Genomic DNA, 54943 nt, shown 5'->3' on the forward strand with positions numbered 1-54943 from the left:
AGTTCCGTCGGGTGGCACCGGTCGCGGCCAGGCCGCGCAGGGTGCAGCGCAGCCCGAGGGCGGCACCGGCACAGGCCATCGCGTACGAGAGGACGGGGGTCAGCCAGCCGAAGCTGAAGTGGTTGAGGGTGCCCATGGGACCTCCGGTCGACCGGTCGGGCCCGGGGGCGGTAAGCGGCGCGCCCGGGCACCCTTGGCCGGGCGGACTGCACGCGCTGGGCATATGCCAGCCACATGTGCGCTTTCGACCTGGGGTGCGTGGGACGCTATCGAGCGACCGGAATCAGTCAGGCGAAGATCTGAAAAGCTGCACACGCGGCAGGGGCGATGTGTTCGAATGACCCCGTCGTGTGCCCAGTGAGCTGATGGTCCGACCGCGAACAGAAAGCGACAACCAGGGGACGACACCCGCAGGCGACAGGCGAAGACGGCGAACGGCGAACAGATGACAGCGGACAGATGACAGATGACAGATGACAGATTTCGAAATCTGTCATCTGTCCGCTGAAAGTTGAACGCCGCAGCCCGTCACCCGACCGCCGTCACCCGCACCCGCATCGCACTCGCCGCCCGGAGCGTGATCCCCTGCACGAGCGCCACCCGCCGGTCCACCACCTCGATCTCGAAGTCCCGCAGCAGCACCCCGAGCGTCAGCACCGACTCCAGCATCGAGAAGTGCTGCCCGATGCACGCCCGCGGCCCGCCGCCGAACGGGAACCAGGCGTACCGGTGGCGCGCCTTCTCCTCCTCCGGCAGGAACCGGTCCGGGTCGAAGCGCTCCGGCTCCACCCAGTGGTCCGGGTGCCGCTGGGTGACCAACGGCGCGACCACGACCTGCGCCCCCGCCGGGATGACGTACCCGTCGATGACCGTCTCCTCGACCGCCCGCCGCCCGACCAGCGACGCCGCCGGGAAGAGCCGCATCGCCTCCTTGAGCACCCGAGTGAGGTACGGCAGCCGTTCCAGGTCCGCCGCCGTCGGCGCCCGCCCGGCCAGGACGGTCCGCGCCTCCTCCTGGGCGAGCTTGCGCTGCTCCGGGTGCTTGGCCAGCAGGTGCAGCGCGAAGGCCAGCGAGGTGGCCGTGGTCTCGTGCCCGGCGAGCAGGAACACCAGGACCTGGTCCCGGAGTTCGGCCGGATCCAGCCGCTCGCCGTCCTCGCCGCGCGCCCGCCCGAGCAGGGTCAGCAGGTCGTTCGCGTCCTCGTCGCCGCCCCCGCGCGCGGCCCGCTCGGCGATGATCCGGTCGCACACCTCGTACAGCGCCCGCTGCGCCTCGAGGCCCCGCCGGTTGCTCGGCGTCGGCCAGGTGCGCGGAAGGCGAACCGGCGCGAAGCCGCGCTCCAGGATGTACTCGCCGAGCGCCGGGAAGCTGCGGTTCACCACCTCCACCGCCTCCTCCACGTCGGCGCCGAAGAGGATCCGCGCGACCGCGCGCAGCGCGAACCGCGACATCTCCTCCGCCGCGTCCACCACCCCGCCCGGCACCGCCCGCCAGCGCTCGGTGAGCGCCTGCGCCTCCTGCGCGAGCGCGTCCGCGTAGCCGTCCACCCGGCGCCGGGTGAACAGCGGCTGGATGAGCCGGCGCTGGCGCTGGTAGACCTCGTCCTGGCTGGTCAGCAGCCCGTTGCCGACACTGGTCCGCAGCTCGTCGTAGAAGCTGTTCTCCTTGCGGAAGTTCGCCGCCTCGCCGCCCAGCACCTGGTGCACGCCCTCGGGCGAGAACACCGCGTAGAACTCGGCGCGCAGCCCGGGCGGCCCGGCCTGGAAACGCACGACGTCCCCGTGGTCGCGCCGGGCCGCCAGGTAGGTGCGCAGCGGACGGCGGGTGAGATCGAACAGCGACCCGACCAGGGGGTTCCCGGCCGGTCCGGGGACGGCGGCTGCGGTGGCCATCGGCACTCCTTCTGGACTTTCTCGGCGCTGGCTGCGCTTGGTCACCCCCAACCTTACTGACGAGTATTCAGCCGAGGAAGCCGCCCGCGGAGACCCCGGCACAGGCTCGGCGGAAGCCGCCGGAAGGCACTCACTCGTACTCGGTGCCGCCCTTGCGGGTCAGGTACGCGTCGCTGACCACCTTGGCGATCGCCCGCCCGCCGAGCAGCGGGCTCCAGCGCTCGACCACCGGCCGGACCACCACGCCCTCGCGCAGGTGGAGTTCGCGCCCGGAGTGGGTCTCCTTGCCCTGCGCGTACGCCAGCACGGTGTCGGCGTCGAACGGTCCGCGCCACAGTTCGGACACCAACGGCAGTTCGCCGTCGAGCAGTTCGGCGGCCGGCAGCCAGTTCAGCTGTCCGTCCACCACCGCCGACACGTCGAACGCGGCGTACCCGGGTCGGTCGGTGCGGGCGCAGACGCCGTAGGTCAGGTCCTGCACGCCTTCGCCGAACACCTCGCCGAAGATGCCGATCCGCTCGGCGCCCAGTCGTTCGGCCAGCCGGGCCGCCACCGCAGGGATGTCGTACGCGCGCACGGCCCGCCAGTACAGGTTGCGCTCGTCCTCGATCAGCGCCAGGCCCTGCGCACCGATCCCCTTGGAGGAGACCTGCACCTCGCCGGTGGCGGCGGTGTAGGTGACCAGGCAGCAGCTGCCGTGCAGCTTCTCGGTCAGCACCACGGGCTCGCCGGGCTCGAAGACGTCGGGGTGGCGCTTGAGGTTCTCGATGTCCACCCAGGGCAGCAGGTCCGGTGCGCTGATCACCTCACCGCTCATCGAAGTCGGCACCGGTGGCCGCCACTTGACGATCCCGAGCAGCTCGGCGAAGTCCTCGCCCCGCTCGGCGGCCCCGACCAGGTCGGTGTCGGACAGCGCGGCGGGCCGGCAGACGATGCCCTGCGAGAGCTCTCCGCGCAGCCGTACCGCCTTCACCCGGTTCGCCGCGCCGCCGGCCAGCTTGCCGGTCAGGCCGAGCTCGTCGATCAACTCATCGGGGAGGACGGCCTGTTCGGGGATGTAGACGGCGTGGTCGCCGGTCCGGTACACGCCCTTCGCGACCACCGCCCGGTAGAGGCCGACCTGCGCCAGCTCCAGGGCATCGGCGTTCGGGTGCTCCAGGATGACCAGTCTCTCGGCGGTGACTCGCAGCGTGGACATGGACGGACTCCTCCCCGTGGATCCGCATGGATCGACCGTTGGGCCCGGGCGGCCGACGCTCGGCCGCACCTGCGGGCTGCGACCACTCTGACCTCTCCTCCGGCCCGGATGCGACGGGTTTTCCACCAGGCCGGGCGCCCTCCCCGGCCCCCGCCACCGCCCGCGGCGCCGCCCCGCTGCCGCAGGCGGTGCCGCACCGAACCGGCCCCGCGTCCGCACCGAACCGTCCGTGCACGTTTGAGCCTTCGCACAGCGGCCCCGAGCCGCCCGCCCGACCCCGCCTGTGCAAAGCGACAGAGGATTTATCACTCGCATCTGCGGCAATATGATCGCCGTATTGGCCGCACCTGCGGTCACGCCTCCGCGCCCCTTCCGGCGCGAACCCTGGAGGGGAAGCACCGATGAGCACCCGCACCACCGCCACCCGCAGACTCGCCGTCGCCACCGCCGCGGCCCTCGCCCTCAGCCTCGGGGCCACCGCTTGCGGCAGCGACGGCGGCAAGTCCTCCGGCTCCACCTCCACCTCCTCGGCGGCTTCCGCCACCGGCAACGCGAGCACCACCGGCACCGCGAGCACCGACGGCGGCACCGGCAACGCCCCCAAGGCCAAGGGCGCCATCACCGTGTTCGCCGCCGCCTCGCTCAAGGAGACCTTCACCGAGCTCGGCAAGAAGTTCGAGGCCGCCAACCCGGGCGCCAAGGTCACCTTCAACTTCGGCGGCAGCTCCGCCCTCGCCGCCAGCATCAACTCCGGAGCCCCGGCGGACGTTTTCGCCGCCGCCAGCCCCGTCACCATGAAGACCGTGACCGACGCGGGCGGTGCGAGCGGCGAGCCGAGGACGTTCGTCAAGAACACCCTCGCCATCGCCGTGCCCAAGGGCAACCCCAAGCACATCGCGGGCCTGAAGGACCTCACCGGCTCGGGCGTGAAGGTCGCGCTGTGCGCGAAGGAGGTGCCCTGCGGCGCCGCCGCCCTCACCGCACTGAAGGCCGCCGGCCTCAACCTCACCCCGGTCACCCTGGAGCAGGACGTCAAGGGCGCGCTCACCAAGGTCGAGCTCGGCGAGGTCGACGCCTCGCTGGTGTACAAGACCGATGTGCAGGCCGATGCTGCGAAGATCGACGGTGTGGACTTCCCCGAGGCCGACAAGGCCGTGAACGACTACCCGATCGCCGCCCTCGCCAAGGCGCCGAACAAGGACGGCGCGACCGCCTTCGTCGCCTACGTCCAGTCCCCCGAGGCCAAGCAGGTGCTGACCGCGGCGGGCTTCCAGGCGCCGTGAAGGACCGCACCACCGGCGACGGCCAGGACGGTGCCGCCGAGCCCGGCCGGGACGGCATCGCCGAGGCACCGGCCGGACCCGCGAAGGCCCTGCCGTGGCTCCGGAGCACGCGCCGCCGAAGCGGACACCCCCGGAACACGGGCCCCTGGAACACGGACCCCCGAAACGCATACCGCCGGAGCACCCGCCGCCGCCCGGGCTCGCAGCGCGTCCCGGTCACGCTGCTGCTCCCGGCGCTGCTCGGCCTGGCGTTCCTGATCCTCCCGCTGGTCGGGCTCCTGATCCGGGCGCCGTGGAGCGGTCTGTCCGAGCAGCTCACCAGCACCGCCGTCTGGGACGCCCTGAAGCTGTCGCTGATCTGCGCGACGGCCGCCACGGCGGTCTCGCTGGTCCTCGGCGTCCCGCTGGCCTGGCTGCTCGCCCGCACCGAGCTGCCAGGCCGGCGGCTGATCCGGGCGCTGGTCACCCTGCCGCTGGTGCTGCCGCCGGTGGTGGGCGGTGTGGCGCTGCTGCTGGTGCTGGGGCGGCGCGGGATCGTCGGCTCCTGGCTGGACTCGGCCTTCGGCATCACCCTGCCCTTCACCACCACCGGGGTGGTGATCGCCGAGGCCTTCGTGGCGATGCCCTTCCTGGTGATCAGCGTCGAGGGAGCCCTGCGGGCGGCCGACCCCCGCTACGAGGAGGCGGCGGCGACCCTGGGTGCCTCCCGGCTGACCGCGTTCCGCCGGGTCACCCTGCCGATGATCGCCCCGGGGATCGCAGCCGGGGCCGTACTGGCCTGGGCCCGGGCGCTCGGCGAGTTCGGCGCGACGATCACCTTCGCGGGCAACTTCCCGGGCCGCACCCAGACCATGCCGCTGGCCGTCTACCTGGCCATGGAGTCCGACCCGGAGGCCGCGATCGCGCTGTCGCTGGTCCTGCTGGTGGTCTCCGTCGCCGTCCTCGTCGGCCTGCGCGACCGCTGGATGTCGACCCCGTGACCCAGGATGCCGAGCCGATGAACCCCCCGCACCCCCCGCGCCCCGGGAACCCCGCGAACCCCCCGGGCCCCACCGGTGCCCCGCTCATCGCAGTCACCACCGAGGCCACCACCGGCCCCGCCCTCGACGCCCGCCTGCGGGTCGACCGCGCCGCCTTCGCCCTCGACCTCGCGCTCACCGCCGCCCCCGGCGAGGTGGTCGCGCTGCTCGGCCCGAACGGCGCCGGCAAGTCCACCGCCCTGCGAGCCCTGGCCGGTCTGCTCCCGCTCACCGACGGCCACCTGCGCCTGGACGGCCGCGTCCTGGAGGACCCGGCCCAGCGCCTGCACACCCCCGCCGAACAGCGGCCGGTCGGCGTGGTGTTCCAGGACTACCTGCTCTTCCCGCACCTCAGCGCGCTCGACAACGTCGCCTTCGGCCCGCGCTGCCAGGGCCGCCCCAAGCGCGAGGCCAGGGCCGAGGCGGCGGCGTGGCTGGAGCGGATGGGCCTGGCCGAGCACGCCGCGGTGCGCCCCGGCCGGCTCTCCGGCGGCCAGGCCCAGCGGGTGGCGCTCGCCCGGGCCCTGGCCGTCCGCCCCCGGCTGCTCCTGCTGGACGAGCCGCTGGCCGCCCTGGACGCCCGCACCCGGCTCGACGTACGGGCCCAACTGCGGCGCCACCTGGCCGACTTCGAGGCCGTGGCGGTGCTGGTGACGCACGACCCGCTGGACGCGATGGTGCTGGCCGACCGGCTGGTGGTGATCGAGGACGGCCACGAGGTGCAGTCCGGGAGCCCGGCGGAGGTCGCCCGCCGGCCGCGCACCGACTACATCGCCCGCCTGGTCGGCCTCAACCTGTACCGGGGCCGGGCCGAGGGCACCCGGGTCACCCTCCCGGACGGGACCGTCCTGACCACCGCCGAGGAGCTGTCCGGACCGGCGTTCGTGGCCTTCCCGCCCTCCGCCGTCACCCTGTACCGGGAGCGACCGCAGTCCAGCGCCCGCAACCTGTGGCAGGCCGAGGTCACCGGCCTGGACCTGCACGGCGACCAGGTGCGCGCCGAACTCTCCGGCCCCCTGCCGATGGCCGCCGACCTCACCCAGGCCGCCGTCGCCGAACTGGGGCTGGCACCGGGCACGGCGGTCTGGGCCTCGGTCAAGGCCACCCAGACCCACGCCTACCCGGCCTGACCCGCCGACCTACCCGTAGCGCCCCCGCCCGAACCGGCCACCCGCCCGAACCGCCCGAACCGGCCGCCCGCCGCTACTCCGAGGGCTCGACGAAGCCCGACTCGTACGCGGCGATCACCGCCTGGGTCCGGTCCCGGGCGCCGAGCTTCGCCAGCACGCTGCTGACGTGCGTCTTCACCGTCTGCACCCCGAGGACCAGCCGCTCGGCGATCTCCCCGTTGCTCAGCCCGCGCGCCATCAGCCGCAGCACCTCGGCCTCCCGCCCGGTCAGCGCCGCCCGGTCCATGGCCGCACGGGCGGCGGGGTTGCCCTGCCCGGCGGCCAGGCGGCGGATCGCGGCCGGAAACAGCAGCGACTCTCCGGCCGCCGCCAGCCGTACGGCGTGGGCGATCTCCGCCGGGCGGGAGCGCTTGAGCAGGAAGCCATCGGCGCCCGCGCGCAGCGCCTGGTAGACGTAGTCGTCGTTCTCGAAGGTGGTGACGACCAGGATCCGCGGCGTCCGCTCCCCCGGCGCGCTGGGGCGCAGCAGTTCGCGGGTGGCGGCCAGACCGTCCAGTACGGGCATCCGGACGTCCATCAGCACCACGTGCGGGCGCAGCGCGCGGGCCAGCGCCACCGCCTCCGCGCCGTCGGCCGCCTCGCCGACCACCCGCAGGTCGCCCTGGGCCTCCAGCACGGCCCGCATCCCGGCCCGTACCAGTTCCTCGTCGTCGGCGAGCAGGATGTCGGTCACTCCGGTGCCGCCTGCGCCTGCCGTCCGACCGTCGCCCGCAAGATCATTCGTCACGAGCCCAAGCGTAGGGGCAGCCGGACGTCGAGCACCCACTCCCCGGTCCCCTCGGCGGGCGGCCCGAGGCGGTCGGCCGGCCCGGCCGAGGCCGCTCCGCCGAGCAGCACGGCGCGCTCGCGGATGCCGCGCAGCCCCTTGCCGCCCTTGCGCGAGCCGCCGCCCCGACCCGGTGCCGCCACCAGGCGGTTGGCGCAGCGCAGCTCCAACTGCCCGTCCCGGACGGCGACCTGGACCTCGACCGGCTGACCGGGCGCGTATTTGAGCGCGTTGGTGACGCCTTCCTGGACGATCCGGTAGGACTCGCGCGAGAGCACCCCGGGCAGCACCCCGGCCGGCACCTCGATGCTCGCCTCGACCGGGCTGCCGGCCGCGCGGGCGGTGTCGAACAGCGCGGGCAGCTGGTCGATGCCGGGCTGCTCGGTGGCCACCGCGTTGCGCGCGGCGCCGCCCGCCGGGGTCTCGCGCAGCAGGACCAGAGTGCGTTCGAGGTCCTCCATCGCCTGCCGCCCGGTCTCCTCGATGACCTCGAGCGCCTTGGCGGCGAAGGCCGGGTCACCGACCTCGCGCGCCGCGCCCGCCTGAAGGACAGTCACCGTCAGCGCGTGGCCGATGGAGTCGTGCAGCTCGCGGGCCAACCGGTTGCGCTCCAGGAGCCGTTCGGCCCGCAGCTCGGCCTCCGCCAGCCGTTCCGCCGGGGACGGCCCCAGCAGCCGTACGGCCATGGCGAGTTGGAGGCGGCCCGCCCAGACCACCAGCCAGCCGAAGCCGACCGCCAGCACAGGGGCGAGCGGGAGGTACCAGAAGGCACGCGGACCGGTCAGCAGGTCGAAGATCGGGGCGAGGCCGAACACCGTCGAGAAGCCGACCGCGGAACCGAGCACCACCCGCCCGATCAACCAGCCCGCCGTGCGCCGCCGGTCGGCCCAGGTGCGGGAGGACTCGACGCCGATGTCCTCCTCGCGGTCGGGCACCAGCAGCAGCCGCGCCTGCACACCCTCGGCCCGGCGCGCCGCCGGGACGAGCGCGACCAGCGCGAGCACGACGACGTCCAGCGAGACTGCCGTCACCAGGATCGCGCCGAGGCTCTTCTGGTACGTCCCCGGGTAGATCATCAGGATGACGCCCGCGAAGATCCACCCGACCAGCAGGTGCAGCAGCCGGGCGTAACTGGCACCGGCGACCAGCGGGGCGAGGATCCTGGTCACTCCGCTCCGGATCCGGAACGCGGGCATTCTTGGCACGGCCCCATCCTGCCAGCTCAGCGCGCGCCCCCGGTTCCCCCGCCGGGTTGCCGCCGGCTCCCTCCCGGGAGGGAGGCGAATCCCCGCTGCGGCGGGATCCGCCCACCCGGCCCGCTCCGGTCGAATGGAACCACCGCCCGGAGCACGGACGGTGACCAGCTACGAGGAGAAGGGGCGGCCGTGATCGAGATCCAGGGCCTGACCAAGGAGTACGACGGCCGGCGGGTCGTCGACGACCTGTCGTTCGAGGTCCGGCCCGGCGTGGTGACCGGCTTCCTGGGCCCGAACGGCGCCGGGAAGAGCACCACCATGCGGCTGGTCCTCGGCCTGGACCGCCCCACCGCCGGGCGCGCCCTGGTCGGCGGCTGCCCGTACCCCGAACTCGCCGAGCCGCTCCGGCAGGTGGGCGCACTGCTGGACGCCCAGGCGCTGCACGGCGGACGGACGGCACAGGGCCATCTGCGCTGGCTCGCCGCGAGCAATGGCCTGCCGGAGCGACGGGTCGGCGAGGTGCTCGCCCAGGTCGGGATGGCGGAGGCCGCCGGGCGGCGGATCCGGGGTTTCTCGCTCGGGATGCGCCAGCGCCTCGGAGTGGCGGCCGCACTGCTCGGCGACCCGCCGGTGCTGCTGCTGGACGAACCGGTCAACGGCCTGGACCCGGAGGGCATCCGCTGGATCCGCACCCTGCTGCGCGAACTGGCCGCGGAGGGACGGGCGGTGCTGGTCTCCTCCCACCTGATGACCGAAATGGCCCTCACCGCCGACCACTTGGTGGTGATCGGCCGCGGCCGGCTGCTCGCGGACGCCGCCACCTCGGCGTTCATCGACCGCCACGGCCGCACCAGGATCCGGGTCCGGGCGGTGGACGCCACCAAGTTGGCCGCGCTGCTCGGCGGGCCCGGTCACGGCCTCGACGCGGTCGAAGTCGACGGCGGCGCCTGGGAGGTGACCGGCGCCGAACCCGAGCGCATCGCCGCCCTGGCCGCCGAGCACGGCGTGGTGCTGTACGAGATCGCGGTCCGACAGGACTCGCTGGAGGAGGCGTTCATGCGGATGACCGCGGACAGCGTCGAGTACCGCGCGGAGGCCGCCGCGTGAGCGTCCTGTCCCGGGCCTTCCACGCCGAGCGGATCAAGCTCAGCACCCTCCGCTCGCTCTGGGTCCCGCCGCTGCTCGCCGTGCTGCTCACCGCCGGTGCCACCACGGCCGTCGGCGCGGCGCTCGGCCGCGCCGACCACAGCATCACCGACGATCCGGGCGTCGGCGTCTTCTACGGACTCAACTTCGGCCAGGCCGCCCTGGTCGCCTTCGGAGTCCTGCTGATCGGCCAGGAGTTCAACACCCGGATGATCGACGTCTCGCTCGCCGCGGTCCCCCGGCCCGGCCGACTGTACGGCGCCAAGCTGGCGTTGGGTGCGCTGATCGGGCTCGGCGCGGGCGCGGCCGGTACGGCGGGCGCGTACACCGGGTACGCGGCCACCGTCCCCGCCGACTGGCACGGCCCGGCCTTCGCCCGCGCGGCCACGGCCGGCGTGCTCTACCCGGCGTTCCTGGTGGTGTTCTGCCTCGGCGTGACCGCGCTGCTCGGCAACCTCACCGCCGCCATGGGCCTGCTGACCCCGACCGTCTTCCTGCTCTCGCCGCTGCTCGCGGGCGTGCCCGGGCTGCGCGAGGTGTTCCAGTTCCTCCCCGACCGGGCCGGCCAGTACGCGCTGCGCTACGTCGACGACCCGCAGCTCGCGTACGGGCACTGGACCGGGCTGGCGATCATGGCGTTCTGGACGGCACTGGCGGCGTACGGCGGACTGCGGGCGATGCGGCGGCGCGCCAAGTGACCCTGAGCGAAGGAGAGATGAGGATGAGCCTCGGCAACGCCCTGCGCGCCGAACGGATCAAGTTCACCACCCTGCCCTCGCAGTGGGCGGCACCGCTGACCGCCGTGGTCATCACCGTCGGGGTGACCACGGCCGTCAACGCCGCCTACTCGACGAAGGACCACGCCCCCGGCGATGACCCGGCCGACGGGATCTTCTACGGCCTGCTGTTCGGCCACGTGGCCGTGGCCTGCCTCGGAATCCTGCTGATGGGGCAGGAGTTCAACACCCGCATGATCGGCACGTCACTCACCGCCGTCCCCCGGCGCGGCCGGCTGTACGCCGCCAAGATCGCGCTCGGTGCCGGACTGGGCCTGCTGGTGGGGCTGGCCTCCACGGCGGGCTGCTTCCTCGCCGTCGACGCCACCGCAGGCCTGGACCTCTCCACCCCCGGACTGGCCCGCAGCTTCCTCGCCGGGGTGCTCTACCACCCGATGATGGTGCTGATCTGCCTCGGACTGACCGCGATGCTGGGCAACTTCAGCGCGGCGCTCGGCCTGCTCACCCCGATGGTCTTCCTCGGCACCACCTGGCTGGCCGCGATCCCCGGCGTGCGTGAGGTCGGCCAGTTCCTGCCCGACCGGGCCGGCCTCTACGCGATGCGCACCCACACCGAACCCGGCATCCACTACGGCCACTGGACCGGGCTGCTGATCATGGCACTCTGGACGACGGCAGCGGCGTACGGCGGCCTCCGGGCGATGCGGCGCTACCAGGCCTCGGGCGAGTAGCGGGCGACCGCGCAACGGGGAACGGGGAACAGGGAACAGGGGCAACGGACAAGCGGGCGCAGACAGCGAACAGATGACAGATGACAGATGACAGATTTCGAAATCTGTCATCTGTTCGCTGTGATCTGTTCGCCGTCACCGCAGCGCCGGGTGCTCCGCGATCACCGTGCAGCTACCCGGCGCGATCTCCGTGAAGCCCGCGTCCTGGACCACCGGCAGCCCGCTGCGGACCAGTTCCTCCCACGCCTGCGGCGCAGCCGTGCGGACCGCGAGCGCGAAGCCCGACTCCGCCCACTCCTTGCGCTGCGCCGCGTCCAGCCGCCACCAAGCGAGCTGCGCCGCGTGCCCGGTCTGGGCCATCGTCTTGCCCGCGCTCATTTCCAGCTCCGGGTTGAGCCACAACACCGGCAGCTCCGGATCGGGCGCACCGACCTCGGCGGCCTCCTCCAGGTCCGTCCCGGAGACCTGCAGTTTGGCGAGTTCCTTCGGCCAGCCGTCCAGCGGGATCGGCGGGAACACCCGCACCTCCGCCTCCTGCCCTCGCATCGTGATGCCCGGCAGCTCCTGCGCCCGGCGCCACTCCCCGCCCCGGGCCCGCCGGACCACCTTGCGGATCCGGGCGTCCTCCCAGGCCGCGACCCGCGCGGCCCACTCGCCGTCCACCTCGGTCACCCGGGGATCGGCGAGCAGCGTCAGCACCGCCCGCGCCGAGGTCTCCAGCGCATCCGTCCGCCCCGGCGGCGTGGCCCGCTCCAGCCGGACGACCAGCGGCAGCACGTACTGGGGCAGCGCATCGCGTTCCGCAGGGTCGGAAACGTCAGCGACGTCGGAGACGTCATCGGGGGTGGCAACGAGGGCCGGGGCATCGAACGGAGAAGTCACCCGTCCAGCATGCCAGCCCGCAGTCCACCCCCATGTTCTGCCCCCTGGCCCGACAGCCGGGCTCAGCGAGGCCGCTTGGGCTCAGCGCAGCCGCTGCCGCAGTTCGTCCACCGCCGTCCGGATCCCCGCGCCGTACGCATCCTCCGGCAGCGCGTCCAGACTCCGCACCGCGCGCTCGAGCTGCTCGCGCGCGAGGTCGGGCTCACCGAGCTTGAGGTGGTCGGAGGCCAGGTTGAGGTGCAGCGAGGGATAGAAGGCCCGCACCTGGAGGGCTGACTCGTACGTGGCGGCGCGCTCGGCGGTCAGCGAGTCGGCCGCCGCGAGGGCCCGCCGGTCCCACTCCAGCTCCGCCCGGGGGTCGTCCTGCAGATCGGCCAGATAGTGCGCCAGGACGCAGCGGTGGAAGACGTCCCGCTCCCCCAGTTCCTCCCACAGGGCCTCGAAGCTGGCCCGCGCCTCGGCGGTCCGCCCGCGCTGCGCCGCCCGCACCCCGTCCAGCCCGAGCGCGATCCGACTCAGCGCCGACTCCTCCGGCACCGAGCCCTCCGGCGCCGACTCCCCCGAGGGCGACTCCCCCGCCAGCGACTCCCCCGAGGGCACACCTCTCATACCAGACACATCGGACATGCCCGCAGCCTAGCCGCCCACTCACCGCCCCGCCCGAGCGGCGAGCCGCGCCACCGACCCGACCCGATCCGACGCCCGCTCAGCGCCGGTACCCGCGCTGCGGGTCCCGCTCCTCCGCGTCCTCGTACATCAGGAACCACCCCTCCGGATGCGTCGCCGCCAGCAGCAGTTCGGTGCGCTGCTCCGCGCCGAGCTCCGGGTCCCCGTCGTCCGGCCCGTACACGCCGAACAGCTCGTCGTGGCAACCGTCCCAGTCGTAGTCGTACAGGTCGGCCGGCAGGTCGCCCATCATGTCGGCCACCGATTCGGGCTGGGAGCCGAGCAGCGCCCGGGCGTCCACCAGCGCCATCCGCAGCGCGAGCTCCTCGGCCAGGCAGCGCGGCAGCGGCCATTCGCCGAGGGCGAGGTCGTCGGCCAGGTCGTCGAAGGCGCGGGCCATCGCGCGTCGCCAGCTCCGCTGGAGCCGCCAGGTGCGCTGGGGCAGCCGGGCGAAGACCGTCCAGTCCACGTCCTCTCCGTCGACGACCGGGTCGTCGCCGTGCTCGTCGAGGTCGTCGTAGGCGGCGTCGGCCAGGCCGAGCAGCTGGGCGTGCAGCAGGCAGGCGGTGCGCGGGGTGAGGGTCCAGTCCGCGCCCGCGCCGCCGCCGTCCTCGTCCTCGCCGTCCAGCGGGAACAGCTCGGCGAAGTCCGGTGTGAAGTCCTCGGTGACGCTGATCTCCAGCGTGCCGCCGAGCGCCTCGACTCCGGGGATCGCGGCCACCAGCCGGTCCGGGTGCAGCAGCGCGCCGAGCGCCGCGTTGGCGTCCTCGGCGACCTCGCGCAGCAGTTCGCGGCGCTGGCCGGCCGGGTCGATGCCCTCGAAGTCCAGTTCCTCGACGGCCCTGATCGCGGCCGCGCGCAGCGCCGGCCAGTCGGTGATACGCAGGCCCAGCACCACCGTCGCCTCGATCTCCGGCGCGCCGGAGTACTCCGCCGCGCCCGGCCCCTGCGGATGATCGCTTCGCTCGCCCATGGGGCTACGGTACGGCTTTTCCGCCGCCCGATCACCGGTCTGAACCAGCTTCCGGAGACCATCTCGGCCAGCGCCCCGCCGCGCCTCTGTCACTCGGACGCACGCCACCGGCAGGATGGACCGCATGGCTGACATCAACGAGTACGGCGGCGGGCAGGGCCCGAACGCCGACGTCCTGGTCGTGACCACCAATGACATCCCCGGCTTCCGGGTCGACCACATGATCGGCGAGGTGTTCGGACTCACGGTGCGCAGCCGGCACATCGGCAGCCAGATCGGCGCCGGGCTGAAGTCACTGATCGGCGGCGAGCTGCGGGGTCTGACGAAGACCCTGGTGGAGAGCCGCAACGAGGCGATGCAGCGGCTGATCGAGCAGACCAAGGCGCGCGGCGGGAACGCGGTCCTGATGATGCGCTTCGACGTGACCGAGGCGGCGGACGTCGGCACCGAGGTCTGCGCGTACGGCACCGCCGCGGTGATCTCCCCGATCGGCTGAGGCCGCTCCCCCGCCGGAGCCCGGCCGTCACGGGAACAGCCACCCGGCCCCCGATGTTTCACCGGCGTGACTGTTTACAGTGCAACGAACGAGGGTGCAACGAGCGCGGGTGCAACCAACGAGGCCCGACAGCGGCTCGTGGACGTCCTGGTGGTGGGCGCCGGGCAGGCGGGACTGTCCGCCGCCTACCACCTCCGCCGCCGCGGTTTCGCCCCCTACCGGGAGGGAGCCGACGGCGGCTTCGTCGTCCTCGACGCCAACCCCACCCCCGGCGGCGCCTGGGCGCACCGCTCGCCGTCGCTGCGGATGGCCACCGTGCACGGCTTCCACGACCTCCCGGACGCCGAGCTCCCGGCGCCCGACCCCGAGGCCCGCGCGCGCGAGGTGGTGCCGGGGTACTTCACGGCGTACGAGGCCCGGCACGCGCTCCCAGTCGTGCGCCCGGTCGCGGTTCGGGCCGTGCGCGCCGAGTCCGAGCGCCCCGACTCCCGGCTGCTGGTCGAGACCGACCACGGCACCTGGTCGACCCGGGCACTGATCAACGCCACCGGTACTTGGACCCGCCCCTTCCTCCCGCACTACCCTGGCCACTTCGCGGGCCGTCAGCTGCACTACGCCGAGTACCGCGGCCCCGAGGAGTTCGCGGGCAAGCGCGTCCTGGTGGTGGGCGGCGGCGCCTCGGCGATCCAGGTGCTGTCGGAGGTGGCGGCGGTGGCCGAGACGGTCTGGGTCACCCGCTCCGAACCGGTCTACCACGAGGGCCCGTTCACCCCCGAGTACGGTCGCGCGGTGGTCGCCAAGGTCGAGGAGCGGGTCCGTCAGGGGCTGCCGGTGCGCAGCGTGGTGAGCGTGACCGGACTCGGCCCCTCCGTCGCCTACCGCCGCGCGCAGGAGCTGGGGGCGCTGCACCGCCGACCGATGTTCGACCGGCTCACCGAGCACGGAGTGGCCTGGGGCACGCAGGAAACGGCGGTGGACGCGATCGTCTGGGCGACCGGTTTCCGCCCCGAGGTCGGCCACCTCGCCCCGCTCGGCCTGCGCTCCCCCGGCGGCGGCATCGCGCTCACCGGCACCCGCGCCACCGCCGACCCGCGCGTCCACCTGGTCGGCTACGGCCCGTCCGCCAGCACCATCGGCGCCAACCGGGCCGGCCGCGCCGCCGTCAACGACCTGGTCAGGCTGCTCGGTGACCCGGCGAAGCTGACGACGGAGGGGACGGCGAATGAGACGACGACGGGGACCCCGGACGAGCGCGCGCAGGTCCCCGTCGCCGGCTGAACCACCGCGGATCAGCGGTCGTAGTCGACCGTGACCCGGTCGGTGAGCGGGCGGGCCTGGCAGGTGAGGACGTAGCCGGCCGCCAGCTCCTTCTCCTCCAGCGCGAAGTTGCGGCGCATCTCCACCTCGCCCTCGGTGACCAGGGCCCGGCAGGTGCCGCAGACCCCGCCCTTGCAGGCGAACGGCAGGTCGGGGCGGGAGCGCTGGGCGCCGTCCAGGATCGAGCGGTCTCGCGGAAGGGTGAGGGTGCTGCCGCGTCCGTCGAGGACGACGGTGACCTCGCTGCGCTCGCCGGGCGCGCCCTCGGCGTCGCCGTCCGCGCGGTCCCAGTCCTCGTCGCGCTCGGCGAGCGGCTCGTCCTGGGCGTGGAACAGCTCCTGGTGCACCCGCTCGCCCGGCACCTCCAGTTCGGCGAGCAGTTCCTTCGCCCCGGCGACCATGCCGAACGGACCGCACAGCCACCAGTGCCCGACACCGCCGACGTCCACCAGCGCCGCCAGCAGCGCCCGGACCCGCTCCGGATCCAGCCGTCCGCTGAGCAGTTCGGCGTCCCTGGTCTCCCGGGAGAGCACGTGCACCAGCTGGAAGCGGCCGAGGTAGCGGTCCTTCAGGTCGGCCAGCTCGTCCGCGAACATCACGGTGTCGCTGCGCCGGTTGCCGTAGAGCAGGGTGACGGTGGAGCGACGGTCGGCGGCCAGTACCGAGGCGGCGATCGACAGCATCGGGGTGATGCCGGAGCCGGCCGCGAGCAGCACGTGGTCGGCGGGGACGCCGAGTTCGGGGGTGAACAGGCCGGACGGGGTCAGCACCTCGACCTCCTCGCCGGGCCGGGCCTCGCGCACCAGCCAGCGCGAGAACAGTCCGCCGGGCACCTCGCGGACGGCGATCCGCAGCGGCCCGCCGACGGGGGCGCAGATCGAGTACGAGCGGCGCTCGTCGGCGCCGTCCACCACCTTGCGCAGGGTCAGGGTCTGCCCGGGCCGGAACGCGTACGCGGCCACCAAGTCGTCCGGCACCGCGAAGGTCACCGCCACGGCGTCCTCGCAGAGCCGCTCCACCCGGTCGATCCGCAGCCGGTGGAAGCTCGGACGGCGGGCCGGGCGGACAGCCTCCATGGCGGCCGTGGAGTCCGTGGAGACCGTGGAGACCGTGGAAGCGGCGGGCGAGGCGGAGGCGGGCGAGGCGGCGGGCATTCTCAGATCTCCTTGACGCGTTCGAACGGCTCGCGGCAGGCGCGGCAGCGCCAGAGCGCCTTGCAGGCGGTGGAGCCGAAGCGGGACAGCTCCTCCGTGTCGTTGCCGCCGCAGTGCGGGCAGGGCACGGGGGTCGCGGCTCCCGTGCGGGTAGGGCCGAGGGCGAGCGGGACCGGCCCGGGCGCGGACGCGACGGCCGAGGTCGGACGCGGCGGGGCGATGCCCGCCTCGGCGAGCTTGCGGCGGCCCTCGGCGGTGATCAGGTCGGTGGACCACGGCGGGTCCAGCCGCAGCCGCACCCGGACGTCCGGGTACCCGGCGGCGCGCAGCCGGCGGTCGACGTCGGCGGCCATCTCGGCGACGGCAGGGCAGCCCGAGTAGGTCGGGGTCAGCCAGGCGGTCACCGTGCCGCTGGCGCCGTCCACCTCGACCTCGGCCAGCACGCCCAGGTCGGCCAGGGTGAGCATGGGCAGCTCCGGGTCCGGCACGGCTGCGGCGACCGACCAGGCCAGGTCGCGCACGGTGCCGACGCTGCCGACGGTCCCCGCGGTGCCGGTCACCACGTCGCCCCCGGGTGTGCGCGGGCCACCACCTGCAGCTCGGCGAGCAGCGGGCCGAGCGCCTCGGTGTGCACCCCGTCCCGGCCGGCCCGGCCCAGCACGGTGGCCAGCGGCGGCACGTCCGGCACGGTCAGCCCGGCCTCGGCGATCACGGCCGCGAGCTCGCGCAGCACCGGTTCGCGCAGCTCCGCCGGGTCGACACCCACCCGCAGCTCCACCGGGTGCGCGGTGAACAGCTCCTCCAGCAGCGGCCAGACCGCGTCCAGCCCCGCCTGCATCCGCTCCGCCGAGTACGACGTGCCGTCGCCGAGCCGCAGCGTCCAGGCGGTGGCGTACTCGCGGTGGTACGCCAGCTCCTTGACGCCCCGGGCGGCGACCGCGGCCAGCACCGGGTCGGGGTGCGCGGCCAGCGCCTCGTACAGCGCGCCGCGGGCGGTGGAGAACAGCAGCAGCCGGGCGATCGAGTACGCGAAGTCGCCGTTCGGAGTCTCCACCAGGCGGACGTTGCGGAACTCGTGCTCCTCCCGCCAGTACGCCAGGTCGTCCTCGGTGCGGCCGGAGCCGTCCGCCTGGCCGGCCCGGGTGAGCAGCAGACGGGCCTGGCCGAGCAGGTCGAGGCCGAGGTTGGCGAGCGCGACCTCCTCCTCCAGCTCGGGCGCCCGGGTGCACCACTCGATCAGCCGCTGGGCGAGCACCAGGGCGTCGTCGCCGAGCATCTGGCAGTAGGCGGCGAGATCGGCGCCGGCCAGGCCGGCGGGCAGGGCGGTGTCCACGCCGAGCAGCGGGTCGGCGAAGCCAGTCCCGTACGCCCAGCGGCCCTCGCCCTCGGGGCCGGGGGTGGCTCCGGCGAGGCTGAGGTAGACGTGGTCGTCCTCGGTGGTGGACGTGGTGTGGTCGTGCACGGTGGCTCCCCCGTCAGATGTGCGGGACATCCTCGGGGATGTCGTAGAAGGTCGGGTGGCGGTAGACCTTGTCACCGCTGGGCTCGAAGAACGGGTCGCGCTCGTCCGGGGTGGAGGCGGTGATCGCGTCCGAGCGGACCACCCAGAGGCTGACGCCCTCGTTGCGACGGGTGTACAGGTCACGGGCGGCGAGCAGCGCCATCCGGTCGTCGGAGGCGTGCAGCGAGCCGACGTGGACGTGGTTCAGGCCGCGTCGGGGGCGGACGAACACCTCGTACAGCGGCCAGCCGGCCTTGGACTCGGTCACGTTCAGTTCTCCTGTTCGGGGGTGTGCCGCTCGGCGGGTGCGGCTTGTTCGGCGGCGCGCTTGGCCGCGTACGCGACGGCCGCCTCGCGCACCCAGGCGCCGTCCTCGTGGGCGGCCCGGCGGCGGTCGACCCGCTGGGCGTTGCACGGGCCCTGGCCGTGGATGACCCTGGTCAGTTCGGACCAGTCCGGCTCACCGAAGTCCCAGCCGCCGCGCCCCTCGTTCCAGCGCAGCTCGGGGTCCGGGAGGGTGACGCCCAGGTGCTCGGCCTGCGGAACGGTCATGTCGACGAAGCGCTGACGGAGCTCGTCGTTGGTGTGGCGCTTGATCCGCCAGGCCATCGAGCGGGCGGTGTTCGGCGACTCGGCGTCCGAGGGACCGAACATCATCAGCGACGGCCACCACCAGCGGTCGACCGCGTCCTGGACCATCCGGCGCTGGGCGTCGGTGCCGCGCATCAGCGTCATCAGGAGCTCGTAGCCCTGGCGCTGGTGGAAGGACTCCTCCTTGCAGATCCGCACCATCGCGCGGGCGTACGGACCGTAGCTGCAGCGGCAGAGCGGGACCTGGTTGCAGATCGCGGCGCCGTCCACCAGCCAGCCGATCACGCCGACGTCGGCGAAGGTGAGGGTGGGGTAGTTGAAGATCGAGGAGTACTTCTGGCGGCCGCTGATCAGCTTCTCGGTGAGTTCGGCGCGGTCGACGCCGAGGGTCTCGGCTGCGGCGTAGAGGTAGAGGCCGTGGCCCGCCTCGTCCTGGGCCTTGGCCAGCAGGATGGCCTTGCGGCGCAGCGAGGGGGCCCGGGTGAGCCAGTTGCCCTCGGGCTGCATGCCGATGATCTCGGAGTGGGCGTGCTGGGCGATCTGCCGGATCAGGGTGGCCCGGTAGGCGTCCGGCATCCAGTCTCTGGGCTCGATCCGCTGCTCGGCGGCGATCACCGCGTCGAACCGGTCCTCCGGCGTCTGCGCCGGGACCGCCTCGGCCACCTCTGCTGTCACCACGGTCCCCTCTCGTGTTCCCTGCTCGGGCTCCCTGCGCTGGCACCCGGGCACCAACCGACTGACCGTTCGGTCGGTACCATTGTGCGCGGCGGGGCGGAGGGATGGCAAGGGAAGGGAACGGAAAACGGATGACAGCTGACAGAATCTGAAATCTGTCAGCTGTCATCCGTTAACTGTCTTCTGTCAGCCGTCTTCTGTCAGCTTTCCGTCTCGGCTCACCCCTCCCCGCGGTTCCGCAGCCGGGGCAGCGGAACGGCGAGCAGCGCCGCCAGCAGGGCGATCCGCGGCGCTAGCTGGTCCAGCCGGATGTATTCGTGCCGGGCGTGCGCACCGGCACCTACCGCGCCGAAGCCATCCAGCGTCGGCAGTCCGCGCGAGCCGGGCAGATTGGTGTCCCCGGCCCCTCCCGCCGGGGCACCGTCCAGCTGCTGCCCGAGCACAGCGGCGAGCGAACGCACGTGCCTGAGCAGCGGGTTGCCGGTCCGCTCGGGCCAGGCCGGCCGACTGGACAGCACCTCGGTGCGCACCCGCGCACCCGGCCGCAGCGCGGTCAGCCGGGCGAGGTTGTCGAGCGTACGGCGCTGCGCCTCGGCGGTGGAGAACCGCAGGCCGAGCTCGGCCTCGGCCCGTCCGGCCACCACGTTGGCCCGCGAACCCCCGCTGATCCGACCGGCGTTGAGCTCGGTTCCGGGCTGGCCCGCGAGGCCGCGGACGAGCACGAGCTGATCGACGAGCTCGTCCACCGCCGACACCCCGTCGTGGGCGTCGTTGCCCGCGTGCGCTTCCCGCCCGGTGACGGTGAGGCGCACCCGGGTGCTGCCTCGCCGCGCGGTCTTCAGCCGCCCGTCCGGGTGCGGCGGCTCCAGCCCCAGAACAGCTGCCGCGCCGCGTAGTTGGCGTTCGACCAGGCGCCGCCCGTCCGGACTGCCGACCTCCTCGTCGGACACCACGACCAGCCGCACGGTGCGGTGCGGTCGCTCCCCCAGGTCCGCGAGCAGCGCCAACGCGCCCTCCAGGACGGCCAGTCCGCCCTTCATGTCGACCACGCCGGGCCCGGTGAGCCGACCGTCCTGCTCGGCCACCGGCCAGTCCGCCAGGGTGCCGACCGGCCAGACGGTGTCGTGGTGGCCGACGATCAGCAGGTGCGGCAGGGTCTCGTCCCGGCCCTCCCACTCGATCACGAGGTGGTCGCCGGCCGGCCCGGGCTCGCGGCGTGCGGTGGCCCCGGTGGCGCGGAACCCGGCGGCCAACTCCTCGGCGAGCGCGTCGAGTCGTGGCGCGTCTCCACTCGGTGACTCCATCCGGGCGAGGTCCGCGCAGCGCCGCCGGACGGCACCCGCGAGGGTGCGGGCCCGGGCACTGAGCGCCTGCGGCAGTCCGGGCAGGGCCGCGGTGGTTCCGGAGGCGGCGGTGCTGGCGGAGGCGGTGCTGACAGAGGCGGCGCTGGCGGAGGCGATGGTTCCAGAGGCAGTGTTGCCGGAGGTAAGGGCGCCCGCAGCAGCGGTGGTACTGGAATTGGCATGACCGGCAGTGGAGCCGGCCGCGGCGGCCATGGCTTCGCCGCCGACGGCGGCCGGAACGGCCACGGGTGCGTGGTCGGGTTCGGCGGCGGCACCCTGCGCGGCCGGCGGCCCGACGACCTGGGGACTCAACGCTCGCCTCCGCGGCCGTAGCCGGTATTCAGTGGCCGGACCGGCCGACCGCTCCCGCCCGGGTACCAGGCCCGGCCGGGCCGCACCGCTCGGCCGGGAGGTTGGACGCCCCGTCGGACCGGTCCGTCTGGCCCAAGTGCGGTGGAACGGCTGGGCGGCGTGCTTGACATTGCGTCCTCCTCGCTCGATCCGGTGCCCCGGTCCGCCCGGAGCCCCGTGCACGGCGGCTTCCTCGCGGCGGGCGCAGTGGCCGGACCGCCGCAGGGAAGCCGAGATGTGAGCCTAGAAGAACCGTCCGGTTTCCTGCGAGGTGGCCCTGTTCCCAACGTGCCGGTACGGGCCCCGACCTCGGGCACCCGTCGGAGGAAGCGGCGGGCGCTCGGCGCAGCGGGCCCGGATCGGCGCGCGGGCGCGGTCGCCGGATCACGCCCATCTCCACCATGGACCCGCCGCCCGGGTTCGGCAGCGCAAACCGGCAAGGCACGGCATTTCCACGCCGGATGGGTGACATCGGCTCAGCGGGCGGTACGAACCGGAGGCACGCGACGGCTCAGGGAAGCCCGCGACGCGGCCCGAACCGACGCCCGGGAAGCATCCGCGTGAACGCCGACCGACGCTGCGCCCCGTCCTGCCCTCACGAGCCCCCGCCCTCAGGCGCCGTCCCCGACCAGCCCCGCATCGCGCGCGAGCAGCGCGGCCTGAACCCGGTTGGCCACGCCGAGTGCAGTCAGGATCCGACTGACGTGCGCCTTGACGGTGCTCTCCCGCATCCCCAGCACGCCTGCGATCTCCGCGTTGGACAGCCCGTCGGCGAGTTCGCGCAGCACGTCGGTCTCGCGCGGGGTGAGCCCGGCGACCCGGCCTCGGGCGGCGACGGCCCGGGGCGCCCCGACCCGGTGGTACCGGTCGATCAGCCGTCGCGCGGCCGCGGGGTGCAGCATCCCCTGCCCGGCGGCGACCACGTGCACGGCGCGGGCGATCTCGGCGGGCGGGGTGTCCTTGAGCAGGAAACCGTCCGTCCCGGCGGCGAGCGCTTGGTACACGTACTCGTCCAGGTCGAAGGTGGTGAGCGCGATGATCCGTGGTGGGTCCGGGAGTTGACGCAGCCGCCGGGTGGCGGCGATCCCATCGAGCCGGGGCATCCGGATGTCCATCAGCGCGACGTCGATCCGGCGGCCTCGGGCGAGCTCGACCGCCTGCAGTCCGTCGGCGGCCTCGGCGACCACGGTCAGCGCGGGGTCCTGGGCGAGGAGGTCGACCAGGCCGAGGCGCACCAGTGCGTCGTCGTCGACCACCATCGTGCGGATCATCCGTGGTCCTTCGGCTGCGGGTGCGGGGGCACGTGCGGCGGCGGGGGCGGGGGCTTCGAGCCCGGGGACTCCGGCCGCGACCGCCGGGGCCGCGGGTTCGAACCGTCCACCCGCGCAGGCACAAGGGGCGGGGAGGGATCCGGAGCCGCCTGCGGCCGCCGGTCCGGCACGGGCAGCCGGGCGGAGAGCCGGAAGCCGCCGGCGCCGTCCGGCCCCGCGTCCAGGTGGCCGCCCAGCGCGCCGACCCGTTCGCCGAGCCCCACCAGCCCGTACCCGCCGCCGACGCCCGGCCCGTTCGACGCGGCCTCGCCCGGACCGTTGCGGACCTCAACGGTGGTCGCCGGCGTGCCGTAGCCGACCCGGACGACGACGGGTGCGGCGTGCGCGTGCTTGCGGGCATTGGTCAACGCCTCCTGAACGACCCGGTGCACCGCGAGCCGGTGGGTGGTGGGCACGGCCTCCGGGTCGCCGGAGAGGACGAGTTGGACCCACTGCCCGGCCTGATTCACCTCTCCGACCAGGTCGGTGAGGTCGCGCAGGGCAGGCGCCGGAACGCGCACGGCCCCGGCGGGTACGGGCGGGTCGGCCTCGGCGGCTGTCGGCTCCGGCGGGTCGGCGCGCAGGGCGCCCAGGACGTCGCGCAGATCGTCGAGCGAGCGGGCGGCGGCGGTGTGCAGCAGTTCGAGCCGGTGGGTGAGCCGGTTCGGATCCGCGGCAACGGTACCGGCCCTGGCCTGGTCGCGCAGCACTCCGGCGTGCAGCACCAGCAGGCTCAGTCGGTGGGCCAGCACGTCGTGCATCTCCCGGGCGATCCGGGCGCGTTCGGCCAATCGGGCCTGTTCGGCACGCAACTCCCGCTCCCGGCGCGGGATTTCGACCCGCTCGCGCAGGGTGCGGATCATCACCCGGCGGCTGTGCAGCCACAGTCCGAAAGACAACACAGCTACCTGGAGCAGCAGTTGGGAGCCTGTGGTGTCTGTCCAGTCGGCCAACGAGTCGGCCCGGGCCGCACTGACCAGCACGATGACCGCAGCTCCGGTCACCGCTGGACCGGTCCGGCCGAGGGAGGCGAGGTGGAAGACGCTGAACAGGCCGGGAAAGGCCCGGTTGAAGAGGCTGCCGGTGAGCACCGGCAGGACGGCCGAGACGGCCGGGTGGCAACGGGCGAACAGGAGCGAGAGCGCGGCCACCACGGTCCGGGGCAGGCGCAGCGGGCCGTCGGCGTGCAGCCACTGGAAGAGGCCCTCCTCAGCGGTGAGGGCGAGGATGCCGAACAGCAGCAGGCTGCCGACCCAGGGGCGCTGGTCCGGGCCGTACCAGCCGAGCAGACCTGTGCGCATCGGGCTCCTCCCATCCGCCCCATCCGCCCCGTCCGCCCCGTCCGCCCCGTCCGCTGGCGTCAGTTGGCGTCAGTTGGCGTCAGTTGGCGCACGTTCGCGTCGGTTCGCGTCCGCTCGCTCGATGCTACGGGCGGGCGCCGGCCCGGTGCCCCCTTCTCCCGGACAGCCGCACCCTCTACTTTCGTCGGGGTGGGCGCCGCTCACCGGCCGATCCGCGGCCGCGGCGGCCTCCCTAGCGTCGGCGACATGACGACCGGACAGCTCAGCCCCAGGATCGACGCCCCTCCACGGCACCGCAGTTCAGACCCCTCACCGCACGGCGGCGACCGCCTGCTGTTCCTCGCCGAGGCGCTGCGTACCTTCCACGACACCGGCGCGCTGGCGCCGAGCGGCCCGGACCTGGTGGACGCGCTGGTGGTACCGGCCACCAGTCGCCCGAACCGGCCGATCTCGGTACTGGAGGTCGGGGCCGGAACGGGCGTGGTGACCCGCCGGCTGGCCCGGGTGCTGCGCCCGGGCAACTGGCTGCACGTGGTCGAGGCGAACCCGCGGTTCGCCGACCGGCTGCGGGAGGACCTGGTCCTGGCCGCCCGCCGGCCGGGGGTGGAACTGCGGCTGTCGGCATGCCGGGTGGAGGAGCTGCCGGAGGCGGCCGACGCCACGATCCAGACCGGAGGGACCGGCGGCGAGCGCTACGACGTGATCGTGTCCGGGGCGAACAAATGACAAAAGACAGCGAACAGATTTTGAAATCTGTTCGCTGTCATGCCATAGTGAGACCCGGGTCACACCGCCCTTCGCCCACCCGGCACCGCACGCCCTGGAGCCCTCATGACCTCGACCTCCCGCCCCGCCCAGCGCCGCCTCGGCACCTCCGGCCCCGTCACCTCCGCCCTCGGCCTCGGCTGCATGGGCATGTCCGACCTCTACGGCCCCGCCGACGAGGCCGAGAGCATCGCCACCATCCACGCCGCGCTGGACGCCGGGGTCACCCTCCTCGACACCGGCGACTTCTACGGCATGGGCCACAACGAACTGCTGATCCACGAGGCCCTGCGCGGCCGCGACCGCGACGGCGTGCAGATCAGCGTGAAGTTCGGCGCCCAACGCGGCCCGGACGGCCAGTGGCTCGGCTACGACGCCCGCCCGGCCGCCACCAAGACCGCACTCGCCTACACCCTGCGCCGCCTGCGCACCGACCACATCGACGTCTACCGCCCGGCCCGTCTCGACCCGGACGTCCCGATCGAGGAGACCGTCGGCGCCATCGCCGACCTGGTGAAGGCCGGCTACGTCCGCCACATCGGCCTCTCCGAGGTCGGCGCCGACACCCTGCGCCGCGCCGCCGCCGTGCACCCGATCAGCGACCTGCAGATCGAGTACTCGCTGCTCTCCCGCTCGATCGAGTCCGCCGTCCTGCCCGCCGCCCGCGAACTGGGCATCGGCATCACCGCGTACGGCGTGCTCTCCCGCGGCCTGCTCAGCGGCCACTGGAACCCGGACCGCTCGCTCGCCGGCACCGACTTCCGCGGCCACAGCCCGCGCTTCCAGGGCGACAACCTGGCCCACAACCTCGCGCTGGTCGAGGCGCTGCGCGCGGTCGCCGACGACAAGCGGGCGAGCGTCGCCCAGGTCGCCATCGCCTGGGTGGCCTCGCGCGGTGAGGACGTCGTCCCGCTGGTCGGAGCCCGCCGCCGGGACCGGCTGGCCGAGGCCCTCGGCTCGCTGGACGTCACGCTGACCCCGGCCGACCTCGCCGCCATCGAGGCCGCCGTCCCCGCCGGAGCCGCCGCCGGCGACCGGTACGCTGCCGACCAGATGGCGCGCCTGGACAGCGAGCGCTGACCGATCCCACGCTGACCAGCGGAAACCCTCCGCAGCATCCCGACCGCACGACCCTAAGGACGGCCCCCGTGACCACGGACACCGCACTCACCGCCGAGCAGATCCTGATCGCGGCGGAGGAAGTCCTCCGGCGGTTCGGCCCGGCCAAGGCCACTGTCGTGGACGTCGCCCGGGAACTCGGCGTCAGCCACAGCAGCGTCTACCGCCACTTCCCCAGCAAGGCGGCCCTGCGCGAGGCGGTCACCCAGCGCTGGCTCGACCAGGCGCACTTCGAGCTGAAGGCCATCTCGGAGGACTCCGGCACCGCTTCCGAACGCCTCCAGCACTGGCTGAGCACGCTGTTCGCGGCCAAGCGGAAGAAGGCGCTGGACGACCCGGAGCTGTTCGCGACCTACCTGGTGCTGGCCGAGGAGAACAGCGCCGTCGTCGACGCGCACATCGAGACCCTGGTCAAGCAACTCGCCGAGATCTTCCAGGACGGCGTGGAGCGCAAGGAGTTCAAGCCCGCGCACATCCTCAGCACCGCGCGCGCGGTCTTCGACGCCACCGCGCCCTTCCACGACCCGGTGTTCGCGGCCACCTGGTCCGAGCCGACCGCGGACGAGCGCTTCAAGGCCGTCTGGAAGCTCGTTCTCGGCGGCCTGAAGGCCAAGTAGCCGGCGGCCGTCACGTCGGGGCGCCGGCGACCGGAGCGAAATCCGGTCGCCGGCGCCTCGGCGTCTCCGGCAGACTGTCGCACCCAGTTGATCTCACTTGGAGGATGACATGCGTGCGGCCGCCCCGGCCCTGGACAGCCTGCGGGGGCTCGCGCTCGGCGACGCCTTCGGCGACCGGTGGTTCTCCGTCCCGGCGGACGAGGCACCCGCCGACCTGGCCGCCCGAGCGGTCCGCCCAGCGCCCTGGCACTGGACGGACGACACCGCGATGGCCCTCGTCCTGGTCCGCCACCTCACCGTCCACGGCGAGGTCCGGCAGGACGCGCTGGCCGGGGAGTTCGCGGCCGAGTACGCCCGCGAGTACCAGCGCAAGTACGGCCCGTCGATGCACCGGGTGCTGCGCGGGATCGGCTCCGGCGGGGACTGGCGCGCCATCACCTCGGGCCAGTTCGAGGGCCAGGGCTCGTACGGGAACGGCGCCGCGATGCGGGTCGCCCCGCTGGGTGCCTGGTTCGCCGAGGACCTGGACGAGGTGGCCCGGCAGGCCGAACTCCAGGCGCTCACCACCCACTTCCACCCGGAGGCGGTGGCCGGGGCGGTGGCGGTCGCGCTCGCCACGGCGCTCGCCGTCCGGAGCCGGGGTCTGCGTCCGCCCGGCCGGGCCGAGTTGCTCACCGAGGTCGCCGACCGCCTGCCGGACAGCGACGTCCGCTCCGGCCTGCGGATCGCCGCCCGGTTCCCGGAACGCACCAGCGTCCGGCACGCCGCCGGCGTGCTCGGCTCGGGGCTGATGATCTCCGCCCCGGACACCGTCCCGTTCGCCCTCTGGTCCGCCGCCGGGCACCTGGACTCACTGCCCGAAGCGCTATGGCACACCCTGGCGGGCTGGGGCGACATGGACACCACCTGCGCCATCGCCGCCGGCGTCGTCGCCGGCCGCACCGGGCTCAGCGACGTCCCGGCCCGCTGGCTCGCCGCCTGCGAGGAGTTGCCCGGCTGGATCGCCGAGGCGACGACGGCCCGCTAGCCCCGGACTTCGCACATGGGCGTGAAGATCGATAACCGAGCGACGGTGGCATCGGAGTCTCACGATGCGAACGCTCGGGCAGGGTTCGATTCTATGTCGAGCCATGCCAATTCGGGCTTTCGATCTTCACTCTCCCGCGTGCCGTGCGAAGGGCGGGGCTAGCCGGCGCGCTCGACGGGCCGGCACCCCCTCTCCCCCGGGGCCGGCCCGTGGAGCGGGGGCCGGCCCGTCGAACCGCTCCGAACGCCCCTGTCAGCGGCGCGAGTTGCCGAACAGCAGCCGGTACGCGATCAGCAGCACCAGCGCCCCGCCGATCGCGGACACCCAGGTCGGCCCGTCGAAGAAGCGCGCCGTGATCGACCGGTGCAGGAAGTGCGACGCGATCCAGCCGCCGACGAAGGAGCCGGCGATCCCGATCAGGGTCGTCACGATCAGCCCGCCCGGGTCCCGCCCCGGCAACAGCAGCTTGGCCAGGGCCCCGGCCACCAGGCCCAGCACGATCCACGCGATGATGCTCATCCGACCCATCCCTCCGGTCCATGGCGCGACGGCCCCGTCCCGCGCGCCTGCCCCGAAGGACGCCGCCTCCCACCGGCCCGGTTCCGACCAGACTCCCCGAGCGTCGCGATCCGGCCATCCGGAACCCCGATCGCCACCGTCGGCTCCCGGGGCGACGTGGCCCCCTTCACCGGACTCGGCGTCCGCCTGCGGGCGGCCGGACATCACGTGGCCGGCGCCACCCACACCACGCTCGCCGAGTCCGTACGGGCCGCCGGACTGGAGTTCCGCCCGCTGCCGGTCGACCCGCGCGCCGAACTCGCCTCCGCCGAGGGCCGACGGCTGCTGCGGGCCGACAGCGGACCGCCGTGGAGGCAACAGCGAACAGATGGCCGGGAACGGATGACAGATTTCATCATCTGTCATCCGTCATCTGAAATCTGTTCGCTGAACTCCCTCGGCCAGGCACCAGCCCGCTGAGTGCCAGGTACACCACCGAGGCCGAAGCGAAGCCGATGGCCCAGCCGTAGTCGGCGAGTGGTTTGAGGAAGGGGATCAGGCCGTCCACCGGGAAGGGGCCCTGTTTGGTGCCGTGCTCGTCGAGGCTGGAGTACGAGCCGCCGACCGCCAGCAGGCCGCCGATCAGTAGGGCGACGACCGCGCGCCAGTTCCAGCCGGCCGCGTACCAGTAGGAGCCGGACGGCCGGTAGAGGTCGGCGAGTCGGAGGCGGGTGCGGCGCAGCACCCAGTAGTCCGCGATCAGCACCCCGGCGACCGTGCCGAGCAGACCGCCGACCACGCCCAGCCAGACGTAGATGTAGACGTGCGGGTCGGCGGTCAGCTTCCACGGGAAGATCGCGATCCCGACCACGCCCGTGATCAGCGCCCCGGTACGGAAGTTGACGAACCGGGGCACCAGGTTGGTCAGGTCGTAGGCCGGCGAGACGACGTTGGCGGCGATGTTCACCGACAGCGTCGCGACCAGGACGACCAGCAGCGCGAACAGGATGGCGACCGGGCTCTCCATCTTCGCGGCGAGCTTGATCGGGTCCCACACCGGCTCGCCGTACACCGCCTCCGAACCGGAGGTGACCAGCACCGAAAGCAGCGCGAAGAGCGTCATCGTCGTCGGCAGGCCGAGCGCCTGGCCGCGGATCTGGGCCCGCTGGCTGCCGCCGAAGCGGGTGAAGTCGGGGATGTTGAGCGACAGCGTGGACCAGAACCCGATCATCCCCATCAGCGACGGGAAGAAGACCTTCCAGAACCCGCCGCCCCAGCCCAGTTTGGACGGCTGGTCGAGCAGCGGTCCCAGCCCGCCCGCCTTGACCCCGATCCACACCAACAGGGCGAGCGCGCCGACGATGACGAACGGCGCCGCCCAGTTCTCGAAGCGCCGCAGCGCCTCCATCCCCCGGGCGATGATGGCCATCTCGACCAGCCAGAACAGCAGGAAGGAGGCCCACTGCGTCCACGGGTAACCGCCGAACTCCGTTGCCGTGCGCCAGGATTCGCCGAACAGCTTGCCCGCCAGCAGGAAGATCCCCTCGCCCCCGATCCAGGTCTGGATGCCGAACCACGCGCAGGCCACCGCCGCCCGGATGAGCGCGGGCAGATTGGCGCCGCGCAGGCCGAACGAGGCCCGGGCGAAGACCGGGAACGGAATGCCGTACTTGGTGCCGGCGTGCCCGGTAAGGAGCATCGGAACGAGCACGATCAGGTTGGCGAGGGCGATGGTCAGCACCGCCTGCTTCCAGTCCATCCCGATCGCGACCAGGCCCGAAGCCAGTGTCCAGGACGGGATGTTGTGGGCCATGCCGACCCAGAGCGCGAGGAAGTTGTAGGTGGTCCAGGTGCGCCGCCGCACCGGGACCGGCCGGAGGTCGTCGCTGGTGAAGCCATTGGGAGGCAACTCCCCCTCGGCCGGGTCGAGTTCGACCCGGCCGTCGGGGTGCTGCCGCTGTCTTCCGCCGCCGGTCGCGGTGTCGGCCATGGGCAACTCCCGTCTGCCGCAGTGGTGATCAGAGCTGGGGGATGACGTCCGTTCCGTACGCGTCGATGGTGGCTTCGACCGCGTCGTGCATGGCGTAGACGGCGAACTGGTCGACGCCGAGCGAGCGGAGTTCGGCGAGCCGGGCACGCTGGGCCTCCACCGGACCGATCAGGCAGAAGCGGTCGACGATCTCGTCCGGGACGAAGGCCGTGTCGGGGTTCCCGGCCCGGCCGTGGTGGCTGTAGTCGTAGCCCTCGCGGTTCTTGATGTAGTCGGTGAGGGCGTCGGGCACCAGGCCGGAGTGCTCGCCGTAGTGGCTGACCAGGTCCGCGACGTGGTTGCCGACCATTCCACCGAACCAGCGGCACTGCTCCCGGGCGTGGGCGAGCGCGGCGGGCGAGTCGTCGGCGGTGACGTACGCGGGCGCGGCCACGCAGATGGTGACCGAGGCCGGGTCCCGGCCCGCCTCGGCGGCCGCCGTTCGGACCGCCTTGATCATGTATTCGGTGAGGTACGGGTCGGCCAACTGCAGGATGAACCCGTCCGCCTGACGCCCGGTCAGTGCTAGCGCCTTGGGGCCGTACGCACCCATCCAGACCGGCAGCGCGGCGCCGGGGCCGACCCACGGCAGGTGCATCTCGGTGCCGTCCACCTCGACGGTACGTCCCTCGGCCAACTCCTTGATGGTGTGCATGGCTTGGGAGAGCCGGTCGAGGGTGGCGGGTCGGCGTCCGGCGACCCTCATGGCGGAGTCACCGCGGCCGATGCCGCAGATCGTGCGGTTGCCGTACATGTCGTTGAGCGTGGCGAACAGGGAGGCGGTGACCTCCCAGGTGCGGGTGGAGGGGTTGGTGACCATCGGGCCGACGGTCAGGCGCTCGGTCTCGGCGAGGATGCGGCTGTAGATGACGAAGGGCTCCTGCCACAGCACGCAGGAGTCGAACGTCCAGCCGTGGCTGAACCCGGCCTGCTCGGCGCGGATCATCCGGTCGATGAGCAGGCGGGCGGGCGGGTCGGTCTGCAGGACGAGGCCGATGTCCATGGGTGACTCCGGGGAGGGGGTGGGCCGCCGCCCGATCACCGACCGGGCGACGGCGGGTTCGAAGGAGAGAAGGAGAGAAGGAGAGAAGGAGAGAAGGAGAGAAGGAAAGGGGGAAAGGAGAGCGGAAAAGGAGAGGGGAACGGGGATCAGGCGGAGGGATCAGGTCAGGTACTGGCAGGTGTCGCGGCGCAGGAAGGTGCCGTGCCCGGCCCGGCCGAGCCAGTGGCCGTCGTCCAGCACCACGGTGCCGCGCGAGAGCACCGTCCGGGCCCGGCCGGCGAGTCTGCGGCCCTCGTAGGCCGAGTAGTCCACGTTCATGTGGTGGGTGGCGGCGGAGACGGTCTGCACCGCAGTGGGGTCGTAGACGACCAGGTCGGCGTCCGCGCCCGGCGCGATGGTGCCCTTGCGCGGGTGCAGCCCGAACATCCGGGCCGGGGTGGTGCAGGCGATCTCGACCCAGCGGCGCCGGCTGATGTGCCCGTCCACCACGGCCTGGTGCAGCAGGTCCATCCGGTTCTCCACGCCCGGGAGGCCGTTGGGGATCTTCGAGAAGTCGCCGCGGCCGAGTTCCTTCTGCCCGACGTAGCAGAACGGGCAGTGGTCGGTGGACACCACCTGGAGGTCGTTGGTGCGCAGCCCCCGCCAGAGCGCCGCCTGGTGTTCACGCGGTCGCAGCGGCGTGCTGCACACGTACTTGGCGCCCTCGAAGCCGTCCGCCCCCTCCTCGGCGAGGTTGTCGGTGGAGAGGAAGAGGTACTGCGGGCAGGTCTCGCCGAAGACGTTGAGCCCGGTGTCGCGGGCGCGGGCGAGTTCGTCCAGCGCGGAGGCGGCGGAGACGTGCACGACGTAGAGCGGGCTGCCGGCCACCTCGGCGAGCTTGATGGCCCGGTGGGTGGCCTCGGCCTCGAGCAGTTCGCGCCGGACCTCGCCGTGGAAGCGCGGGGCGGTGTGCCCGGCGGCGAGGGCCTGTTCGACCAGCACGTCGATGGCGATGCCGTTCTCGGCGTGCATCATGATCAGCCCGCCGTTCGCCGCCCCGCGCTGCATGGCACGCAGGATGCGGCCGTCGTCGCTGTAGAAGACGCCGGGGTAGGCCATGAAGAGCTTGAAGGAGGTGGACTCGCCGGAGTCGACCAGCGCGTCCATCTCCTTGAGGACGGCGTCGTTGACGTCCGAGACGATGGTGTGGAAGGCGTAGTCGATGGCGCAGTTGCCCTCGGCCTTGGCGTGCCAGGCGTCCAGGCCTTCGCGCAGCGCGCCGCCGACGGGCTGTACGGCGAAGTCGACGATGGTGGTGGTGCCGCCCCAGGCGGCGGCGCGGGTGCCGGTCTCGAAGGTGTCGGAGGCCGCGGTGCCGCCGAACGGCAGCTCCATGTGGGTGTGGGCGTCGACGCCGCCCGGGATGACGTAGTGGCCGGTGGCGTCGATGACGGTGTCGGCGGTCCAGGCCTCGGCGGCGGCGCTGCCGGTGGCGGCCAGGGCGGCGACGCGCTCGCCCTCGATCAGGACGTCGGCGTGGAGTTCGTCGGTGGCGGTGATGACGAGGCCGCCGCGGACGACGGTGCGCTGCTGCGGGTCGCGGGTGGTCATCGCGGTGCTCCTCAGGCCTCGGCGAGCGGTCCGTAGGCGTCGGGCCGGCGGTCGCGGTAGAACGCCCACTGCTGGCGGACCTGTTCGATCAGGCCGAGGTCGAGGTCGCGGACGACGAGTTCCTCCTCCTTGTCGGAGGCGACGTCGCCGACGAACTGGCCGCGCGGGTCGACGAAGTAGGAGGTGCCGTAGAAGTCGTTGTCGCCGTACTCCTCGGTGCCGACCCGGTTGATGGCCGCGACGAAGTACTCGTTGGCGACGGCGGCGGCGGGCTGTTCGAGCTGCCACAGGTAGGCGGACAGGCCCCGGCTGGTGGCGGAGGGGTTGTAGACGATCTGCGCACCGGCCAGGCCCAGCGCGCGCCAGCCCTCGGGGAAGTGCCGGTCGTAGCAGATGTAGACGCCGACCTTGCCGACGGCGGTGTCGAAGACCGGCCAGCCGAGGTTGCCGGGCTTGAAGTAGTACTTCTCCCAGAAGCCCTTGACCTGCGGGATGTGGTGCTTGCGGTACTTGCCGAGGTAGCTGCCGTCCGCGTCGATCACCGCGGCGGTGTTGTAGTACACCCCGGTCTGCTCCTCCTCGTAGACCGGTACGACGATCACCAGACCGAGTTCACGGGCGAGGTCCCGCATCCGGCGCACGGTCGGGCCGTCCGGGACGGCCTCGGCCCAGCGGTAGTGCTCGGGCTCCTGGACCTGACAGAAGTACGGGGAGTTGAAGACCTCCTGGAAGCCGATGATCTTCGCGCCCTGGGCGGCGGCCTCGCGGGCGTACCGCTCGTGGAGCGCGATCATGCTCTCCTGGTCGCCGGTCCAGCGGGTCTGGACGAGCGCGGCACGGACGATCTGCGACATGGGTACCTCCGCAACTCCGCGGCCGGCCGTGCGGTCGGGCCCGCGGTCTGAGGGTTGACGGGGCGGTCTCACCCTGCGGGTCCGCTCGGGGAACCGCAGGGGGTCTACGTGATGGGTCTACGTGCGTAGAAAGCGATCTGTAGACGGTAGGCCGGGCCTCGGTGGCCTGACAATACGTTGGCGGTAACGCGTCTGGGGCGATCTTGTTACGCGGACACGCGATCAGTCCTGAGTGGGATGAAACGCTCATCTACCCCGGAGGTGAGCTCCTTACTCATTCGAGTGAAAGCGGTCACCGAGGGTGCGGAATCCGCCACGGCGGGGTAGAACGCGCGTGGACGCCGCGACGGACCGTCATCCGACGGCGTTGCAGCCCGACTTCGGGGATCGGACACGGGGATCGACGGTCGGCAGGAGGCCGAACGGGGGTAGTACGGATGGCAGCGGTCGAGGAGCACGAGGAGCGCCAGGAACACGAGGAGAAGGAGGGACACGGGGAACACGGGGAGCGTACGGCGGACACCACGGCACCGACGGGCGCGTCGACGCCGACCGGCACGGCCGGAGCCACCGGCGGCGACGGCCCGGTGGGGCGTCCGCCTGCCCTGCCCGCCTGGGCGGGCCTGTTGCTCGCCCTCGGGGCCCTGCTGCCGCTCGCTCTCGGCCTCCTGCTGAGCCGGGGCCCGGTGCCCCGGACCGGCCTGACCGCCCTACAGCTGGCCGGTTCCCGGGCGGCCGCCGAGGCGGTGGTCGGCGAGCGCTCCTCGGCGTACCTGGCCGAACTGCGCGCCGAGCCCTGGCTGATCGCCGGCTACGGACTGACGCTGGTGGCCGCCGCGCTGCTGGGCGGGTACGTGCTCGGGCGGCGGCTCCGGCTCGGCTCGGCGCTCGTGGTCGGGGCCGCGGGGCTGCTCGCGGCGGGCTGCGACCTCGCGGCGAACGTCCTGCTGCGCCTCGGGCTCGACCACGGCGGGTCGGACAGCCCCTTCGCGGTGGCCGCAGCGCTCGCCGCCGTCGCCTGGCTGCTGCTCCTGCCCGCCGGGACGGCCGCCGCGGGCCTGCTGGCGGTGACGGCCGCCCGGGCGGCACGCGGCCTCCGGTCCCCCGCCGGGAAGCCGGCCGAGGAGCGGGACCCCGGGCGGCCGGCGCTGATCCCGCCGTGGCCGGTGGCCGCACGGCGCGGCCGGCCTCCGCACCAGGAGCGGGTGACGGCCGATGCCCCCGGCGCCCACACCCACTGGCGGGACGCCGGCCGGGTGCCGCCCGGCCGCGAGCCCGCCGAGCTGGGCTTCTGCGCCTCCGGCGGCGGCATCCGCTCGGCCTGCGTCACGCTCGGCGCGCTCCAGGCCCTGCGCCCGTGGCTGAAACGGGCACGCTACCTGGTCTCGGTCTCGGGCGGCGGCTACACCGTGGGCGCGCTGCAGCTGGCGCTCAGCGACTCCGCGCCCGGCAGTCCGGTGCGCGCCGTCTCGGGCCTGACGGCCGACACCGTGATGGAGCCGGGCTCCCCGGAGGAGGACCACCTCCGCCGCCACAGCAAGTACATCGCCGACGGCGCCGGCGAGTGGCTGGTCGCCCTCGGGACGCTGCTGCGCGGCGTGCTGTCCGCGCTCACCCTGCTGCTGGCCGCCGTCCTGGTGCTAGGCCTCGGCCTCAGCCGCTTCTACCACGCCGTCCCGCTCACCGACCTGAGTGCCCTGGCGCCCGCCGGCCTGCGCCACCCGGGCGCCGTGCCGGGCGACTTGGCGTTCCGTACACCCGCACTGGCCGCCCTCGGCGCGCTGCTGGCCGCCGCGGCCGGGTGCTGGCTGCTCTGGCTGCTGGCCTTCCCCCCGCTCGGCTGGCACGCGCTGCTACCGCGCGCGCTGCGCCGGCTCAACCACGCCGCGCTCGCACTGGCCGGCCTGCTGGCGCTCGGGGTGCTGGCGGTGCCGGGCCTGGCCTGGGGCGCGGTCCGGCTCCAACAGGCGCTGGCGGCCGGCCCGCAGCTGACCGGCGCCGGGCTCAGTCTGACCGTGGTGCTCAGCTACCTCGCCCTTCTGCTCGGCATACTCTGGCGCGACCGCCGGGCGATCGGCCGGGGCGTGAGCGCCCTCGGCGGGGCGCTGCGCGGCGCGGGCCGGTTCGGCGGCGGGCTGACCGCCAACCTCCCCCAGTACCTCGTGGTGTGGGCCGCCCTCACCGCGCTGACGGCGGGCGCGCTGCTGGCCCTCGGCTGGGCGGTCGCCACCGGGTACGCCTGGCCGACGGCCGTCCAGGTGCTGCTGCCGCTGGTACTCGGCGCGGTCGGGCTCAACCTCGACCAGACCTGGATGAGCCTGCACCCGTTCTACCGGCTGCGCCTGGCCTCGGCCTTCGCGGTGCGCCGGGTCACCGAGGGCGGCCGCTCGCTGGCCCGCCGGTACGACTTCTACCGCGAGCAGACCTGGCTGAGCCACTACGCCGCCCGGCACCCCGACTTCCCCCAGGTGATCTTCTCGGCCGCGGCCAACCTGTCCGGCAACTCCCGTACCCCGCCCGGCCGTCGGGCGGTCTCCTTCTCGTTCTCCCACGACTACGTGGGCGGACCGGACGTCGGGTACGCGCGCACCGACCTGCTGGAGCGGCGCACCCGGCGGCACATCGCCCGGGACCTCACCGTCCAATCGGCGATGGCGGTGTCCGGCGCCGCCTTCTCCTCCGCGATGGGCCGCCAGTCCCGGGTCTACCAGGGGCTGTTCGCGGTGACCAACGCCCGGCTCGGGACGTGGCTGCCCAACCCGGAGCAGCTCGGCCCGGCCTGGTCCGGCACGCCGGACTGGCGCCGCCCCGGGCAGCCCGCCGTCCGCCGTCTCCCGTACCAACTCCGGGAGCTGACCGGCCGGTTCCCGGCGGACGACCGCTTCCTGCTCACCACCGACGGCGGGCACTACGAGAACCTCGGTCTGGTGGAGCTGCTGCGGCACCGGGTGCGGACGGCGGTGAGCATCGACGCCAGCGGGGACTCCGGCTACGCCGGCAACCTGGCCGCCGCGATCACCCTGGCCCACGAGGAGCTCGGCATCGTCATCACCCTGCACCAGCCCGAGGTACTGATCCCGGGCAGCGCCACCACCGACCGGGACGGCGGCGGCACGCCCCTGCAGGGCCTGGCGGCCCAGCTCGCCGACCGGCTCTCGGTCCGGGGCGTGATCACCGGGGACATCCACTACCCGGCCGTCGCCGGCGAACCGGACTCCGAGCGGCACGGCACACTGGTCGTCCTCCAGGCGGTCCTGACCGCCGACATGCCGTACGAGCTGCACTCCTACGCGGTGGCCAACCGGGCCTTCCCCAACGACGGCACCAGCGACCAGTGGTTCGACCACCAGCAGTTCGACGCCTACCAGACGCTCGGCCGCTACCTGGGCGAGCAGGCCGGGCCGGTGATCGAGCAGGCCCTCGCGGCCGCCGCGCCCGTCCCCGCCGCGCCCGTCCCCGCCCAGCCGCCGGGCGACACGCCCGCGACGCCGTCCGGCCACTCCGCGGCGGCTCCGCCGGTGCCCCGCCGTCCTGCGGAGGGGTGAGCCGGAGGTCGGGGCGAACGTCGAGCCGGGGGAGTTAACAGGGCGCAACAGACGGGCGCCCCGGCTTGACTTCGTCCGACCGGCTCGGAAAGGATCCCGTGCATGGACTCCGGCACCACTCTGGTTTGCCGCCTGCACGTCGATCTGCGACGCCAGGCGAGTTCCATCTGTGCCTGTTGACCTTGCTCCACTCCGCCGGTCCCGCCCTGTGACCCCTGCCAGGGCCCGTACCGCACACCCGCACCCGCAGTTCTGAACCCCGCCCGCCCGACGGCACCCGTGCGTGCCGTGACCGGCCGCTCCGCAGCCACGCCACACCGCCGGCCCCGGGCGCACCCCTGCCGACGTTCCCGCCGCACCGCCGCACCCGAGGACGCCCCATGAGCCTGGACCTCGCCTCCGAGACCCCGCCGCACTCCCCCAATGCCCCGCTCGCCCCGGCCGCCCCACACAGGCCGAACACCCCGCTCACTCCGAACGCCCTGCACACCCCGAACGCCCTGCACACCCCGAACGCCCCGCTCACTCCGAACGCCCTGCGGACCGTCGTCCGGGAGCTGGCCGAGCAGCCCGAGCAGTGGATCCACCTGGTCCGCCTCTCCACCGAGGAGCGCTGGTACCAACGCCTGGTGGCCGAGGACGACCACGAGGTGTGGCTGATCAGCTGGCTGCCCGGCCAGTCGACCGGCTTCCACGACCACGGCGGCTCGCGCGGCGCGTTCACCGTCGCCCTCGGCGAGTTGGAGGAGCTCTCCCTCGGCGGCCCGGACCAGGGTCTGTTGATCCGCCGGATTCCGGCCGGCACCGCCCGAGCCTTCGGCCCGGAGTACGTGCACGACGTACGCAACACCGCCTCCGGCCCGGCCGTCACCCTGCACGCCTACTCACCCCCGCTCAGCTCGATGGCGCACTACGACCTGCGGGCCGGCGGGCTCGTCCGCACCTCGGAGGAAGGACCGGAGCAATGGTGACCACGATCGACGACCTGGTGGAGCGGGCCCGCGAGGGCGTGCACCGCCCGCGCGCCCGGGAGGCGTACCAGGCCCACCTGGAGGGCGCGCTGCTGGTGGACATCCGTCCGGCGGCGCAACGGGCGGCCGAGGGCGACATCCCCGGCGCGCTGATCATCGAGCGCAACGTCCTGGAGTGGCGGCTCGACCCGACGGGCAGTCACCGCATCCACGAGGCCTCGGGCTACGACGTCGAGGTGATCGTGGTCTGCTCCGAGGGCTACGCCTCCAGCCTGGCCGCCGCCTCACTGCGCGAACTCGGACTGCACCGGGCGACCGACCTGGACGGCGGGTTCGCCGGCTGGGCGGCGGACGGACTGCCGACCCGCTCCGGAGGCTGAACCGTCGTCACGCCGGACGTGCGTCCGGTGAATGCCGGGTGCCGGGTCTCGGGTGCGTGCGGCGTGCAGGCCGCGGGCAGGCCGAGTGCGTGCGGCGTGCGTGCCGCGTGCCGGGTCGTAAATCAGGGACAGGAGATGATGCAGGTCATAGTCTGATCAGAGTTTCCGCCGGTCCGAAGCTGGGCAGCCACGCGGGCGGAAGAACGCCCGGGCGGTGCAACCGCCGTCAACCGAACGACCCGAACGACCGACCGACACAGGCGCCGCCTCCCCGGGGCGCCCTGACGAGGAAACACTCCGTGATCAGATTCGAGGGCGCCGGCAAGCGCCACCCCGACGGCACCATCGCGGTCGAGGGACTGGACCTGGAGGTCCCGACCGGTCGGATAACCGTCCTGGTCGGGCCGTCCGGCTGCGGCAAGACCACCCTGCTGCGCATGGTCAACCGGATGGTCGAGCCCACCTCGGGCCGGGTGCTGCTGGACGACACGGACGTCGCGAAGCTGGAGCCCGCCAAGCTGCGCCGCGGCATCGGATACGTGATCCAGCAGGCCGGGCTCTTCCCGCACCGCAAGGTGATCGACAACATCGCCACCGTCCCCTACCTGCTCGGCTGGGACCGCAAGAAGGCACGCGCCCGGGCCGCCGAACTGCTGGAACTGGTCGGGCTCGCGCCCGAGACCGCCAAGCGCTACCCGTTCCAGCTGTCCGGTGGCCAGCAGCAGCGGGTCGGCGTGGCCCGGGCACTGGCCGCCGACCCGCCGGTGCTACTGATGGACGAACCCTTCAGCGCCGTCGACCCGGTGGTGCGGGCCGGGCTCCAGGAGGAGCTGCTGCGGCTGCAGTCCGAGCTGCACAAGACGGTGCTGTTCGTCACCCACGACATCGAGGAGGCCGTCCGGCTCGGCGACCAGGTCGTGGTGCTGCGCGAACACGGCCGGATCGCCCAGCTGGCCGACCCGCACACCCTGCTGACCTCCCCCGCCGACGACGGCGTGGCCGCCTTCCTCGGCCGCGATCGGGGCCTGCGCGGCCTCGGCCTGCGGCCCGCGAAGGCCGTCGCACTGCGCCCGGTCGGTGACGGACTCCGCTACGGTGGCTGGGAGTTGGCCCTGGACGACGAGCGCCGCCCGATCGGCTGGATCGACCGCGGCGCCGGTACCGCTGAACTGCAGCCGTCCGCCGGCTACCACCCGGACACCGACACCCTGCGTGCCGCCCTGGACGCCGCCGTGCTCTCCCCCGCCGGGGTCGCGGTCGCACTGGACGCCGACGGCCGGGCGATCGGTACCGCGAGCCGCGAGGCCGTCCTCGCCGCGCTCACGCCCGTCGGCCTCGCGCCGGTCAGGACCGACAAGACGGACACCGTGGGCGTAACGAACACCGTGGACGTAACAGACAGCGCGGGTGTGACGGACAGCGCCGGCCTGACGGACACCGTGGGCAGGACGGACACCGTGGGTGGGACGGACGAGACCGGCGCGGCGGACGGAGCCGACGGTGGACGATGAACCGATCGTCCGCTGGTACTGGATCGGCGACCACCTCGGCTACCTCGGCAACCTGCTCGCCGACCACGCCGTGATCGCCCTGGTCCCGGTGCTCATCGGGCTGCTGCTGGCCGTCCCGCTCGGTCTGGCCTGCGCCCGCTTCCCCCGGCTGTACCAGCCGCTGTCCGCCGTCTTCAACATCGTCTACGCGCTGCCCTCGCTGGCCGTCTTCGTGGTGCTGATCCCGTACACCGGGCTCGCCACCCAGGCGACGGTGATGATCCCGCTCACCTTCTACGCCCTCGCCGTCCTGCTACCGACCACCGTGGACGGACTGCGCGCCGTCCCGGACTCCGTCCGGCAGGCCGCGACCGCGATGGGGTACGGGCCGTGGCACCGGCTGACCGCCGTCGAACTGCCCGCCGCCGTGCCGTACCTGATCGCCGGACTGCGGGTCGCCGCGGTCTCCAGCATCTCGCTGGCCAGCGTCGGCGCGCTGGTCGGGCGCGGCGGGCTCGGCTACCTGTTCATCGACGGCTTCCAGCGCACCTTCCCGACCCCGATCGTGGCCGGCATCGCGCTGATCGCCGTCCTGGCGCTGGCCGTCGACCTGCTGCTGGTGGCCGCCCGCCGGCTGCTCGCGCCCTGGGCCGTCCGGGAGCAGGGGGCGGGCTCGTGAACTGGCTGAACTGGCTGAGCGACTTCTTCTCCGACCCGGCCCGCCGCAGCGGGCCGGACTCGATCGTGCACCGGGTCTCCGAGCACCTGATGCTCTCCGGGGAGGCCCTGTTCTACGCGGCGCTGCTCGCCGTCCCGCTCGGCCTGCTGATCGGGTACACCGGGCGCGGTGTCACCCTGGTCACGGCGCTCGCCGGGGCCGCCCGCGCCCTGCCGACCCTCGGCCTGGTGACGTTCGCGGTGCTGCTCGCCGGGGTCGGCGACACCGCCGTGCTGATCCCGCTGGTCGCGCTGGCCGCGCCGCCGCTGCTGGTGGCGGCCGTCGAGGGGGTGCGCGGCACCGACCCGGACGTCCGGGACGCGGCGCGCGGGATCGGGCTGACCCATCCCCAGGTGCTCCTCCAGGTCTGCCTGCCGTCCGCCGCGCCGACCCTGCTGGCGGGCTTCCGCACCGCGACCGTCCAGGTGATCGCGACCGCCACCGTGGCCGCGTACGTCGGACTGGGCGGCCTCGGCCGCTACGTCATCGACGGGCTGGCCACCCGGCAGTACGCGGTGACCGTGGGCGGCGCGCTGCTGGTGGTACTGCTCGCGGTCGGTGCCCAGCTGTTCTTCGCGCTGCTCGCCCGGTTCGCGCTCCCGCCCGGGATTCGCGCCCAGCGCCGGGCCCGCTGAGGCCCACCCCCCTTTCCCATCCGCTCCGGAAGGACAACTGTCACCATGTCGACGATGAAGAGAAGCAGGCGCGCCGTCCTCCTCGGCACGCTCGCCGCGCTCGCCCTGGGCGCCACCGCCTGCAGCTCCTCCGCGAGCAGCAGCGACCCGCTCGGCGGCGGACCGAGCGCCTCGGCCTCCGGCGGTGCGGCCGGGTCGGGCGGCTCGGGCGGGACGGTGGTCGTCGGCTCGGCGAACTTCCCGGAGAACGTCCTGCTCGGCTCGATCTACTCGCAGGCGCTCCAGGCCAAGGGCGTCAAGGTCGAGGAGAGGTTCAACATCGGCAGCCGCGAGGTGCTCTACGGGCAGCTGCAGAGCGGCAACCTGACCGTCCTGCCCGAGTACAACGGCGCACTGCTCGCCTACCTGGACGCCAAGAACACCGCCGTCACGACCCAGGACGTCGACGCGGCGCTGGCCAAGGCGCTGCCCGCCTCGCTGGGGATCCTCGACTCCTCCCCCGCCGAGGACAAGGACTCGCTCAGCGTCACCCAGGAGACCGCCGACAAGTACAACCTCAAGAGCGTCTCCGACCTGGCCGCCAAGGCCGGCGAGTTCACCATCGGCGGCCCGCCGGAGTTCAAGTCCCGCCGCGAGCAGCAGTTCAAGGACGTCTACGGGCTGACCTTCAAGGAGTGGAAGCCCACCGCCGACACCACGGCGAACGCGCTCAAGGACGGCAGCATCCAGGTCGGCAACGTGTTCACCACCGACCCGAAGATCGTCCAGTACAAACTCGTCCCGCTGACCGACCCGAAGCACGTCTTCGGCGCGCAGAACGTCACCCCGCTGGTCAACAAGGCGGGCGTGGACGCCACCGCGACGGCGGCGCTCAACGCGGTGTCGGCAAAGCTCGACACGGCCGGGCTGACGGGGCTGATGAAGCGCGTCTCGGTCGACAAGGAGGACCCGTCGACGGTGGCCAAGGACTGGCTGAAGGCCAACGGACTCGCCTGACGGCCGAACACGGCTGAGGGCTTGGGGTTTCAGGGCCGAGGGCTGCTGAACCGGTACGGTGGACGGCGGCGCGAAGGGGCTTCCTCGGCTCCCTCCGGCGCCGCCGTCCGCCGTGCCCGGGGCCGTCACGTCCGCCGGAGGGGACCCCGAGCGGAGGCTTCCCTTCCACGCCGCGAACATGACAGTGTGACGGCATGCGCACTCGTCTCCTCGCCGCCTCCCTCACGGCACTCGCCGCGGTGAGCCTCGCTGCCTGCTCCAGCTCGGGCTCCGGCTCGGGTTCGGGCTCGGACAAGGCCACCGCCGCGGCCGGCTCCCCCACCGTCGCCGTCGCCACCCCGTCCGGCGCCGCCACGGCCGACTCGACCGCTACGGCACCCACCACCCCTGGCACACCCGCGCCGTCCGACCCCTCGGCACCCGGCGCGGACGGGTCGACCCCGGCCAAGCCCGCGCCGCCCGCCGACGCCGGACTGCCCGCCAAGCCGGACGCCGACCTGACCGGCAAGGTGGTCGCCGCGCTGAACGCGATCGACCCGGCGATCGTCGGCGGCAAGCCCGACCAGGCGGTGGAGCAGGCCCGCCAGCAGTGCCAGGCGATGTACCAGTTCCCCAAGGACAAGGCGAAGCTGATCGAGCTGGCCAACCAGCACTTCACCTCACCCGACCACCCGCAGGGCTTCGGGCCGGACACCGCCGCGAAGATCGACGACGCGCTGCGCGCCACCCTCTGCCCGCCGTCGCGCTGACGCCGTCCGCCGCACCCCCGAACCCCCCGTTGTCCCGAGCTCCGGGCAGCCGTGGCCGCGCCCCGCCCGTCGGTGCGCGGCCACCGGCGTCTGCGTCTCCTGCGGGTGGCGGTCGAGGAGGCGCTCGGCGAACCGAGCCGAGCCGCCCGATGCCCATGGCAAACCCGTGGCGATCCCAAGCCGCCGATCACTCACCTTCGGCGACCGATGCGGTACGTTGACGAACCGTCAGGCCCCTTGACAGAGCAGTGGTCTAGTCCAAACATAAGCATGTCGATCCGACCGGGATGCACCGTGGGGGTGTGACCACCGGCGGCTGAGGCACCGCCCTGCCCTGCTCCGCTCCACCCCCCCGCTCCGCGCGGCGCGCGCACGTTCACACCGTCGCCCGCCTCCGCGCGAGTCGGTGGGTTCCGCACGCCCTTGCGTCCGCACCGAACGCCCCCGGTTCGGGGCCCGCGCGGCCGGCCCCACACGGCCGACGACGCACCGGACCGTCCAGCACCTCCCCAACCTCCTGCCCCACCACGTCTGTTGGAGAATCCATGCGTCTTCGCAGAACCGTCCAGGCCGCGTTGACGGCCTGTGCCACGCTGGCCGCCTCGGCCGGTCTGGTCGCCGCCGGGACGGGCTCCGCCCAGGCCGCCACCCCGCTCCCCAGCCGGGTCTTCGCGCCCTACTTCGAGTCCTGGACCGGCCAGAGCCCCGCCACCCTGGCAGCGCAGTCCGGCGCCAAGTACCTGACGATGGCCTTCCTGCAGGCCGCCACCAAGGGCTCCTGCAGCCCGTACTGGAACGGCGACACCTCCAAGCCGGTCTCCTCCTCGACCTTCGGCGCCGACATCGCCACCATCCGCGCCAACGGCGGGGACGTGATTCCCTCCTTCGGCGGCTACACCGCCGACAACACCGGCACCGAACTGGCTGACAGCTGCACCGACGTCAACCAGATCGCAGCCGCCTACGAGAACCTGATCACCACCTACGACATCAGCCGGATCGACCTCGACATCGAGGACAACTCGCTGACCAACACGGCCGGCATCGACCGCCGCAACAAGGCGATCAAGACCGTGCAGGACTGGGCCGCCGCCAACGGGCGCAACGTCCAGTTCTCCTACACGCTGCCGACCACCACCAGCGGACTGGCCGACAGCGGTCTCGCGGTGCTGCGGAACGCGGTCAGCAACAACGCGCGGATCGACGTCGTCAACATGATGACCTTCGACTACTACGACAACGCCACCCACGACATGGCGGCCGACACCCAGACCTCGGCGCAGGGCCTGTACAACCAGCTGGCCCGGCTCTACCCGTCCAAGTCCCCGACGCAGCTGTGGGGTTCGATCGGGATCACCGAGATGCTCGGCATCGACGACTTCGGCGCGGCCGAGACCTTCACGTTGGCCAACGCCACCACCGTGTACAACTGGGCGGTCTCGAAGGGCATCAACACGCTGTCCTTCTGGGCGCTCCAGCGCGACAACGGCAGCTGCCCGGGCAAGGGCGGGGACGACTCCTGCTCCGGCATCAACCAGAGCACCTGGGACTTCACCCACCTCTTCGCGCCGTTCACCAGCGGCTCGACGGTGATCAACGACTTCTCGGTCGCGGTGAACCCGAACTCCGGGACGGTGTCCGCCGGTTCGTCCGCCTCGGCGGCCATCGCGACGGCCGTCACGGCGGGTTCGGCGCAGAGCGTCAACCTCTCCGTGAGTGGCGCCCCGGCCGGCGTCACCGCCACCGTCACCCCCGGCAGCGTCACCGCCGGCGGCAGCGCCACCCTGAACATCGCCACCACCTCGTCGGTGGCGCCCGGGAGTTACCCGCTGACGGTCACCGGTAGCGCGCCCTCCGGCGCCCACACCGCGACCTACTCGCTGACCGTCACCGGAACGGTTCCGTCGACCGGGCTGGTCAACGGCGGGCTGGAGACCGGCAACCTGGCTCCGTGGAGCTGCCAGAGCGGCGGCGGCGTGGTGACCGCGCCGGTCCACTCCGGCTCGTACGCGCTGCAGGCCGCGCCCTCCGCGAGCCAGACCGGCGAGTGCACCCAGACCGTGTCGCTGAAGCCCAACGCCAGCTACACGCTGAGCAGTTGGGTGCAGGGCAACTACGCCTACCTGGGCGTCAACGGCGGGGCCACCGCCAGCACCTGGACCAACTCCTCGGGCTGGACCCAGCTGACCGTCCCCTTCACCACCGGCGCCTCCGGCGCCGTCACGGTGTACCTGCACGGCTGGTACGGGCAGGGCAGCGTGTACGGGGACGACTTCTCGATCACCTGAGGGCGGGGGCGGCCGACGGCTGACAGGTAACCGATAACGGGTAACAGATGACGGATGACAGCTGACAGATTTCAACATCTGTCAGCTGTCATCCGTTCGTCGTCAGGCGTCAGGCGTCAGCTGTCCGCCGCAACCCGCAACCCGCGAGCCCGCCCTCACCCCGCCGCCGCCTCCCGCAGCCGCCCCGGCCGGCACAGCGTCAGGTACGCCGCCAGCGCCAGCACCCCGCAGCCCAGGACCACCACCGCCAGCAACACCGCCGACGGCCGTCCGCCGAGGCTGCTCAGCGGCGCCACCACAGCGCCGCACAGGAAGTTGCCAGTCCCCAGCAGCGCCGAGGCCGTCCCGGCCGCCTGCGGCTCGACCAGGCTCAGCGCCTGCGCCGCCGTGTTCGGCAGCACCACCCCGAGGCTGCCCATCAGCACGAACAGCGGCGGACAGAACCCGGCCAGCCCGAAGTCCCACACCGTCGTCAGCAGCACCAGCGCCACCCCGGCCGCGACCGCCGCCCCGAGCCCCGCCAGCATCAGCGACCGCGCCGCGAAGCGCGGTGCCAGCACCCGCCCGTTCAACTGGGTCATCACCACGATGGACACCGAGTTCAGTCCGAACAGCAGGCTGTAGGTCTGCGGCGAGACCTGGTACACGTGCTGCAGCACCGTCGACGAGCCACTGATGTACCCGAACAGCGCGCCGAACGCCAGCGAGCTGGTCAACGCCAGCCCCAGGAACGGCAGGTGGCGCAGCAGCCGCCCGATCGTGCGCAGCGCCGCGCCCACCCCGCCGCCGTTCCGGGCCGACGCCGGCAGCGTCTCGCGCAGTGCGCCGAACGCGGCCAGGGCGAGCAGCAGCCCGAGCGCCGTGAGCGCCCCGAAGGTGCCGCGCCAGGAGGTGAAGCGCATCAGCTGCGCCCCGGTGATCGGGGCGAGGATCGGCGCCAGCCCGGATATCAGCGCGATCGAGGCGAGGAAGCGCAGCATCGCGACGCCCTGGAAGCGGTCCCGGGCGACGGCGCGTCCGATGACCAGCCCCGCCGACCCGGCCGCGCCCTGGACGAACCGGGCGGCGATCAGCACCGAGAGGTTCGGCGCGAGCACGCACACCACGCTGGACAGGGTGTAGGCGACCAGTCCGGCGAGCAGCGGCGGTCGGCGCCCGAAGCGGTCGCTGAGCGGCCCGAAGAGCAGTTGCCCGGCCGCGACCCCGAACATCGAGAAGGTCAGGGTGAGCTGGACGGCCGCCGGTTCGGCGGCCAGGTCGTCGGCGATCGCGGGCAGGCCGGGGAGGTAGAGGTCGGTGGTGAACGGGCCGAGCGCGGCGAGGCCGCCGAGGACGGCGATCGTGGCCCGACCGGGGCCGGTCGGGCCGAGGGCCGTCGACGTGCCGGTGGTCGGGGCGGAAGCGGTCGACGGGTCGTCGGCGGGGCCGACGGAGGTCTCGTCGGCGGGGCCGACGGTCGGGCCGGGCATGGCTCTCCTAACGGACGCGGTGACGTGGGATTCGTTCGCGATCCGTCCTATCGCAGCCCGGCGGGCACGGACGACGGCGGGGGTGCACCGGGACGGATCCGCCCACCGGCCGATCCACAGCACGCGCACGACGACGGCCCGCCCGCACCTTCCGGTGCCCGGCGGGCCGTTCGTTCCCTGGTCAGGACGGCTGATCCGCGGTCAGCGCCCGAATCAGCACCCTCAGTGCTTGGCGACGTGCTCGGCCCGCAGGGCCGCCTGCAGCGTCGCGCCGTCCTGCCACGCGTAGAGCTGGTTGCCGGTGAGCGTCACATTGTAGTGCCCGCAGGTGCCGATGGCCTTGGCCGCGACGCCCTCCGGGAACCAGCCCGCCTTGAGCGAGACCGGCACCGGGTGCGGGCCCCGGCCCGGCGCCCCGGTGCTGCAGCCGGCGGGCAGCCGCCCCTCGGGGAGCGTGGCCCGCAGCAGTCGATCGTCGCCCGTGGTGGACATCAGGTACTTCACCGAGGAGGCGTTGTCGGGCAGCCAGGTCGGTATCGAGCGGCGCTCGGCCTTGGCCTGCGAGCCGCTGTCGTACGAAGCCTGCTCCTGGTGGCGCCCGTCGTACCACTCGGACACCCGCGGGCCGACTGCCACGGCGGCCACGGCGACGGCCATGCCGGTGCCCGCGACTCCCAGCGCGACCTTGCTCACGATGCCCTTCATGCCTGGCTGCCCTCTCCGTGTCCGTTGCCGATGCGTCCGTCGTCGGTGCGTCCGGTACCGAGGCGCCCGGTACCGGTGCGTCCGATGCGGACGGAGCCGTCGCGGGTCCGTCCGCGGCCCGTCCGGGCGGAGTGGTCCGCCGGTCGGGGGTACCCATCGTGGCCCGGGCCGATCTGCCGGAGCGTCACCACGAGGTCGCGATTCTGCACCCAACCCACGGGGTAGCGTCTCCACCTTCAGGCGTATGTCCACCGGCCCGGTCCCCGAGGTACGTGCCGTTCCGGTGCTCGGGCGGCCACGCCGGTTCCGTGTCCGCTCCGAGCCCCGATCGAGCCTGACTCAGGTGGGGCTCCGCCGCAGCCCGGCCTGCTGCACCTGGGGCATCGGCGGTACGGAGGGGATCAGGTCGGGACGGGTCAGACGGCCGCGGGCACCGGACGGGCGACCGGGAAGGGGCGGCCGTCGAGGGTCCAGTGCGGGTCGATCGGGCGCAGCAGCGAAGCGTACACCTGGGCGGCGACGTCGGGGTGGCGGATCTCGCCGGTGGGCGGGCCGGCCGGGATGTCGTGCCCGGCGCAGGCGACCCAGGCGGTCCGCTCCTCGACCGTACGGCCGCCGTGGCCGCCGGCGTCGACGTGCCCGTGGTCGGTGACCACGATGACGGTCCACTGTTCCTCGGCGTGGGTGGCCCGGCCGCGGACGGCGTCCAGCAGTCGGCCGAGGCGCTCGTCGGCGGTGCGCATGGCGGCGCGGTACTCCTCGCCGCAGCCGAGGAAGTGGGCGGTCTCGTCCACGGCGCCGAGGTAGACGAAGGAGGCTTCGGGGTCGGCGGTGCCGAGGACGTGGACGGCCTCCCGGGTGACCTCCTCGTCGACGGTCTCCCAGGCCTGGGGGGTGTCCTCGGCCGGGGCTATGTAGGAGAGCCGGCCGGGGGCGCGGAAGAGCGGGCCGCCGGACTCGTTGATCATCAGTGGGTCCCAGCCGGCCGCGACGAAGGTGCGGCGGCGGTCGCCGCGGTTGAGGCGGGTGGCGAAGTCGGGGAAGACGTCCAGCCGGTTGCCGCCCAGGTGGTTGCCCCAGACGCCGTGCTTGGCGGGCTCGACGCCGGTCACGATGGTGGCCCAGCAGGGCCCGGACATGGTGGGCGTGGTGTCGGCGACGGTGACCGGCACGAGGAACCCGGCGTCGGCGACCTCCTGGAGGCGCGGCATCGGCACCTGCGCCAGGTAGTCGTGGCGGACTCCGTCGATCCCGACGACGAGTACGCGGGGGCGGGGCCACTGGGCTGCGGACATGGTGGGGCTTCCTCTCGGTCGTGCACACCCGGCCGCGCCCGCCGAGGGCGCCGCCGACCGCGCCATGCTTCACGGCCCGCCGTACCGTTCGGCGTCCGGCCGTCGAACGGCGGGTGTCCGTGAGGTGTCGGGCGGCCGACCGGTCGCGGGCACCCGCCCGTCGTCAGCCGATCGTACGGATCGTCGGGATCGTCCGGACGAAGCGGCGGTCGGACTCGGCGAGTTGGCCGGCCGGCCCCGCCGCGCGCAGCACGACGTCCAGGACCCGGCCCGGGTCGGCGGCGTAGCAGTGGGCGAACCAGGGCAGGTTGGCCTCGACCACGGCCCAGTGCTCGGCAGGGTCGTACGGGTCGGCGATCGGGCCGACGTCCAGGGCGACGGCGCTGGGCAGGGTGTCCCCGACGGCGTCGAGCAGCCGGTGGGCGAAGGCGGTGGCGGCCGCCGTCAGCGGCGCCGGGTCGAGTCGGCCGAAGCGGGCGTAGCGGCTGCCGGTCAGCACCTCGCCGTCGCGCAGGAACAGCCGGTACTCGGCGGCGAAGGTCACCGGCTCGCTGATCAGGACGGGGGTGTCCGGGCCGATCCGCTCGCCGCTGCGGGGCAGCCGGGAGCCGTCCGGGTAGACCGCGGGCTGGACCGACTTGTCGGCGGGCGGCTTGACGAAGGCCGGGTGGCGCAGCGTCCAGGCCTCGGCGAGGGTGGTGAGTTCGATCCGGCGGCGGGTGAACTCCTCGGGCAGGCGGGCGAGCCAGTCGTCCTCGGGCTCGAGCAGGGCGAGGCCGAGCGGCGCCGCGATCCGGGCGGCGGCGAGCGGCCCGCCGTACCAGTGGACGGGCCGCCCGGCGAGTTCCTCGACCGTGTCCGGGCCGGTCAGCACGGCGGTGGCCAGGCCGCGGCGGGCGGCGGCCCCGGTGAGCAGCGCGGTGGTGCTGGTCGACTGGGCGGAGGTGAGCAGGACGGGCGTGCTGCTGGCGCTCACCGCTCCGCCCGGAACTCGTGGACGACCTCGATGCGGCCGACGATGTGCCGGTTGAACTCGTCCAACTCCTCGGCCGGCACCCAGAGTTCGAGGATCGTCCGACCGCCTGCCTGCTGGACGGGGTAGCGGGCGAGGAACTCCGTCTCCACCTCGAAGCGGGTGACGTAGCCGACGCCGGAGGCGGGCACGTTCCAGTCGCGGGCGATCCGGATCGCGTAGTCCTCGTTGAGGACGGGGTAGAAGATCGGCTGTTCCGGCAGCCGGGGCGGCCAGGCACGCCAGTCGGCGGCCTCGACCAGGGCCAGCTCCTGCGGGCCGGTGGGGCGCCAGAGAGTGGTGGTCGGGGGCGGCTGGACGGACTGACTGGTCATGGCAGGGACGGTAGCCGGGCCGCGACGGGCCCGGCCACCGGATTTCGCCCGGGCCGGTTCCGGTCTGGAACCGGATCCGGGCCGGCCCAGCCCAGTCCGGTTCCGGTCCGGTTTCGGTCCGGCCTGATCCGGCAACGGCCCGATTCGCGCCCGCACCCGCGCCCGGGAGGGCCGGACGGCCCGTCAGCGGTAGGCCGACTCGCCGGTGATGGCCTCGCCCAGGACCAGGGTGTGGATCTCGCTGGTGCCCTCGTAGGTGAGCACCGACTCCAGGTTGTTGGCGTGCCGCAGCACCGGGTACTCGGTGGTGATGCCGTTGGCACCGAGGACGGTCCGGGCGCTGCGGGCGATCTCCAGCGCGGCGCGGACGTTGTTGAGCTTGCCGAAGCTGATGTGCGGCGCGCGGGCCGCGCCCTGCTCCTTGAGCCGGCCGATCCGCAGCGCCACCAGGTAGGCCTTCTCGACCTCCAGCATCATCTCGACCAGCTTCTGCTGGGTGAGCTGGAAGCCGGCGATCGGGCGGTCGAACTGGATGCGGGTCTTGGCGTAGTCGAGGGCGGCGGTGTAGCAGTCGCGGGCGGCGCCGACAGTGCCCCAGAGGATGCCGTAGCGGGCCTCGTTGAGCGAGGAGAGGGGTCCGCGCAGACCGGTGACGCCGGGCAGTACGGCGTCGGCGGGCAGCACCACCTCGTCGAAGGCCAGCTCGCTGGTGACGGAGGCGCGCAGGGAGAGCTTGCCCTGCACGTCGGTCGCGGTCAGGCCGCGGGTGCCGCGCTCGACCAGGAAGCCGCGCACTCCCTCCTCGGTCTGCGCCCAGACCACGGCGACGTCGGAGATGCTGCCGTTGGTGATCCACATCTTGCTGCCGGACAGCACCCAGTCGCCGCCCTTGCCGCCCTTCTGGACCGCCCGGGTGCGCATGTTGGCCGGATCGGAGCCGAAGTCGGGCTCGGTGAGGGCGAAGCAGCCGATCAGCTCACCGGCCGCCATGCCGGGCAGCCAGCGCTGCTTCTGCTCCTCGGAACCGAAGGCGTGGATCGAGCGCATCGCGAGCGAACCCTGGACGGAGACGAAGCTGCGCAGCCCGGAGTCGGCCGCCTCCAGCTCCATGCAGGCGACCCCGTACGCCACGGCGCCGGCACCCGCGCAGCCGTAGCCGTCGAGGTGCATGCCGAGCACGCCGAGGGCGCCGAGTTCGGGGGCGAGTTCGCGGGCCGGGAACACGCCGCGCTCGAACCAGTCGCCGATGTGCGGGCGGATCCGCTCCTCGGTGAAACGGCGGACGGTGTCGCGGATCAGCCGCTCCTCGTCGGAGAGGAGGTCGCCGACCGCGAGCAGGTCGGACGGGTCGATCCGGGTCGGCTTCGTCATTGAAGCTCCTTGTAGTCTCGGCGGGACACCGGCGAGTATTCCGCAACCCTCCCGACCTCGGACCGGCCGGAACGAGTGAGGAAGGCGACATGTCGCGCCGCCGGGACAGCCGGAACGGAACACGCAAGGGGAGACGGGGCATGACGCGTTGGGCACTGGTCGTCGAGGAGACGGTGGGCGTCGGCAGGGACCGCACCTGGGGCAGCAAGGTGCTCGGTGAGGTCGAGGGGACCCGCGAGGAGGCCGTCGCGGAGCTGCGGCGGATCGTCCCGACCTACACGCCGGACCACCCGATGACCAGCCGGCGGCAGACGCTGCTCCGGGACGGGGACACCTACCTGCTGATCTCGCAGGGGAGCATGCGCGACTACCACTGCGTGTTCAAGGTGTGGGAAGTGCTGTCGGATAGCAAGCGGCCCGAGGTGCAAGCGGAGCGGGTGGCGGAGGACGGCTGACAGTGACGGTCGACGGCGGGCTTCCGCCCGCCCTCACTCACCGACTCACCCACTCACGCCACTCCGCACAGCCGCAGCACCGCCGTGGTCGCCGCACCGGCGACGACCACCGCGGGGGACGGCGCCCGGCGCCACGCGAGCACCCCGGCGACCAGATGACAGATGACAGCTAACGGATAACGGATAACAGATTTCGAAATCTGTCAGCTGTTCGCCTCGCCCCGTTCCGGGTCATCCGGCTCGGGCTACTTCAACAGCCCGTCCAGGAACGGGTTCCCGAACACCCGATGGGGGTCGTACCGGTCCAGGACGGCGACCGCCTCGTCCCAGCCGGGCCCACCCCCGGCGCGCAGGCTGTCGGGAATGACCCGGCCGATCAGGTCCTGGTCCGACCAGGCCGCCTCGGCGGTGTAGGCCCAGCCCTTGGACCACTCGACCCGCAGGCCGGCCCGGGTGCCGTCGAAGGTGCGTAGCAGCCACTGCTCCAGTTCCCGGGCGAAGGGCTCCAGTCCGGGCGTGCCGGGAAAGGCGAGGACGTCGAGCCAGACCGCGGTGTCCCACGCCGGCCGGTCCGCCCGCGGTCGCAGCGCGGACAGCAGCGGGGACCGGGCGCCGGGGACGCCGGAGTACGACGGGTCGTCCAGGCCGGTGACCCGGATCTCCACCGCGCCGTTCACCGGGAACTCGCCCCGGGCCTGGTACTCGGCGAGCAACTGGCGGTAGTGGGCGGCGAATTCGCTGACCACCCACTGCAGGTCGGCGCGCTTGGTCAGGATCGCGTAGCCGTTGGCGGTGACCCGCAGCGTGGTGGGCCGGACGTACTGCAGCAGGGTGCGCGAGGGGCCCCAGAGGTCGGAGCGCAGGCCGCCGGCGAGCAAGTGGGTGATCAGGTCGCCGGTGAGCAGTTCGCGCAGCAGTCCGCCGGAGAGCAGGACGTCGGTGAGGTCACCGGTCAGCGCCACCTTGGCGACCAGGTACTGGAGTTGGCCGAACAACGGGGCCGATCCCCAAGCGCCGGAGACGATTTGGCCGGCCAATCGGGCGACCGGTTCCGGAACGCTGTCCGAGAAGGGGTAGTTGTAGGGCTGGTCGACGGCCCGGGAGGACAGCGGCTTGGTCGGAGCGACGGTCCAGGTCTTGAGCCACGGGTAGTCGGTGTAGGCGAACCAGATCGCCTCGACCCGGCCGTCGCGCTCGACGAAGTCGGCGAGGGTGCGCGGGCCGTCGCCGCCGCCCAACAGCCCCCCGAGCAGTCCGCCGCCGGTGGCGGCACCGGGACGGGCGAACAGGTCGCTCGCCGGGATGTCCAGCCGGCTGACGCAGCGCAGCGGCCGGTCGGCGCCGGCGCGCAGCACGACCTCGGTGAGGAAGGCCCGGCCCAGGTGCACCAGGAAGGCGGCGCTGTCGGCCTCCGCGCGGTCGAAGGTGCGCAGCGTGTAGCGGCCGGTGGCCGGGTCGAGGACGACGGCGGTGAGCCGCACCACCTGGTTGCTGACCGAGCCGTAGCCGTGGCCGTCCGGGCGCAGTTCGCCGTCGGCCGGGGCGGCGGTGCCGTGGCCGCCGATGGCGAGCACGCCGCCGACGGTGAGGTCGCCGGGCGCCGGGCAGGCCGTCAGGCCGAGGCCGCGGTCGGCCAGGTGGGCGAGCAGCGCCTCCATGCTGGCGCCGCTCTGCGCCCGGACGGTGGTGGGCGAGTCGGCGGTGATGGCGGTGAGGTAGCGACTGGTGTCCACGACCAGGACGCGGGCGCTGTCCGGGGTCCCGTTGGCGACGGTGAGCGGTGCCCAGGTGTGCCGGTAGCCGGAGGCACGCAGCCGCCAGCCGTTGGCGTGCGCCCAGTCGGCGAGGGCCGGCACCTCTGCGGGGGTGCGTGGCGCGCAGGTCCACAGCTGGTCGGTGTGGACCTCGCCGGACCAGTTCTGGAAGACCCGCTGGTAGAGCTCGGTGTCGGCGGGCAGGCCGGGCGGTACCGGTGTGGCGGCCTCCGCGCTGTCCGGGCCGATGGTGCCGCGCAGCAGCCAGGCCGCGCCGCCGAATGCCGCGGAGGCGCCGAGCAGTTGCCGCCTGCTCAGGCCGCGTCCGGCGCCCCGCCCACTGCCCCGGCCGTCCGCCGCGCCGTTCGTGCTGTTCGTGCTGTTCGTGCTGTTCGTGCTGTTCGCATCGCGCGCACTGTTCGCGCCGCTCGCGCTGTGGTCGTCGTGTCCTGTGGTCATCCGGTCCGCCCCCTGCGTCAGTCCCCCGGGCCGGGCTGCGGTGCTCCGGGGCGGTCGGTGTCCGCCCGACCCGGTCAGGAGCGTACGAAGTGCCGTACGGCCGTTTGAAGCGATCCGGCCGGGATATCACTCGTTCGAGTGATCATGACGCGAACGGGTGAGACCCGTCCACTGTCCACCCCATCCACTCCGCCCACCTCGTCCACCCCCTCCACCCCTTCCGCGCCGCCTCCGGGCGGGCCGGGGTCAGCGCGGCGCGGCGAGGGCGGCCTCCGCGTACTGCTGCCACCGGTCGGCCGCCGTGCCGGGCAGGCAGACCCAGTCCTTCATCGGCCGCCCGCCCGCCGGATCGAACGGGTGCGCCCCCGCCAGGGCGAGCGCCTCCGCGTGCTCCGCCGAGTCCCGGCCGAGCCGGCAGACCAGCTCGTTCCCGTGCAACCCCGCGAAGGCCTTGCCGTTGGTGTCCTTCAGGCAGGACATGCCGCCATGGTGGGCCCCGGCGGAGCGGGCGGCCAACGCAGCCGGACCGGGTTCCGGACGCTTGCCCGGCTCCTCGGTGGCCGCATAGGTTGATCTTGACCACCGACCCCCACCCGTCCGGAGGCCCCGCCGTGCCCTCGTCCGCGCCGCTGACCGTCACCGTCGCCCAGCCCCTCTGCGCCGACCGCGGCCGCCCGGACACCCTGGCCGTCAACGTCGAGCGGCACGCCGAGGCCGTCCGGGCGGCGGGGAGCCGCCTGGTGGTGTTCCCCGAGCTGTCGCTGACCGGCTACGACCTGGCCGCCCCCGCCATCGACCCGGCCGACCCGCGGCTCGCCCCACTCGTCGAGGCCTGCGCCGCCACCGGCGCCCTCGCGCTGGTCGGCGCGCCGGTCGCGGCGGTCGACGGGCACGAGTCGATCGCCACCCTGGCGGTCACCGGCGAGGGCGCCACCGTCGTCTACCGGAAGATGCGCCTGCACGGCGAGGGCGAGCCCGCCCGCTTCACCCCGGGCGAGAAGCCCGTCGTGCTGGAGCTGGAAGGGCTGCGGCTCGGCCTCGCGGTCTGCGCCGACGCCGCCGACCCGACGCACGCCGAGGAGACCGCCGCGCTCG

General features: G+C 73.3%; 54 protein-coding genes (2 of these 54 running past the window's edge). 25 read left to right on the top strand and 29 right to left on the bottom strand.

Annotation, left to right across the window (positions count from 1 at the left end; translation table 11 throughout):
- The 3 genes from ACWCYO_RS02420 to ACWCYO_RS02430 form a co-directional block, all read right to left on the bottom strand.
- A protein-coding gene (locus ACWCYO_RS02420) for an MHYT domain-containing protein (RefSeq protein ID WP_449783091.1) crosses the window boundary here: on the bottom strand, positions 1-136 show its beginning. It extends 743 nt beyond the left edge of the window; the window shows 136 of its 879 coding nt (coding positions 1-136); its start codon is at positions 134-136; its stop codon lies off the left edge, out of view.
- A 392-nt stretch (positions 137-528) separates the two neighbouring features.
- A complete protein-coding gene (locus ACWCYO_RS02425) occupies positions 529-1893 on the bottom strand; it encodes a cytochrome P450 (RefSeq protein ID WP_270142297.1) in 1365 nt (454 codons plus the stop codon).
- Positions 1894-2023: 130 nt separating this feature from the next.
- Positions 2024-3091 carry an RNA ligase (ATP) gene (locus ACWCYO_RS02430; protein ID WP_270142299.1) on the bottom strand — a complete coding sequence of 356 codons (1068 nt, stop codon included), beginning with the start codon at positions 3089-3091 and terminating at the stop codon, positions 2024-2026.
- 401 nt (positions 3092-3492) lie between these two features.
- Here ACWCYO_RS02430 and modA point away from each other — a divergent pair, with 401 nt between their 5' ends.
- The 3 genes from modA to ACWCYO_RS02445 are packed head-to-tail and all read left to right on the top strand — an operon-like array spanning position 3493 to position 6523.
- A complete protein-coding gene (modA, locus tag ACWCYO_RS02435) occupies positions 3493-4374 on the top strand; it encodes a molybdate ABC transporter substrate-binding protein (protein WP_270142301.1) in 882 nt (293 codons plus the stop codon).
- Positions 4371-5354, top strand: a complete 984-nt coding sequence (locus ACWCYO_RS02440; RefSeq protein WP_449783092.1) for an ABC transporter permease — start codon at positions 4371-4373, stop codon at positions 5352-5354. The genes modA and ACWCYO_RS02440 overlap by 4 nt, the downstream gene beginning before the upstream one ends.
- Positions 5355-5371: 17 nt before the next feature.
- The gene (locus ACWCYO_RS02445; RefSeq protein WP_449783093.1) at positions 5372-6523 is read left to right on the top strand and encodes an ABC transporter ATP-binding protein; all 1152 of its coding nucleotides are present in this window, start codon (positions 5372-5374) and stop codon (positions 6521-6523) included.
- 73 nt (positions 6524-6596) lie between these two features.
- Here the strand turns inward: ACWCYO_RS02445 and ACWCYO_RS02450 are convergent, their stop codons facing one another.
- Both ACWCYO_RS02450 and ACWCYO_RS02455 read right to left on the bottom strand, forming a co-directional pair.
- Positions 6597-7208 carry a response regulator gene (locus ACWCYO_RS02450; protein ID WP_449783142.1) on the bottom strand — a complete coding sequence of 204 codons (612 nt, stop codon included), beginning with the start codon at positions 7206-7208 and terminating at the stop codon, positions 6597-6599.
- Positions 7209-7306: 98 nt separating this feature from the next.
- Positions 7307-8545 (bottom strand): sensor histidine kinase, encoded by a 1239-nt coding sequence (locus ACWCYO_RS02455; RefSeq protein ID WP_449783143.1) that lies wholly within the window; start codon positions 8543-8545, stop codon positions 7307-7309.
- 189 nt (positions 8546-8734) lie between these two features.
- Between ACWCYO_RS02455 and ACWCYO_RS02460 the strand changes: the two genes are divergently transcribed.
- Genes ACWCYO_RS02460 through ACWCYO_RS02470 form a run of 3 tightly spaced genes read left to right on the top strand, consistent with a single transcriptional unit; the run spans position 8735 to position 11159 of the window.
- The gene (locus tag ACWCYO_RS02460) at positions 8735-9652 is read left to right on the top strand and encodes an ATP-binding cassette domain-containing protein (RefSeq protein WP_449783094.1); all 918 of its coding nucleotides are present in this window, start codon (positions 8735-8737) and stop codon (positions 9650-9652) included.
- Positions 9649-10389: a hypothetical protein gene (locus ACWCYO_RS02465; protein ID WP_449783095.1), complete on the top strand. Its 741-nt coding sequence runs from the start codon at positions 9649-9651 to the stop codon at positions 10387-10389. Before ACWCYO_RS02460 ends, ACWCYO_RS02465 begins: the two co-directional genes overlap by 4 nt.
- 23 nt (positions 10390-10412) lie before the next feature.
- Positions 10413-11159 carry a hypothetical protein gene (locus ACWCYO_RS02470; protein ID WP_449783096.1) on the top strand — a complete coding sequence of 249 codons (747 nt, stop codon included), beginning with the start codon at positions 10413-10415 and terminating at the stop codon, positions 11157-11159.
- A gap of 135 nt (positions 11160-11294) precedes the next feature.
- Here the strand turns inward: ACWCYO_RS02470 and ACWCYO_RS02475 are convergent, their stop codons facing one another.
- The 3 genes from ACWCYO_RS02475 to ACWCYO_RS02485 all read right to left on the bottom strand — a co-directional run bounded on the left by ACWCYO_RS02475 (position 11295) and on the right by ACWCYO_RS02485 (position 13680).
- Positions 11295-12041 carry an aminoacyl-tRNA hydrolase gene (locus ACWCYO_RS02475; RefSeq protein ID WP_449783097.1) on the bottom strand — a complete coding sequence of 249 codons (747 nt, stop codon included), beginning with the start codon at positions 12039-12041 and terminating at the stop codon, positions 11295-11297.
- Between the two features lie 81 nt (positions 12042-12122).
- Entirely contained in the window at positions 12123-12668 is a 546-nt protein-coding gene (locus ACWCYO_RS02480) for a hypothetical protein (protein WP_449783098.1), read from the bottom strand.
- 79 nt (positions 12669-12747) lie between these two features.
- Positions 12748-13680, bottom strand: coding sequence for a hypothetical protein (locus ACWCYO_RS02485; protein ID WP_449783099.1), 933 nt, complete (start codon positions 13678-13680; stop codon positions 12748-12750).
- Between the two features lie 124 nt (positions 13681-13804).
- On the opposite strand from ACWCYO_RS02485, the gene ACWCYO_RS02490 reads away from it, so the two are divergent.
- Both ACWCYO_RS02490 and ACWCYO_RS02495 read left to right on the top strand, forming a co-directional pair.
- Positions 13805-14176 (top strand): YbjQ family protein, encoded by a 372-nt coding sequence (locus ACWCYO_RS02490; RefSeq protein WP_270142314.1) that lies wholly within the window; start codon positions 13805-13807, stop codon positions 14174-14176.
- A gap of 138 nt (positions 14177-14314) precedes the next feature.
- A complete protein-coding gene (locus ACWCYO_RS02495; RefSeq protein WP_449783100.1) occupies positions 14315-15454 on the top strand; it encodes an NAD(P)-binding domain-containing protein in 1140 nt (379 codons plus the stop codon).
- Between the two features lie 11 nt (positions 15455-15465).
- Here the strand turns inward: ACWCYO_RS02495 and paaE are convergent, their stop codons facing one another.
- The 8 genes from paaE to ACWCYO_RS02535 form a co-directional block, all read right to left on the bottom strand.
- Positions 15466-16647, bottom strand: a complete 1182-nt coding sequence (gene paaE, locus ACWCYO_RS02500) for a 1,2-phenylacetyl-CoA epoxidase subunit PaaE (protein WP_449783101.1) — start codon at positions 16645-16647, stop codon at positions 15466-15468.
- A gap of 2 nt (positions 16648-16649) precedes the next feature.
- Positions 16650-17207, bottom strand: a complete 558-nt coding sequence (gene paaD, locus ACWCYO_RS02505; protein WP_449783102.1) for a 1,2-phenylacetyl-CoA epoxidase subunit PaaD — start codon at positions 17205-17207, stop codon at positions 16650-16652.
- A complete protein-coding gene (gene paaC / locus ACWCYO_RS02510) occupies positions 17204-18139 on the bottom strand; it encodes a 1,2-phenylacetyl-CoA epoxidase subunit PaaC (protein WP_449783103.1) in 936 nt (311 codons plus the stop codon). Before paaC ends, paaD begins: the two co-directional genes overlap by 4 nt.
- Positions 18123-18416, bottom strand: coding sequence for a 1,2-phenylacetyl-CoA epoxidase subunit PaaB (gene paaB / locus ACWCYO_RS02515; RefSeq protein WP_030234269.1), 294 nt, complete (start codon positions 18414-18416; stop codon positions 18123-18125). Before paaB ends, paaC begins: the two co-directional genes overlap by 17 nt.
- Positions 18417-18418: 2 nt before the next feature.
- Positions 18419-19414 carry a 1,2-phenylacetyl-CoA epoxidase subunit PaaA gene (gene paaA / locus ACWCYO_RS02520; protein ID WP_333493440.1) on the bottom strand — a complete coding sequence of 332 codons (996 nt, stop codon included), beginning with the start codon at positions 19412-19414 and terminating at the stop codon, positions 18419-18421.
- 218 nt (positions 19415-19632) lie between these two features.
- Positions 19633-21069 (bottom strand): M20 family metallopeptidase, encoded by a 1437-nt coding sequence (locus tag ACWCYO_RS02525; protein ID WP_449783104.1) that lies wholly within the window; start codon positions 21067-21069, stop codon positions 19633-19635.
- Between the two features lie 650 nt (positions 21070-21719).
- On the bottom strand, positions 21720-22379 hold the full coding sequence (locus ACWCYO_RS02530) for a response regulator (RefSeq protein WP_449783105.1): 660 nt from the start codon (positions 22377-22379) through the stop codon (positions 21720-21722).
- Positions 22376-23719, bottom strand: coding sequence for a sensor histidine kinase (locus tag ACWCYO_RS02535; protein ID WP_449783106.1), 1344 nt, complete (start codon positions 23717-23719; stop codon positions 22376-22378). The genes ACWCYO_RS02530 and ACWCYO_RS02535 overlap by 4 nt, the downstream gene beginning before the upstream one ends.
- A 246-nt stretch (positions 23720-23965) precedes the next feature.
- Here ACWCYO_RS02535 and ACWCYO_RS02540 point away from each other — a divergent pair, with 246 nt between their 5' ends.
- The 4 genes from ACWCYO_RS02540 (at position 23966) to ACWCYO_RS02555 (ending at position 27247) form a co-directional block, all read left to right on the top strand.
- Positions 23966-24445, top strand: coding sequence for a hypothetical protein (locus ACWCYO_RS02540; RefSeq protein ID WP_449783107.1), 480 nt, complete (start codon positions 23966-23968; stop codon positions 24443-24445).
- Between the two features lie 105 nt (positions 24446-24550).
- Positions 24551-25564, top strand: a complete 1014-nt coding sequence (locus tag ACWCYO_RS02545) for an aldo/keto reductase (RefSeq protein ID WP_270142333.1) — start codon at positions 24551-24553, stop codon at positions 25562-25564.
- A 68-nt stretch (positions 25565-25632) separates the two neighbouring features.
- Positions 25633-26220, top strand: coding sequence for a TetR family transcriptional regulator (locus ACWCYO_RS02550; RefSeq protein WP_270142335.1), 588 nt, complete (start codon positions 25633-25635; stop codon positions 26218-26220).
- A gap of 109 nt (positions 26221-26329) precedes the next feature.
- Positions 26330-27247, top strand: a complete 918-nt coding sequence (locus ACWCYO_RS02555) for an ADP-ribosylglycohydrolase family protein (RefSeq protein ID WP_449783108.1) — start codon at positions 26330-26332, stop codon at positions 27245-27247.
- A 252-nt stretch (positions 27248-27499) separates the two neighbouring features.
- Here ACWCYO_RS02555 and ACWCYO_RS02560 read toward each other — a convergent pair whose 3' ends face one another.
- On the bottom strand, positions 27500-27766 hold the full coding sequence (locus ACWCYO_RS02560; RefSeq protein ID WP_270142338.1) for a GlsB/YeaQ/YmgE family stress response membrane protein: 267 nt from the start codon (positions 27764-27766) through the stop codon (positions 27500-27502).
- 129 nt (positions 27767-27895) lie between these two features.
- Between ACWCYO_RS02560 and ACWCYO_RS02565 the strand changes: the two genes are divergently transcribed.
- Positions 27896-28225: a glycosyltransferase gene (locus tag ACWCYO_RS02565; protein WP_449783144.1), complete on the top strand. Its 330-nt coding sequence runs from the start codon at positions 27896-27898 to the stop codon at positions 28223-28225.
- Here the strand turns inward: ACWCYO_RS02565 and ACWCYO_RS02570 are convergent.
- The 4 genes from ACWCYO_RS02570 to ACWCYO_RS02585 all read right to left on the bottom strand — a co-directional run bounded on the left by ACWCYO_RS02570 (position 28161) and on the right by ACWCYO_RS02585 (position 33221).
- Positions 28161-29735 (bottom strand): NCS1 family nucleobase:cation symporter-1, encoded by a 1575-nt coding sequence (locus tag ACWCYO_RS02570; protein ID WP_270142340.1) that lies wholly within the window; start codon positions 29733-29735, stop codon positions 28161-28163. The genes ACWCYO_RS02565 and ACWCYO_RS02570 overlap by 65 nt on opposite strands.
- Before the next feature lie 28 nt (positions 29736-29763).
- Complete coding sequence (locus ACWCYO_RS02575) at positions 29764-30777, bottom strand: TIGR03842 family LLM class F420-dependent oxidoreductase (RefSeq protein WP_270142341.1); 1014 nt, start codon at positions 30775-30777, stop codon at positions 29764-29766.
- 159 nt (positions 30778-30936) lie between these two features.
- On the bottom strand, positions 30937-32367 hold the full coding sequence (gene hydA, locus ACWCYO_RS02580; protein WP_270142343.1) for a dihydropyrimidinase: 1431 nt from the start codon (positions 32365-32367) through the stop codon (positions 30937-30939).
- 11 nt (positions 32368-32378) lie between these two features.
- Positions 32379-33221, bottom strand: a complete 843-nt coding sequence (locus tag ACWCYO_RS02585; protein WP_270142345.1) for a nitrilase-related carbon-nitrogen hydrolase — start codon at positions 33219-33221, stop codon at positions 32379-32381.
- A gap of 437 nt (positions 33222-33658) precedes the next feature.
- Here ACWCYO_RS02585 and ACWCYO_RS02590 point away from each other — a divergent pair, with 437 nt between their 5' ends.
- The 10 genes from ACWCYO_RS02590 (at position 33659) to ACWCYO_RS02635 (ending at position 44993) form a co-directional block, all read left to right on the top strand.
- The gene (locus ACWCYO_RS02590; RefSeq protein WP_449783109.1) at positions 33659-36766 is read left to right on the top strand and encodes a hypothetical protein; all 3108 of its coding nucleotides are present in this window, start codon (positions 33659-33661) and stop codon (positions 36764-36766) included.
- Between the two features lie 102 nt (positions 36767-36868).
- On the top strand, positions 36869-36946 hold the full coding sequence (locus tag ACWCYO_RS02595) for a putative leader peptide (protein WP_101948289.1): 78 nt from the start codon (positions 36869-36871) through the stop codon (positions 36944-36946).
- 200 nt (positions 36947-37146) lie between these two features.
- Complete coding sequence (locus ACWCYO_RS02600; protein WP_270142348.1) at positions 37147-37737, top strand: cysteine dioxygenase; 591 nt, start codon at positions 37147-37149, stop codon at positions 37735-37737.
- Positions 37731-38117, top strand: coding sequence for a rhodanese-like domain-containing protein (locus tag ACWCYO_RS02605; RefSeq protein WP_449783110.1), 387 nt, complete (start codon positions 37731-37733; stop codon positions 38115-38117). Before ACWCYO_RS02600 ends, ACWCYO_RS02605 begins: the two co-directional genes overlap by 7 nt.
- A gap of 299 nt (positions 38118-38416) precedes the next feature.
- Entirely contained in the window at positions 38417-39628 is a 1212-nt protein-coding gene (locus tag ACWCYO_RS02610) for an ABC transporter ATP-binding protein (RefSeq protein WP_449783111.1), read from the top strand.
- Entirely contained in the window at positions 39618-40286 is a 669-nt protein-coding gene (locus ACWCYO_RS02615) for an ABC transporter permease (protein ID WP_270142354.1), read from the top strand. The genes ACWCYO_RS02610 and ACWCYO_RS02615 overlap by 11 nt, the downstream gene beginning before the upstream one ends.
- On the top strand, positions 40283-40960 hold the full coding sequence (locus ACWCYO_RS02620; protein WP_270142356.1) for an ABC transporter permease: 678 nt from the start codon (positions 40283-40285) through the stop codon (positions 40958-40960). The genes ACWCYO_RS02615 and ACWCYO_RS02620 overlap by 4 nt, the downstream gene beginning before the upstream one ends.
- Positions 40961-41014: 54 nt before the next feature.
- Positions 41015-41956 carry an ABC transporter substrate-binding protein gene (locus ACWCYO_RS02625; RefSeq protein WP_449783112.1) on the top strand — a complete coding sequence of 314 codons (942 nt, stop codon included), beginning with the start codon at positions 41015-41017 and terminating at the stop codon, positions 41954-41956.
- 194 nt (positions 41957-42150) lie between these two features.
- Positions 42151-42705, top strand: coding sequence for a hypothetical protein (locus tag ACWCYO_RS02630; RefSeq protein WP_270142360.1), 555 nt, complete (start codon positions 42151-42153; stop codon positions 42703-42705).
- 545 nt (positions 42706-43250) lie between these two features.
- Complete coding sequence (locus ACWCYO_RS02635) at positions 43251-44993, top strand: glycosyl hydrolase family 18 protein (RefSeq protein WP_449783113.1); 1743 nt, start codon at positions 43251-43253, stop codon at positions 44991-44993.
- Positions 44994-45148: 155 nt separating this feature from the next.
- On the opposite strand, the gene ACWCYO_RS02640 is transcribed toward ACWCYO_RS02635, so the two are convergent.
- The 6 genes from ACWCYO_RS02640 to ACWCYO_RS02665 all read right to left on the bottom strand — a co-directional run bounded on the left by ACWCYO_RS02640 (position 45149) and on the right by ACWCYO_RS02665 (position 51180).
- Entirely contained in the window at positions 45149-46462 is a 1314-nt protein-coding gene (locus ACWCYO_RS02640; protein WP_449783114.1) for a multidrug effflux MFS transporter, read from the bottom strand.
- Positions 46463-46684: 222 nt separating this feature from the next.
- Positions 46685-47167: a hypothetical protein gene (locus ACWCYO_RS02645; RefSeq protein ID WP_270142365.1), complete on the bottom strand. Its 483-nt coding sequence runs from the start codon at positions 47165-47167 to the stop codon at positions 46685-46687.
- A 416-nt stretch (positions 47168-47583) separates the two neighbouring features.
- The gene (locus ACWCYO_RS02650; protein ID WP_449783115.1) at positions 47584-48462 is read right to left on the bottom strand and encodes an alkaline phosphatase family protein; all 879 of its coding nucleotides are present in this window, start codon (positions 48460-48462) and stop codon (positions 47584-47586) included.
- A gap of 163 nt (positions 48463-48625) precedes the next feature.
- The gene (locus ACWCYO_RS02655; protein WP_449783116.1) at positions 48626-49438 is read right to left on the bottom strand and encodes an ATP-grasp domain-containing protein; all 813 of its coding nucleotides are present in this window, start codon (positions 49436-49438) and stop codon (positions 48626-48628) included.
- On the bottom strand, positions 49435-49809 hold the full coding sequence (locus ACWCYO_RS02660; RefSeq protein WP_270142368.1) for a hypothetical protein: 375 nt from the start codon (positions 49807-49809) through the stop codon (positions 49435-49437). Before ACWCYO_RS02660 ends, ACWCYO_RS02655 begins: the two co-directional genes overlap by 4 nt.
- Positions 49810-49992: 183 nt before the next feature.
- Positions 49993-51180, bottom strand: coding sequence for an acyl-CoA dehydrogenase family protein (locus ACWCYO_RS02665; RefSeq protein WP_449783117.1), 1188 nt, complete (start codon positions 51178-51180; stop codon positions 49993-49995).
- Between the two features lie 140 nt (positions 51181-51320).
- Here ACWCYO_RS02665 and ACWCYO_RS02670 point away from each other — a divergent pair, with 140 nt between their 5' ends.
- Positions 51321-51635, top strand: coding sequence for a hypothetical protein (locus ACWCYO_RS02670; RefSeq protein WP_449783118.1), 315 nt, complete (start codon positions 51321-51323; stop codon positions 51633-51635).
- 245 nt (positions 51636-51880) lie between these two features.
- Here ACWCYO_RS02670 and ACWCYO_RS02675 read toward each other — a convergent pair whose 3' ends face one another.
- Positions 51881-53848 carry a cholesterol oxidase substrate-binding domain-containing protein gene (locus ACWCYO_RS02675; protein WP_449783119.1) on the bottom strand — a complete coding sequence of 656 codons (1968 nt, stop codon included), beginning with the start codon at positions 53846-53848 and terminating at the stop codon, positions 51881-51883.
- A gap of 246 nt (positions 53849-54094) precedes the next feature.
- Positions 54095-54328, bottom strand: coding sequence for a hypothetical protein (locus tag ACWCYO_RS02680; protein WP_449783120.1), 234 nt, complete (start codon positions 54326-54328; stop codon positions 54095-54097).
- A 95-nt stretch (positions 54329-54423) separates the two neighbouring features.
- Here ACWCYO_RS02680 and ACWCYO_RS02685 point away from each other — a divergent pair, with 95 nt between their 5' ends.
- Positions 54424-54943, top strand: the 5' portion of a protein-coding gene (locus tag ACWCYO_RS02685) for a carbon-nitrogen hydrolase family protein (RefSeq protein WP_449783121.1). 251 nt of this gene lie beyond the right edge of the window; only the first 520 of its 771 coding nucleotides appear in the window; the start codon lies at positions 54424-54426; the stop codon falls past the right edge of the window.

It is taken from the genome of Kitasatospora sp. NPDC001683 (assembly GCF_053596495.1).

Excerpts from the sequence above, each read along its gene's own strand:
- ACWCYO_RS02450 (WP_449783142.1), bottom strand. The coding sequence starts at position 7,208 with ATGCGGGCCGTGCTGGAGGCCCAGGGCGACCTGCGGGTGGTCGGCGAG.
- ACWCYO_RS02555 (WP_449783108.1), top strand. The coding sequence starts at position 26,330 with ATGCGTGCGGCCGCCCCGGCCCTGGACAGCCTGCGGGGGCTCGCGCTC.
- ACWCYO_RS02590 (WP_449783109.1), top strand. The coding sequence starts at position 33,659 with ATGGCAGCGGTCGAGGAGCACGAGGAGCGCCAGGAACACGAGGAGAAG.
- hydA (WP_270142343.1), bottom strand. The coding sequence starts at position 32,367 with ATGACCACCCGCGACCCGCAGCAGCGCACCGTCGTCCGCGGCGGCCTC.
- ACWCYO_RS02640 (WP_449783114.1), bottom strand. The coding sequence starts at position 46,462 with ATGCCCGGCCCGACCGTCGGCCCCGCCGACGAGACCTCCGTCGGCCCC.
- ACWCYO_RS02665 (WP_449783117.1), bottom strand. The coding sequence starts at position 51,180 with ATGACGAAGCCGACCCGGATCGACCCGTCCGACCTGCTCGCGGTCGGC.
- ACWCYO_RS02575 (WP_270142341.1), bottom strand. The coding sequence starts at position 30,777 with ATGGACATCGGCCTCGTCCTGCAGACCGACCCGCCCGCCCGCCTGCTC.
- ACWCYO_RS02585 (WP_270142345.1), bottom strand. The coding sequence starts at position 33,221 with ATGTCGCAGATCGTCCGTGCCGCGCTCGTCCAGACCCGCTGGACCGGC.
- ACWCYO_RS02570 (WP_270142340.1), bottom strand. The coding sequence starts at position 29,735 with ATGGCCGACACCGCGACCGGCGGCGGAAGACAGCGGCAGCACCCCGAC.
- paaE (WP_449783101.1), bottom strand. The coding sequence starts at position 16,647 with ATGCCCGCCGCCTCGCCCGCCTCCGCCTCGCCCGCCGCTTCCACGGTC.
- ACWCYO_RS02490 (WP_270142314.1), top strand. The coding sequence starts at position 13,805 with ATGGCTGACATCAACGAGTACGGCGGCGGGCAGGGCCCGAACGCCGAC.
- ACWCYO_RS02625 (WP_449783112.1), top strand. The coding sequence starts at position 41,015 with ATGAAGAGAAGCAGGCGCGCCGTCCTCCTCGGCACGCTCGCCGCGCTC.
- ACWCYO_RS02595 (WP_101948289.1), top strand. The coding sequence starts at position 36,869 with ATGGACTCCGGCACCACTCTGGTTTGCCGCCTGCACGTCGATCTGCGA.
- ACWCYO_RS02425 (WP_270142297.1), bottom strand. The coding sequence starts at position 1,893 with ATGGCCACCGCAGCCGCCGTCCCCGGACCGGCCGGGAACCCCCTGGTC.
- ACWCYO_RS02650 (WP_449783115.1), bottom strand. The coding sequence starts at position 48,462 with ATGTCCGCAGCCCAGTGGCCCCGCCCCCGCGTACTCGTCGTCGGGATC.
- ACWCYO_RS02605 (WP_449783110.1), top strand. The coding sequence starts at position 37,731 with ATGGTGACCACGATCGACGACCTGGTGGAGCGGGCCCGCGAGGGCGTG.
- ACWCYO_RS02635 (WP_449783113.1), top strand. The coding sequence starts at position 43,251 with ATGCGTCTTCGCAGAACCGTCCAGGCCGCGTTGACGGCCTGTGCCACG.
- ACWCYO_RS02600 (WP_270142348.1), top strand. The coding sequence starts at position 37,147 with ATGAGCCTGGACCTCGCCTCCGAGACCCCGCCGCACTCCCCCAATGCC.
- ACWCYO_RS02445 (WP_449783093.1), top strand. The coding sequence starts at position 5,372 with ATGAACCCCCCGCACCCCCCGCGCCCCGGGAACCCCGCGAACCCCCCG.
- ACWCYO_RS02660 (WP_270142368.1), bottom strand. The coding sequence starts at position 49,809 with ATGACCAGTCAGTCCGTCCAGCCGCCCCCGACCACCACTCTCTGGCGC.
- ACWCYO_RS02545 (WP_270142333.1), top strand. The coding sequence starts at position 24,551 with ATGACCTCGACCTCCCGCCCCGCCCAGCGCCGCCTCGGCACCTCCGGC.
- ACWCYO_RS02645 (WP_270142365.1), bottom strand. The coding sequence starts at position 47,167 with ATGAAGGGCATCGTGAGCAAGGTCGCGCTGGGAGTCGCGGGCACCGGC.
- ACWCYO_RS02670 (WP_449783118.1), top strand. The coding sequence starts at position 51,321 with ATGACGCGTTGGGCACTGGTCGTCGAGGAGACGGTGGGCGTCGGCAGG.
- ACWCYO_RS02485 (WP_449783099.1), bottom strand. The coding sequence starts at position 13,680 with ATGGGCGAGCGAAGCGATCATCCGCAGGGGCCGGGCGCGGCGGAGTAC.
- ACWCYO_RS02680 (WP_449783120.1), bottom strand. The coding sequence starts at position 54,328 with ATGTCCTGCCTGAAGGACACCAACGGCAAGGCCTTCGCGGGGTTGCAC.
- ACWCYO_RS02470 (WP_449783096.1), top strand. The coding sequence starts at position 10,413 with ATGAGCCTCGGCAACGCCCTGCGCGCCGAACGGATCAAGTTCACCACC.
- ACWCYO_RS02540 (WP_449783107.1), top strand. The coding sequence starts at position 23,966 with ATGACGACCGGACAGCTCAGCCCCAGGATCGACGCCCCTCCACGGCAC.
- ACWCYO_RS02630 (WP_270142360.1), top strand. The coding sequence starts at position 42,151 with ATGCGCACTCGTCTCCTCGCCGCCTCCCTCACGGCACTCGCCGCGGTG.
- ACWCYO_RS02535 (WP_449783106.1), bottom strand. The coding sequence starts at position 23,719 with ATGCGCACAGGTCTGCTCGGCTGGTACGGCCCGGACCAGCGCCCCTGG.
- ACWCYO_RS02530 (WP_449783105.1), bottom strand. The coding sequence starts at position 22,379 with ATGATCCGCACGATGGTGGTCGACGACGACGCACTGGTGCGCCTCGGC.
- ACWCYO_RS02675 (WP_449783119.1), bottom strand. The coding sequence starts at position 53,848 with ATGACCACAGGACACGACGACCACAGCGCGAGCGGCGCGAACAGTGCG.
- ACWCYO_RS02480 (WP_449783098.1), bottom strand. The coding sequence starts at position 12,668 with ATGTCCGATGTGTCTGGTATGAGAGGTGTGCCCTCGGGGGAGTCGCTG.
- ACWCYO_RS02455 (WP_449783143.1), bottom strand. The coding sequence starts at position 8,545 with ATGCCCGCGTTCCGGATCCGGAGCGGAGTGACCAGGATCCTCGCCCCG.
- ACWCYO_RS02430 (WP_270142299.1), bottom strand. The coding sequence starts at position 3,091 with ATGTCCACGCTGCGAGTCACCGCCGAGAGACTGGTCATCCTGGAGCAC.
- ACWCYO_RS02560 (WP_270142338.1), bottom strand. The coding sequence starts at position 27,766 with ATGAGCATCATCGCGTGGATCGTGCTGGGCCTGGTGGCCGGGGCCCTG.
- paaC (WP_449783103.1), bottom strand. The coding sequence starts at position 18,139 with ATGTCCCGCACATCTGACGGGGGAGCCACCGTGCACGACCACACCACG.
- modA (WP_270142301.1), top strand. The coding sequence starts at position 3,493 with ATGAGCACCCGCACCACCGCCACCCGCAGACTCGCCGTCGCCACCGCC.